Here is a 41,683-nt window from a genome sequence, read left to right on the forward strand (position 1 = left end):
TCCGCGCCGGAGTTAATCCAGCCGATTCCGGTACCGGCCATGATAATGACAAAAGCAGTGATGACTCCAGTATCCCATGCTGTTGGGGGCTGGCTCACGAGCTTAGCCCAGTTGGTCTGCGGCAACAGAAAAGCGATGATGACAATGGTTAGCAGACCAAAGACCCAGGTTGCGGCGCGTTGAATCCAGACCAACGTGGCGTGTCCCCAGTATCCGCAGGTCACTACCAGCGCCGCCAGGAACAGGATGCTGATAACCGTCCAGGCGGGATTCGCGGATACACCGAATACCTGCAAGAGTTCCAAAAAGGCGCCGGTAGAGGCGATGACCAGGATAGTTTCCCAGCCTACCAGGCTAATCCAGCTAATAAAGGTTGGGCCAAGATTGCCACGTGTGCCAAAAACTGCTCTCGAGAGAGTCAGCATGGGCGCGCCTCCCCAGACCCCCGGTAGGCTCAAGAGACCCACAAAGAGAAAAGAAACTCCGGTTGCCACCAATCCAACTATGAGACTCTGCCACAGGTTCAGGCCGTTACCCGTCAAATAGCCTGCGCCATAGACAATGCCCAGAATGCTCACGTTGCTGGCGAACCAAATCCAGAATAGTTCAAACGGGTGCCCATGACGCTGCTCCTGGCCGATAGGATTGATGCCATTCATCTCAATAGACCAGACTCGATCACTTTCTGGCTGTGTGATACTGCTCATTTGCTTGCACTCCTGTCTCGCTATGAATGACTGCCCAAAAGAGGATAGCAAGAAACAAAATACTGCCTGCATCAAGCAGCAACAATGCTCAGGAACAGATTATTCCTCTTGAGCTTGTTCTCAAAGAGGCAGCTAGCTCAATGGTAAATCTGCCTGCATCTCGCAAACGTTAAGGCAGGCAGCATGTCAGTTACCCATGCGACTCACCAAATGTATCGAGTGCCGAGTGGCCGTAGGCTCTATTGAGCATCTGATCGATGTTATAGCAGGCCGTAATCAATGAAAGATGGGTGAAAGCCTGCGGATAGTTGCCGAGAGCTTCTCCGGTGGGACCAATTTCTTCGGCATAGAGACCTACATGGTTGCTGTAAGTCATGATCTTTTCAAGGATTAAACGGGACTGATCCAGGCGACCGGCGCGAGCGAGGCTTTCCGCCAGCCAGAAACTACATGCCGTGAAGGTACCCTCGACGCTACCAAGCCCATCGGCAGCTGCCTTTTTAGGATTGTAGCGATGCACAAGCGAATCACTCGTCAATTCTTTTTCAATACGGTCGATGGTGGCCAGCATACGTGGATCAGTTGCGCCGGTAAAATTTGTCAGCACCATGAGAAGGGAACTGGCGTCGATGGCATCGCTGCCATAGTACTGAACAAAACTGTTCACTTTATCGTTCCATCCTGCGTACATGATCTGCTCGTAAATCTCCGCGCTTTTTTGCATCCAATCGGCCATAGGAGCCGGTAAACCACGGTGGCGCGTCAGGCGGAGTGCGCGGTCGAAAGCTACCCAGCTCATCAGGCGTGAATGGACGAAGCGTTTGGGGCCACCGCGTACTTCCCATATGCCTTCGTCGGGTTCCTGCCAGTGATCGCTCAACCATTCCAGCAGGCGGCGCAAATTTTGCCAGAGATCGTAGGAGATAGTGTCGTAACGGTTATAAATGTAGATCGCGTCCATCAACTCACCGTAGATATCAAGCTGGTTCTGTGTGTATGCTCCGTTGCCGATACGCACCGGCCTGCTGTGGCGATAGCCATCCAGGTGATCCAGCGTATATTCGGCCAGGTCGTGTTCGCCTTCGATTCCATACATGGGCTGTAGTGTGCCACTTTCGCCGAGTTCGTGGCAGCGGGCGTCGAGCCAGCCCATAAAGGCCTGTGCTTCCTCCGTAAATCCAAGCGTGAGCAGGCTATAGAGTGAGAATGATGCATCGCGTAGCCAGGTATAACGATAATCCCAGTTGCGTGCTCCGCCTATCGTCTCCGGCAGGCTGGTGGTTGGCGCGGCAACAATAGCTCCGGTCGGGGCATAGGTCAGCAATTTCAGGACGAGGGCAGAACGATGTACGGTTTCTCGCCAGCGGCCATGATACTTACATTGTGAGAGCCAGCGACGCCAGTATTTTATCGTACCCTGAAACGCTGCATCGTACTCACTGTGCGAGCAACGACGGGGTGTTAGATCATTGTCTTTTGCGCTTTCAAGGATGAAATATACTCTTTGATTCGCGTGTAATGTAAAATGAGCGCGTACCCCACCCTGACCATCTTCTTCAAGCGGTACAGAAGACGCTAATCCTAAAGATAGGCTTTTGCTATGGAAGATGGCTCCTTCTTTTGACAGGTGAACTTCATGGTCATCTCGCGCATAATTAAATGCTGGCCGGCAGGTCAAATCAAACGAGAGCGAACCGCGTACTACGGCGACCGAACGAATAATATGGTGTTGATGGCGCGAGCTGCCTTCGCGCTTGATGGGCATGAAATCCGTGATTTCTCCTACTCCGTCAACGGTCAGGAAGCGTGTGATGAGGATGTTTGTCTCCGGTAAATACAGTTGTTTGCGGCCCATGCCCGGCGTATCAGGTGGAGCGATACGGAAGAAGCCGCCTTTTTCCGCGTCGAGAATGGCCCCGAAGACGCTGGGGGAGTCGAAACGCGGTATGCAGCACCAGTCAATCGAGCCATTTTTCCCGACTAATGCAACCGTGTGCAGGTCGCCGATCAGCGCATAGTCCTCGATTGGCTGGTAGACTGATGAATGCTTTGGTGATTCTTCTACTTTTGCGTGGGTCTGTTTCTCATCTTCATGTTCTGTTTGTGCCATGTTTTTTCTCCGTCGTGAAATAGCAGTTTCTTTTCTTAGAAACACGCGCGACAGTGACTGATTGGAGATAGAAAGAGCGGTCGCACAATTATCTTATCAGACTCGGGTTACTGCTGTATAGTGTTGCGGAGGTGCTATAATAGGGGTTCAGACATATGCCTGGCATCAACGTCATCTCCTCTTAGAAGCTGGTTTCATTCGTAGTGAGGGATATGCACATTGTGTCAGTCATGGCACAGTAGAAAGGACGCAAATTGCTGCCAGGTCGCATATTGCTCTCTTGTGCAGTCAGTCGTTCCGTGAGGTCGTGAAAATACAGAACTGGGCTGATGAAGCGAAACTGGATGCAATGTGTGCTGAACTACAAGTCTGGGGAGAGCGCCCAGATGCTTTTGAATGGTTATTATGGAGAGCAGCGGTCGGATGGGTATAAGATTCCCGATGATATTTATAACTATGAAGTCCATAGGTGATATACTCCAAAGGAGCTATTATATTCATGCAGGAGTACATCCATGCCCAGGCCAATCCGTATCTTAGCCGTTGATGTCGGCACCGGAACACAGGATATTCTGCTCTTCGAGAGCGGCAAAACGATAGAGAATTGTTTTAAGATGGTCATGCCATCGCCAACCGTCATTGTTGCCGAACGCATCAAACAGGCGACTGAGCGAGGTCAGCCCATTTTGTTGACAGGTGTGACGATGGGTGGTGGGCCATCGCATTGGGCCGCGCGGGATCATGCGCTGGCCGGTTATGCCGTCGTCGTAACACCCCCGGCAGCACGCACCTTTGACGATGACCTCTCGATGGTCGAGCAGATGGGTTTCGAGATCATTGACGAGGATGAGGCGGCGAGGCGCCTTGAAGATAAGGGGATAGTGCATGTCGAACTGCGAGACTTCGATGCCCAGGCCATTATTCACGCTTTGCGCGCATTCGATGTTGATCCATCCGTTGATGCCCTGGCTATCGCGGCTTTTGATCATGGCGCCGCGCCGCCAGGAGTGAGCGACCGGCGTTTTCGCTTTGACTTTATTGCGCGGACTGTACATGCTAATCCGGTTCCGAGCGCTTTTGCCTATGCTGCACAGGATACGCCCGCGGATCTGACGCGATTGCGTTCGATAGCTACCAGTGCCGCACGTTATCGCGAGTTGAGCGGCTCGAGTCTGCAAGCCCCCTTATTGTTGATGGACACCGGTTCGGCGGCAGTGCTTGGCGCGCTGGAAGACCCGCTTGTGCGAAAGCAGCAAAATAGTCTGCTCTGCAATATCGGCAATTTCCACACGCTTGCCTTTCATCTTGTGCATGGACGCATTGTGGGCATCTTTGAACATCATACAGGCGAGATAGATCGGACGCAGCTTGAACAAATGCTGGTGAAGCTGGCAGAGGGTACGCTGACAAATGAAGAAGTGTTCAATACGAGCGGTCATGGGGCGTTAGTATTACATGATTCGGGGCCTGATGCCAATGTAGGGAACTTCCCTTTTCTGGCCGTTACCGGACCGCGGCGGGAATTGCTACGCGGCTCGCATCTTCATCCCTATGAAGCGGTTCCGCATGGCGATATGATGCTGGCGGGCTGTTTTGGATTGCTGCGTGCTTTTGCCGATCATGATCCGCAGATGGCATCATTTATCGAACCATCCTTATTATCCAGTTGAGATTGCTCATAAATCAAAATCTGTATGACCTGGCTGAATCGGCCTGGCATAGCATTTTAAGCACAGACATAAGCTTTTCTATTTGTGCATGAAGCATTTATTTGAAACTCTTGACAGTCATATCTTTTCATGCTACTGTTAACGAGGGGCCAACCATTCGGTTTATTCCGTTGTATATTTTTTTTCAAGAGCTATGGCAGGGGGCGTAGCGAAATATATCAACAGGTTGATTGCTGCTTTGTATACCTATCACACGATTCACAATCATGAGCGATTATTCACGTGTGATTTGTGTGCAAGCGATGCGTGAAAGAGACGTACTTCCCGGTTGAACACAAATATTTTGTCTCGTGAGTTGCCTGATGTGGGGAATGGCAATCATCTTTTTGTGTTTTTGTGCGCTTCGTAACTTGCCCGGCTCTTCTCGTGTTCGCGAGAAAGGAGCCTGCTTCATGAAGCAGTTCGTGACGCATCGTCCGCGATGGCAGCTTGCACTTACCTTCTTCGCCATCGCCCTGGTGTTTGCTGTGGTACCGGTTCTGAGTGTGATTACTCAGGCCAGGGCTGCGGGGCTTAACAGCGAATCGGTCGCAAGCCCAATTAGTATTACCTTCAAAGGCAAAAACTACGACCTGGTTAGCAGCACACCCAAGCCGCCGACGGATCAGCAGTGTCGACAACAATTTCATCATCCCTGTTATAGTCCGCAGGAGATACGCCATGCCTATAACCTGGACCCCGTGCTTAACGCGGGCTATGATGGTACCGGCCAGTCAATTGTGATTATTGATTCGTTTGGCAGCCCCACTATCCAGAAAGACCTGCATATCTTCGACGTCGGCTATGGCCTGCCCGATCCACCCTCCCTTAAGGTCTATGCCCCTTTGGGGAAGGTGAAATTTGATCCCAGCAATAGTGATATGGTTGGCTGGGCTGTTGAAACCTCGCTCGACGTGGAATGGGCGCATGCGATGGCGCCCGGCGCGAACATCGTGCTGATGACCAGCCCGGTCTCTGAGACGCAGGGCGATCAGGGCATGCCGGAGTTCCTGTATCTTGAGCAGTATGCCGTGAAGCACAATTATGGCAAGATTATCTCACAAAGTTGGGCTACTACGGAAAACACGCTCTTCAATCATCCAGGCGGCAGGCAGATTCTCAAGAACTTTGAGACGTTCTACCAGCAGGCGGATGCGCAGGGCGAAACCATCTTTGGCTCATCGGGCGATGGTGGTGTTGGCAATCCTAACGTAAACGGCCAGATTTATCCTTTCCCCACCGTCAATTTCCCGGCCTCTTCACCCTACATCACGGCGGTTGGTGGTACCAGCCTGATGGCTACTATTCACGGCCAGTACCAGTCTGAGGTTGGATGGAGCGGCAGTGGTGGCGGGATCAGCCAGTACTTCCCGGAGCCTGCCTACCAGCAAGCGTACCTGCCCTCCTCTGATCAGCAGTTGCTGAATGGATATCGCGGTTTGCCGGATATCTCATCTAACGCTGATCCAGCCACACCTGTTCTGATCTACTTCAGCTTCCTGGGCCCCAGTAAGGCGGGATACTATGGGATCGGCGGCACGAGCGAGGCCTCACCTACGTGGGCGGGTATCATCGCCGATGGCAACCAGATGGCCGGTCGCCCACTTGGTTTCATCAACCAGGCGCTGTACCAGATTGGGGCCAGTAAACAATATGGTGCATCGCTGCATGATGTGACTAAGGGCAATAATAGCTCACATGGCATCCAGGGTTATAATGCTGGTCCTGGATGGGATGCGGTTACCGGTCTGGGCACGCCTGATGCGGCGAAACTCTTGCAGCAGTTGATCTTGCACACGTAAGATGGATTCACTTGCATGAATGAAGAGAGGGGCGCATTTGTGGCGCCCCTCTCTTTTGTTTGTTTTCAAGTTGAAATAAAGATTTATGACTTGCCTGGTTTAGGTGGACGGAACGGGATAGGCCCGGTTTTTTTATGGGATCGATTGGAAGCCTCGTGGCTGGCTGAGCCGGGTGCTTTTTTGGGTTGGATGCGGGAGACCTTTTCACGGATCAGACTGATCTGGGAGTGTACTGCCTGGCGCGATTGTTTGAGTTTACGGGCGATTTCGGAGGGACGTTCGCTGTTGACAAGATGGCGGCAGATAATCTCTTGCTTCTCTGTCAGATCAACTGCTGGATGCTCAAGGGCTGCCCGAGCCATATCCTCCAGTTCACCATAGCGGCTGCGTCTATATGCGTCGAGATCACTGGGAGAGAAGAGCCAGCGGTCAACAATGCGAATTCCGGGGATACGTCCTGCTTCTACAAGGTGCATAAAATGCCAGTAACTGAGGTCTAGCTGTTTGGCCGCTTCGTGCGTTGTTAACATGCCATTAAGGTGCTGCAAGTTGCGGTGTAATTCATCGCTCCTTAGAGCCATAGCGGACACCTTTCTACGGATTGCCGTAATGTACAAGTGTCAAGCAAACTCATAGTCAATCATCGTGAGTATAACATAGAAGGCAGAGCGAAGGCAAGTGTAGTAGAACTCATCAATTCATGCGAGTAGAGACAAATGAAATGAGCCAGGCGAGTATCTGTAAGATGCTTGCCTGGCTGCTTGTAGTGGATAATTGAAGGTCTCACCTGTTTGTTGGAAATAGCTGCTGTAGCTTCATTGCAAGCATCATATCGCCAGATACGCGAAGTTTGCCGGTCATGAAGGCGTTCATCGGATCTAGCTTGCCCTCTGTGATGGCAATCCAGTCTTTGTCGCTGACGGTGAAGGTGATATCGGGTTTTTCAACGCCGCCGGGGATAACCTCTCCAGTTCCGTTGTTAACGCGAAATGCCCATTTCCCGGCCTGATCTCCGGTGATATTCCACTGGAAAGTCTTGTTCATACCCGCGGCAGCGGCAGGATTCATGGCGTTAGGCATTTGCTCGAAAATTTCCGCGATTGTCATTACTGTTTTCTCCTTACTAATACTTGCAGGAAAAATTCCTGTTGGCACAATCATAGTATAGCACGAAGTTTTTCGTGTCGCTATGGTTTGTTTGCTTGCCGGAACTCAACGTTATTCCTCGGTGCCGAGAAACACACGCAGGTAGTACAGCGCCATATCTGCGTGCATCCAGCGCATACCCGGTTCAAGCCGCGAGATGACATCATACCAGCTGAGTGCCTTGTAGAGGCTGCCCAGGCGATGAGCAAGCTCGAATATGCGTCGCAAATGCTCCATTGGCTCATAGCGCGTCCATGGCTCCAGGTATGCCTGGACCAGTCGCCCAAGCATCTGCTCATCATACTCCAGGATATACCTGGCTACTCGCAATACAATAAACATCGTGCTGAAAGGGTGCCCCAGGCAGTATTCACCTGCGTCGATGACGACATACGTCTCGCCATTGTACAGGATGTTGCCGTTGTGCAGGTCGAAATGATGCAAGGATTCAGGAACCCTATAGCTCGCCAGCTCATGGCATATTTCCTGAAACTGGGGAGCGAAAGCCAGCAGTTGTTCATGCTCGCTGCGAGGCAATCCATTGGGCTCATCGATCAACAGAAATGGCGTCGCCGCCAGTATCTCTTGATAGAGGTGTGGCAACAAATGTAACCGCCGATCCGGGCAACCGGTTGCCTTTAGCGTCTCCATGTGTTCCGCCAGTTCGATTTGCATCTCGGCAAAGCGTCTTAATGCAATCTCCAGGCGTTCGAGAGTCGGTGGCATGTCCCGCAGCGGTATTCCTGCATCCTGCATCAACATCCAGTTGCGCTGCCTGCCACGAACGAGCAATCCCGGCACAAACGTGGGAACGAGCCGGTGCAGTGTCTCTGTCAAGGCAGGCTCGAAGGCAAACACTGGAGATGGGACTTTGAAGTACAGGTGGCCTTGCGATGTTGGCACGCGCAGTACCGCGGCCCATGGTCTGGAGACAAGCTGCTCTATAGGGGCAATTTGGGTATAACCCAGCCGCTCAAGCTGCTCGCCTATCCAGGCAATGACATTGTCGAACCATCCTATGCGCATCCATGGTACCCGCAGTTCTGAAATCCGTCCATCCTCGACTTCGGCGAACCAGGTTTCGAGAACCGGGCGATGCTCTGGAACAGCTAGAGAGAGATCTGCCAGTTCTGACCGCTCAATCCAGTGTCCATTCGCGGGCAGCGATACTTCCGGGCTATGGTTGTCCAGGGCAAAGACGAGATGCTCGTCATCTCGTTCCTCACCTGGGTAGCGGTCATATGCGCAAAAGAGAACAGTGGTAGTGAGTCCGAACTGCTCTTTCATAGCGGCGTTGATACCTATTGGGTCTGAACAATGATGGTGCGGCAGCGACCAGCCTTGCTCCTCTTGCAAAAGAAGAACAAGGGGCAGGCGGGTATGAGGAATGATGCTGTAGTTGTCGATATGTTCGCCGGGCATAATTTAATCCTTCCTTGTCAATTTTGTCTGTTCCAAAACACAAAAAGGCCGCGAGCGTTTATAAATTCGCTCACGGCCTGGTTTCTGTCAGGGTTATCTACGCGATTTTATGTCTGGGTAGAGCGGCGAGATGTCCTGAAAATGGGCATAATACGGCCATGGGCGACGGGGCGCAGATTCGCAAGCCGAGCCTGCATGCGCGGACACATCCCATGTGCCATATTCGTCTCACTCCTTTTTGTCTCATCAGGCTGGAATGCCAATGAATTGATGTTAACAGGATAGCATGGCAGGGTTGAGTTGTCAAATGGAAATTCCCACTTGACAAATTGCTCTATTATGGTTTACTATAGTGCTATGTACATAGTTATTTAGAAGCTTAGGTAAGTGAAAGAAATGAAGGGACAGATGGATACTGAGAAACCGGCAATTGAATTCTATCTTGACCAGCGATCAGGCGTTTCTCCTTACATGCAACTTGTTCAGCAGGTCAAGCATGCTTTACGCCTGGGCTATCTCAAAGAAGGTGACCAGCTACCGACGATGCGTATGGTCGTTTCAAAACTGGCAATTAACCCTAACACTGTCTTTAAAGCGTATCGAGAGTTGGAGTATGAGGGCCTGGTTGAAAGTCGTCCGGGGCAGGGGACTTTTGTGCGCAAAACGCTGGCCGATGCCTCGTTAGCGAGTCATGGTGAGCTGCGTCAGAGCCTTATCAAGTGGCTGCAAGAAGCCGAAGCGGCTGGATTAGGCGAAGAGAGCATCGCAGCCCTCTTTGCCTCTACATTTCAACAGTTTCATAAAAGGGAGGAAATTGCATGATCCAGGCATTAGAGGCGACTGATCTTGGGAAACGCTATGGAAAAGAATGGGCGCTGCGTGATTGTACCCTCAAACTTCCTATTGGGCGTGTTGCCGGGCTCGTTGGCCCGAATGGGGCAGGCAAGACAACTTTACTCCATCTTGCTATGGGCCTGCTTGAGCCGAGTACCGGCAGCGTTCAGGTGTTGGGTATATCCCCGCGTCAGAACTCATCCTCCATCTTACCACGCATCGGGTTCGTGGCCCAGGACCGACCCCTTTATCGCACTTTTAGCGTGAAAGATATGCTGACACTCGGACAGAAGCTGAATCCACATTGGGATATGGCTCTTGCCCAGGAGCGCCTGGCAAATCTTAGCATCCCTCTCAATCGCACGACCGGGAAACTTTCAGGTGGTCAACAAGCGCAGGTTGCGCTCGTCATGGCCCTGGCAAAGCGGCCAGAGATGCTCATTCTGGATGAACCTATCGCGAATCTTGATCCACTTGCGCGTTATGAGTTTCAACAGACGCTGATGGATGCTGTTGCCCAGGATGGTTTGACCGTCCTCTTCTCATCTCATCTCATCGCGGACCTTGATCGCATCTGTGATTACCTGATCATTCTCTCGGCCTCCAGGGTGCAGGTCGCCAGCGATATCGATTCTCTGCTCAGAACGCACAAACGCTTGATCGGCCCACGCGAGCGGCAAGCGTCCATAGCCAGGACGCATACGGTTCTCCGGGAGCAATCGAGTGAACGCCAAAGTAATTTATTGATACGGGTGAATGGACCCGTTCTTGATCCGGCCTGGGAAGTGCAAGAAGCTTCCCTTGAAGACATTGTTCTCGCCTATCTCGCTCTACAGACAGGCGTTACTTTCTCAGTGCAGCATAAAGATACCCAGGAGGTTCCATTATGATTTGGGTCACATGGCGACAGCATCGCCTCGAAGCCTTGATTGCAGCGATAATTCTGGCAACCCTGATACTCATCTTGCTTATCACCGGCGTCGATATGCTCTCCACTTACCAGAGTACTGGACTCGCTAGTTGTGTGACGCCACAGCCCACATGTGGTGAACTCGAAGGAAATTTTATCAATCAATTTAGCGGCAGTGTCTCACTTCTATCAATCGCGCTCAGCTGTTTGCCGCTGTTGGCCGGAATGTTCATTGGAGCTCCGCTGGTGGCGCGTGAACTAGAACAACGAACGTATCGCCTGGTCTGGACCCAGAGTATTACTCGCGTACGCTGGTTCGGAACGAAGCTGATCCTGCTTATCGGTATCAGTCTTCTGGCTTTCATTGCGCTCGCCATCCTTACCTCATGGTGGAGTAGTCCATGGAACGCAGTGATACCCTGGTCGACGTATGATATACGAGGAATCGTATTGCCCGCGTATGCTCTTTTCGCGCTTGCGCTCGGAGTCGCCGCTGGTGTCCTTGTACGCAAATCAGTGCCTGCGATTGGTATCACGATTGTAGTGTTTCTACTGCTGAGATTAGCAATCGCGTTTTTGCTCCGCCCATACTTTCTTCCACCACTTAGTTATACCGGTTCTGTGGATAACCCTGGCCCGCCATCGCCTACCGATTGGACGATTCATGTTGGCACAAGCGACCGGTATGGACATGAACTTTCAGACAGCCAGATCGGCCAGATATGTCCACAACTTAAGGGGAATGGGAGCGCCAGCGCCTTTTTGGCATTTAGAAATTGCGAACACGCGCAAGGCTTCCACTCTTTAAGTTTCTACCAACCAATCGATCGATTCTGGCTATTCCAGTCCTTAGAAGCCGCGATCTTCTTGCTATTAGCAATAGCTCTGCTCGCGCCTGCGATCTGGCTCGTGAGCAAAAAGATTACCTGAAAAAGTTATGGATGTATAGAGAGCCTTTTTTCTCTTTCACTTGTATATGCTTTGCTTCGATGGTATGCTGATTTACGCATTGGTTTTATGTATATCGCTATACATTTCAATCGCATGAGGCTGAGCAATGGGAAATGAACAGATTCTGCGCAGGGTGAGAGTAGAGGGTGGAAACCTGAAATTTAGTGCCGCCCACTTCATCACCTATGGTGGCAAATGTGAACGGTTGCATGGCCATAATTATGGCGTGCTGGTTGAGATCGAGGGATCATTGAACGAAGATAAACTGGTCTTCGATTTCACCATACTCAAGCGACTTGTGCGTGAAGTGTGCCAAGAACTCAATCAACGCTTTTTGCTGCCAGTGCGTAATCCGCATCTTGAGATAAACGAGCTTGCCGATGCCTGGGAAGTACGTTTTGAGGAGAGACGCTATCAGCTCCCGCGCGCCGATGTTGTCGCGCTGCCCATCGATAACTCCACCGCCGAACGGCTGGCGGAATATATCTGCGGCGAATTACGACGCAAACTCGCCGCGTATGATATCTCCAATTTGCACACTATCATGGTCGGCGTGGCGGAGGCGCCCACCCAGATGGCCTATTATCGCGAATCGCTGCATGAGGCAGAGTAGGCCTGTTCCTAACTTGCCTGAGCCAGTGGCTTCGTCATACGTTTGATCTGCCGCATTTGTTCATGCAGGCGCTCACGCCGGCCTTTTTCCGGTAAGCCGCTGCGATAAGCACTTTTATATGCCTCGAAGTCCCAGGTCGAGAAGAATTGCTCGGCAGCGGTTCTACCGTTCTGATACAACAGATCGGTCTGCTCTTTGCTCAAATTGAAGCTGGTGCCGCTGATGCCGTTTACCGGTATCACAATTGTGCGCACAAAGGTATGGTCGTCCATGTAGAGCCTGTCGTGAGCGGTGAGCATGGTATTCAAGAGCGCCTGCCCGACCTGTAAGACATTCCCGGTCGGGTTAACAGGCCATGCATTGGTGCTGGTAGGCAGTGAATCCACCAGGTGGAAGCCAAACGTCGGATGACGCGGCTCGCCCGGCACGTCGAAGAGCGATACCGGAAAGTTGCTGAGCAATCCGCCATCAACGATGCGAGAGTTTGTCCCATCCTGATTCTGCTGGTTCACGGGTATAAAGAAAAAAGGAATGCTCGCGCTCATACGTACTGCCAGCGCAATATTGAGATCGTCGGGATCGATGCCATATTGAAGCGCATCTTGTGGCAAGCGCAGCATGCTGCCAGATGTAATATCAGAGGCAATCACTGTGAGACGATAGCGAAAGCGGGAATCCTTTGGCTCATTCTCTCGGCCTGGAATGACCAGGTCTCCGAACTTGCTTTTTTTCTTTGCTTGCAAATGCTCACTCATGAACTCCTCGATGTAACTTCCGCTGTGGATGCCACAGCGCGTGAGCAGATTGAAAGCTTCTCTCAGAAAGAACCAGTTGAAACCGCGATCTTTAGCGAAGCGCCGAAAATCCAGGCTGCTCATGATCGTATATAGTTCACCGGCTGAATAATCAGCGGCCATCAGCGCTGCCACAAATGCGCCTGCTGATGTACCGGCAATATTGCGCCAGCGGTAGCCTTTTTCCTCGGCTACCGAGAGAGCTCCTACGTGGGCGATCCCACGTACGCCTCCGCCTTCGAGGACGGCATCGGCAAATTGTGATTGGTTATTGCCTGGTTGTACTGGATGTAACATAGAAATGTCTCCTGTATGCCTGGGGAGTTCTGCCAAAACTCTCCCAATTCATTTCAACGGTTGTACGAGTTAAACAAGAGATTTTTGTCGATAAAATCTCTTATCTGGAAGCTTTCTTTAAATCAGTATGAGGACGTGCAGGCTTTCAATTTAGCCTCAAGCGCGGCTATTTCTGCCTGAAGTGCAGTGTTATCGCTGCGAATCTTCAGGAATTCCTGGCCAATCCAGGCGATAAAGACGCCTCGTGATGGTGTCCATTCGAGCATTGTCCAGCGAAAGACCTGCTGCGTTCCTGCTCCCAGGGATGGGTTAGATTCTTCGAGAGGATTGCGACCGATCTCTTCCTGAAGTGGCATGTTCGCGGGAGGCCAGTTGTTTTTCAGGACATATTCGCGAAAACCATGCACCACTTTATGACCGTTGGGAGCGGTCAACGTATTGCCGTCATCGTGCCAGCCGGCAGGAATAATGGGCACAAATTGCTCCTTTGTTGGGTCGAAACCGGCCGGTGGTACCGGCAACCATGGCGGGACTACGGCTGTCGCACTGACCAGGCGCATCCTGGCAGTATCATATTTGCGCGGCCCTGGGCGCAGCGTGGTTGGATTGTAGAGATTGGTCACGTTGGCCGAATCGCGCACCAGGAAATTACCATCGGCTGCAACGCCTGTCAGCACAATGATGTGGTTGCCGGAGGGTTGCCAGGGATACGGCACGACATCTCCAAGTCCCATATCATAAAAGCTGGTTTCAAGCCCTGCTACAAGAATAGGATAACCAAGGCGCAGCCATGCTCGTAGTGCAGCGACATCGAGACTTGCGGGTACGAAGTGCAGTCCAATTTGCGCGAGCAGCTCATACAACTGCTCTAGGGTCATACCATTAGTATTGGAGATTGAGTTATTGCCGTCGTATTGAGCATACCACTGCTCGGCCTCGGCAATCATCTGTGCGGGTGTTTGGGTGGGAGCATGACCGACCGGAGCCATTGATTTCACAACCGCGCAGGCAAAGAATCCGCAGGCGAATTGTGTTTTTGCTGGCTGGAACTGGTCTACATCCTGGAAACTGGCAATTTCGCCGGTTGAGGATAAAGGAATCACGGGGAAACCTCCTTGGGGTATTCTCATTCGAGAGGATGAATGAGTTCGAAGAAACATCGAGGGTGAATAAGGGGACGACAAAACGCTAAGAGGAGCAAACGCCGCACGCTTGCTTAGTGACAAGTATAACTGAGAAATGGAGATTTGTCTAGAGGTATGGCGCTCGTCTTAAAAGACTGGCAACCTGTTTCTCGCCTTCATTCGCCAGTGTTCCTCAGTAGATTCTCAATATAGCACTTCACGGCCTGAACTTGCTCGCTTTCATCGTGCTGATCGATGATCTTCACAAGGGCGCTGCCCACAACGGCGCCATCAGCAAAGCGAAACACCTCTGCGATATGTTCAGGTGTAGAAAGTCCGAAACCCACCGCGACAGGCAACGGTTTGCCTTTCATATAGCCATAGACTCTAGCCACGAAGCTACGTAAGTGGGGTGGTAAAGTTGTGCGAGCGCCGGTGACGCCACTCAGGGAAACGCAGTAGATGAAACTACTCGTATCACTGGCTGCCTGAAGAATCTGAAAAATGCGCTCGCCAGAAGCGGTGGGTGGGATCAAGAAATTGAGAGAAATTCCATATTTTTGGGCCGAATCTTGCAATGGAGCGGCTTCTTCGGGAGGCAGGTCGGGAATGATCAGGCCGCAGATACCGCTAGCTGTGGCATGTTGGCAGAAACGTTCGATGCCATATGCCAGGATAGGATTGTAATAGCCCATGAAGATCAGGGACGTATCGCATTGAGCGGAAATCTGGCGCGCAATTTCCATACAGCCCTGGATGGTCATGCCACCTTCGAGAGCTACGTGACCTGCATGCTGGATGGTCGCTCCATCGGCGAGCGGATCGCTGAATGGTATGCCCAGCTCGATGATATCCGCGCCTCCCCGAACTGCTGCTAGCACCAGTTCGATGCTCTGTGCTGCCGATGGATAGCCGCACATGAAATATGGTATGAGGACTCCTCGTCCTTCATGCCTGGCTTTTTGAAAAGCCTTGCTGATACGGGAAGCGGGCATTGTTGTATCGAAGCCGGTGTTTTGCGGATTCTGATTTGCGGTTTGCATGTTTATCTCCTGAGTAAGTTGGGTTTGTAGCACTGGGCACGGTGTTGAAATTGTTGCGACGGCTCCCAGATCACAACGTCACATCCAAAGCGTTGGCAACGGTGAGCATGTCCTTGTCGCCGCGCCCGGACAGGTTCACTATAAGGAGTGATCCTGGTGGAATATTGCCCTGCTCGCCCAGCTCCAGCAAGTATCCAAGCGCGTGAGCCGGCTCTAAAGCGGGAATAATGCCTTCGCTCCTGCTCAGCGCTTGCAAACCTCGCAACGCGGCTGCATCACCAGCAGAAACATAGGTTGCTCGGTGTGTTTCTTTCAGATAGCTATGTTCGGGTCCAACGCCAGGATAATCGAGTCCCGCCGAGATGCTATGCGTATCGAGTACCTGCCCATCCTCATTTTGCAGGAGGTAGCTGTATGCGCCGTGCAATACGCCGGGCCTGCCTGCTACCAGGGTTGCCGCATGCTGGCCCGGTTGCAGTTCCTTGCCTCCAGCCTCGACGCCGATCAAATGTACTTCAGGATCACCGGCAAAAGGGTAGAAAATGCCGATGGCGTTGCTGCCACCGCCGACGCAGGCAACCACCATATCAGGCAGGTGCCCCTCCTGAACGAGAATTTGTTCGCGGGCCTCAGTGCCGATCACGGATTGGAAATCGCGCACGATGCGCGGATAGGGATGCGGGCCGACCGCCGAGCCAATCAGGTAAAAGGTTGTCTCTACGTTTGTTACCCAGTCGCGGATGGCTTCATTGATGGCATCTTTTAATGTGCGGCTACCGCTGTTGACCGGGCGCACCTCGGCGCCCAACAATTTCATGCGAAAGACGTTGAGCGACTGGCGTTGAATATCCTCTTCTCCCATGTAGACGATGCATTCCAGTCCGAGCATGGCACAGACGGTAGCGGTGGCAACGCCATGCTGTCCCGCGCCTGTTTCCGCGATGATGCGCTGTTTGCCCATGCGTTTTGCCAGTAGTCCCTGGCCAAGCGCGTTATTGATCTTGTGCGCGCCGGTATGCGCCAGGTCTTCGCGTTTGAGGTAGATTTTTACTCCTGGCGCTACCAATTGGGAGAAACGCGGCACATAATGCAGCGTTGTTGGGCGACCGACGAAGCTGGCAAGCAGTGCTTGTAATTCTTTCGTGAAACCGGCATCGTTTTGGGCCTCTTCATAGGCCTGCTCTAATTCTGAAAGAGGGGCCAGCAGGCTTTCGGGAACGAATTTGCCGCCGAAAGCGCCGAAGCGTCCATGCTCATCGGGATAGCGATGATACTGATATGTTTGAGTCGAAATGGGTATTTGCATGGGTTATTTCTCTTCTCTCTTGGTCTTCTCTGAAGAATATCTGGCGGCAACATTACGCGCTTGCTGGATAAAGGCACGTATCTTCGAGTCATCTTTCTCTCCAGCAGTCTCAACACCGCTGCTGACATCGATACCCCAGGGCCTTACCTGAGAAATTGCCTCGCCAACGTTCTCCGGGGTCAATCCACCGGCAAGCAATACGGGTATTTCTTGCGCTACCTGGCGAGCGAGGCTCCAGTTATGGGTCAGACCTGAGCCGCCCCATTGAGATGAAGGCGTGTCGAGCAGAATGCGCCACATTGCCCCGCGATACGTGGATATCAGTCCGAGGTCATCTCGACTATGCAGGCGTAATCCCTTGATAACGGGGCACTTTATCTGCTGGCAGAACTCTGGAAGTTCGCTGCCATGCAATTGAACAAAATCCAGGCCAAGCTGTTCAACGATATCGTTAATGAAGTTTGCCTCCCTGTTAACGAAGACACCTACGATATCAGGCGCTACTGGCCGATTTTCCATTGTGTTAAGCAGTTCCCTGGCCTGGCAAGGGTCGATATAACGCGGGCTTGGCTCATAGAACATCAGGCCAATCATATCCGCGCCTGCTTCGATGGCGGTTTGCAGGTGATGAGGAGCGCGCAGACCGCATATTTTGACCTGTACATCCCTGTTTGCCCCTTGTAATAACGCGCGCATCTGAGCAGGTATGTCGCTTGATGTGACAAGCGATTCGCCAACCAGCATGGCCTGTACATTATAGCGCGCGAGCCTGCGGGTATCGGCCGCCGTATGAATACCACTTTCGGCCACGATGACGCGATCTTTAGGGATAAGCCTGCTCAATTCGCGAATGAGGTTGGGATGCAACTCGAATGTTGCGAGGTCGCGGCTGTTGACGCCGACAATGGCTGCTCCTGCGCTGACTGCTCGCAGTGTTTCCTCCATACTATGAACTTCGACCAGGCATTGCATATGTAGCTCCTGCGCAATTCTGAGCAGATGCTTGAGCTGGGTATCATCTAAAATGGCGCAGATGAGCAGGATGGCATCTGCACCCCATGAGCGTGCTTCATATACCTGGTACTCATCGAAGATGAAATCTTTACGCAGAACGGGGATATTTACAGCCCGCTTGATTGCTGTGAGATAAGCTGGCGAGCCAAGAAAAAAGTGCGGCTCGGTCAATACTGAAATTGCAGCCGCGCCGTTGGCTTCGTAAGTTCGTGCCAGTGCGACAGGATCGAGATCAGGTGCGAGTAGCCCTTTTGATGGCGAAGCCTGTTTCACCTCCGCAATCAAACGTATGTTTGAGCCAACCCTGAGAGCCTGCCACAAATCTCGCGGTGCGGGCTGGGCAGCAGCAAGGCGTTTTACGTCCTCCAGCGGGATTTCTCGCTTGCGCTGTTCAAGATCGACGCGTGTTTGAGTGATGATGCGGTCGAGAAACATAGTTCACCTTGCCAGAGAACGGGAAGAGTCGATAACATCGACCAGTTTGTGTTTCGCTTTACCTGTGCGCAACGTTTCACGGGCGAGTTTGACTCCATCGGGTAAAGATGCTACCTTTTCGTTTGCCAGCAGCGCGGCCCCCGCGTTCAGGCAGAGCATATCAGCTGCCGGTCCGTTGGACTCTCCGCTCAGGAGATTACGCAGCATTTCGGCGTTGTAGGCCGGGTCACCGCCCTGAAACGGCTGGCGATCTGTGACGCGGGTGAGTCCAACATCTTCCGGTGTGAGGGTGTACTCGCGTAATTCCTGCCCCTTGCGTACCTCGCAGATGCGTGTGGGAGCGCTCATCGAGCATTCATCAATACCATCTTCGCCGTGAATGATGAGCGCGTGTTCGCTGCCCATGCGCAGCAATACCTCGCCCATCTTTCGCAAAAGCGAGCCGTCGGCCACGCCCAGCACCTGGTAACGGGTATGGGCGGGATTGGTCAGCGGGCCAAGAATGTTGAATACGGTGCGGATGCCGATTTCACGGCGTGTCGGGCCAACATGCTTCATGGCGGGGTGGTAGGCGGGAGCAAACATGAAGCCGAATCCGACCTCCTTTACGCAGCGAGCGACCTCTTCAGGACCCAGGTCGATGCGCACGTTCAGAGCTTCCAGCACATCCGCGCTGCCACAGCGGCTGGTGGCGGAACGGTTGCCATGTTTTGCCACACACGCGCCTGCAGCGGCGGCGAGAATTCCTGCCGCTGTGGAAACATTGAATGTTCCTGCTCCATCGCCTCCTGTCCCGCATGTATCTATAGCGCGAGAGGCGATATTTTCATCCAGGAACACCTGCACGGCCTTAGCGCGCATGACAGAGGCCATGCCTGCGATTTCTTCGACCGTTTCACCCCCTGGACGTAAGCGCAGTGCTGTCAGGAACGCACCCATTTGCGCCGGAGTTGCTACTCCGGTCATAATTTCTTCCATCGCCGCCGCGGCTTCGCTCTCGCCGAGTGTAGCTCCGGCAGTGATATGCGCAATTGCTTCACGAATCATGATTTGCTCCTCTCCAGAAAGTTGCGTAGCAGGTCTTTTCCCACAGGAGTCAGAATTGACTCGGGATGGAACTGCACCCCTTCGACAGGGTAGGTACAGTGCCTGAGACCCATAATTAAACCATCTGCCGTCTCGGCAGTAATCTCCAGTTCGTCCGGGAGAGAAGATCGCTCGACGATGAGGCTATGATAGCGGTTGGCTACAAAAGGGATGGGGAGATTCTTAAAGATGCCCTGTCCCCGGTGATGAATCTGTGAAGTTTTGCCATGCATCAATTCTGGGGCATACACGACATGACCTCCGTGTACCTGCCCAATGGCCTGGTGCCCCAGGCATACGCCGAGTATGGGAATGCGCGGCCCGAAGGTTGCGATGATCGAGCAGGATAAGCCCGCCTCGTTGGGAGTACAGGGGCCGGGCGATATGACGATGTGATCGGGCTGCATTGCCTCAATCTGTTCCAGGGTCACTTCGTCATTGCGGTATACGCTTACGTTCGCGCCCAGTTCCGCGAGGTATTGATAGAGGTTGTAGGTAAAGCTGTCGTAGTTGTCAATCAGTAGCAGCATGGGAGCCTCCAATCTGGGAATGGGAACGCCGGGAATTCGCAATCAGTTCTGCTTCGTCCAGGGCGCGTAAGAGGGCTTTAGCTTTGTTCATACTCTCCTGGTATTCCTGGGCGGGTACAGAGTCGGCGACGATGCCGCCACCGGCTTGAATATAGGCTTTGCCATTCTGTATTACCATGGTGCGTAGGGCGATGGCCGTATCCAGGTTACCTGAGTAACCGAAGTAGCCTACGGCTCCCGCATAAACGCCTCGTTGCTCGCCCTCCAATTCGCAGATAATCTCCATAGCGCGAATTTTAGGCGCGCCTGAAACTGTTCCGGCTGGAAAACCGGAGCGCAAGGCGTTGTAGGGGGTAACATCCTGCCGCAGCTGGCCGGTGACGTTTGAAACCAGGTGCATTACATGCGAGTAGCGCTCGATTTCCATGAACTGGCTGACACGGACGCTGCCGGGTACACTGACCCGTCCAACATCGTTGCGGCCCAGGTCAACCAGCATGACATGCTCGGCCCGCTCCTTGGGATCATTTCTCAGCTCTTCCTCGAGCTTTTGATCGCTTTCCGGGTCGATCCCGCGTGGGCGGGTTCCGGCAATGGGATGGATGGTCACAATACCATCCTCGACGCGCACTAATAATTCTGGCGAGGCACCGATGATTTGAAAGTCCTGCAAGTCGAGAAAGAACATATAGGGGGCGGGATTAATGGCACGAAGCGCGCGATAGACGGTGAATGGCGCCGCATTGACGTGACGGCTGAGGCGCTGGGAGAGTACAACCTGAAAGATATCGCCCTCACGAATATACTCTTGCGCTCGCAGTACCATGGCCTCGAACTCCTCTGCTGTGCGGTTTGAGCTAATCCGCGTTGCTGCCATATCAGTGATAGGCGATGGTTCATCGGGCAAATGTGGTGATTGCTGTAATTGCTGCTCTATCCTGTCAAGTATCGCCTGAACCCTGGTATATTCGCTTTCCAGATCGAGAGTGTCCAGGTGCAGGTGTGTGACGATTCTGACGCGATGTTTGAGGTGATCGAAGACAACTACTGTTTCGGTGAAGCAAAAGATCGCCAGTGGCAAACCGAGTTCGTCCCGCGATGGAACAGGCAAATGTTCGAAGTGCGTCACAGCCTCATAGGCCAGGTAGCCGACGGCGCCGCCATGAAAACGCGGCAGTTCATCACAGCTGCTATCAATGGGCGCAACCAATCGATATTGACCTAGTTCGGACTCAACGAACTTCAATGGATCATGGCAGGAAATCTCTTCGATTTTTCCTGTGTCATCTTGTTTCTCGGATACGCCATAACCCCCTGGCATCCACCGGAGCATTGCCTTATCGCCGCGCTGTGTCATAACCAGGTATGGATCGATGCCTATGAATGAGTAGCGAGCAATATGCTCTCCACCTTCTACACTTTCAAGTAAAAAGCTGTAAGCAGGGACAGAGCCTGGAGCCTGTCCATATTTGACTTTGCAATAGGCCGAAACAGGCGTTTCCATATCGGCCAGGATATCGCGGCAAATTGGCAACAATGGGCGCCGGGTATCTTCAAGCACTGCCATTTCAGCATCACGTTTGCGGCGAATGTCTTCGACTGTTGGGCGATTGTTCATGGTTGTACCCGGATAGGCTCCAGGCATTGTCCCTACAGAATGCGGTGGTTGTCTTACCACATTTTCGATAGGCATCGTTACATCTCTCTTCCATTGAAAATTGTCATAAAAAAACGCCACTCTTCCCTTGCCAGGGACGAGAGGCGTAAAGCTTTCGTGGTGCCACCCTAATTCAGATCATCCATGTCAATTCCTGTAGGGACAGTGCCTTGTGCCTGTCCTGAGTCAGATGGATAATCCCTCTTTGCCGGATACGAGATCTTTCCATGCTACAATGGTAAGGATATATATCCTGTCCTCAGTAACGGGGGACATTCCGAAAGAGTCCTACTAATTCTTCGCGAGAAGAATGTTCGCTCTTTGCTCGCAGGCCCATTCAACGACTGCATCGGGTCGGGTTCCACCGGTGCCGACTCTCTGTGACCTTTGCGGGGTCGTTTACTTCTCCTGTTCGTCGCTTTTGGTATGCTGTTGTGTATGGTGAAAGTATACTGATGGTTATATGGTTTGTCAAGGATTTTACGACTTTCGAAAAAGCTTTATGCTTGATTAGCGATGTGTTATTATTTACCAGGCTGCTTTTATGGAATCTGTTGTTGAGAGTGTTTCTCTTGCATATGAGAAAGTAGGCTCTGGCACATGAGAAAATCTACCCATCCAGGTCCCAATCTACGTTTAAAGAAAGAGCGCGAGCTGCGGGGCTGGTCGCAAAAATATGTAGCCGACCAGATTGGAGCTGATCACTACTATTTGAGCAGGTGGGAACGGGGCACTGCCTCTCCCAGTCCATATTATCGACGCAAGCTGTGTACTCTCTTTGGGAAAGATGCCAGGGAATTGGGCCTGATCCCCGGTGACCGTGATGAGCCTGAAGATTCCAGCGCAGCCAGCTCGCAGCAGGTCGTTCCTGCACAACCCTTAGCCGCTCCGCCCATTCCAGATACGATATATGATCCCCCTATTCCTCTTCCGGCGGCAGGAGCGGTAGGACTGGTCGGGCGTCATGACATGCTGCGCCGGCTCAAGCAGCGCTTATGCAATCATACGAGTGTGGTGCTTACGGCGTTGAATGGTTTGCCGGGTGTTGGTAAGACGACTCTGGCGGTCATGCTGGCTCATGATCAGGATGTACGCGATCATTTCTCCGATGGTGTTCTCTGGTCGGGCTTAGGACCACATCCAAATGTGCCGGCGCTTCTTGGGCGTTGGGGTACATTGCTTGGCCTGGCATCAACAGAAGTGAACAGTTTAACCAGCATCGAATCCTGGGTTCGAGCCTTACACACACTGATTGGGGACCGCCGCGTGCTGCTCGTGATTGACGATGCCTGGGAAATCGATGACGCGCTCGCCTTCAAAATCGGCGGCCCTCATTGCGCCTACCTGTTGACGACCCGCTTTCCGCATATCGCGCTGCAGTTCGCGGCTGAGGGCGCTACGCTTGTTCGAGAGCTCAGCGAAGACGAGGGTGTTGAGTTATTAACGCGGCTTGCGCCGGAAGTTGTTGCTCAAGAGCCTGAGGCCGCGCGAGTGCTGGTACAATCGGTCGGCGGCCTACCCCTTGCCTTGACCATTATGGGCAAATATTTGCTGCTGCAATCGCATAGTGGCCAGCCCAGGCGCATACGTGCTGCTATAGAGAGGCTGCAAAATGTCGAGGAGCGTCTGCGACTCGTCGAACCACAGGCGTTCCTGGAAAAATCACCCAGTTTGCCAGTAGAAACGCCCATGTCTCTATCCGCAGTAATCGAGGTTGGCGATCAATATCTTGATGAGCAGGCGCGCGCGGGACTGCGTGCGCTTGCCGTTTTTCCGGCCAAACCCAATAGCTTCTCCGAGGAAGCTGCATTAGCCATAAGCAACGCGCCTGTTGAGATGCTAGACCGTTTGACCGATGCAGGAATGCTCGAGGGCAGCGGTCCCGAGCGCTATACCCTGCATCAGACAATCGCTGATTACGCGAGATCCCATCTGAATGACGTGAGTGCCTCTCATCGTATGGTTGCGTATTTTGTTCAATATGTTGAACTACATGAGAAAGATTATGATGCACTGGAGCAGGAGAGCAATAATATCTTCGCGGCCCTGCAAATAGCCTTCGAATTTGATCTACCGCGTGAGCTGGTGCGAGGGGTAAATGCTTTCTATCAATTCTTAGAGACGCAGGGATTGTACAGCCAGGCAGAGGAACACCTCAAGCGGGCACAACAGGCTGCTTTGATGCTGCATGATGACGCTGCTCTGGGGCGGGTGTTGCTCAACCTGGGAAAAGTGGCCGGAAAACAGACCGACTACAACCGGGCTGAGTCCTACCTGCACGAGGGATTGGCATTGGCGCGCCGTTTGGAAGATCAGGAACTGATCAGCGCCTTCCTGCAGGCTCTGGCCTCGATTGCTTATCGCCAGGGGGATTACGTCAGGACGGTCGAATACGCGCAGGAGGGTCTGATACTAGCGCGCCAACTTGCCCTTCATGAGCGCATCAGCACACTATTGAAAAGCCTGGCCGCGGTAGCAAGCGATCAGGGCGACTATGCGGGCGCTGAGACCTACCTGCAAGAAGGGTTGGCATTAGCGCGGCAGGCCAACTACGCCGAGGGTATTCGCCTCATGCTGACAAACCTGGGATGGTTAGCCCATATTCAGGGCAATTATGCCCAGGCAGAAGCGTACTGGCAGGAAGGGCTGGCCTTAGTACGTCGCATCGGGCATCGCGAGGGTATCAGCTTGTTGCTATTGAACCTGGGTGCTCTGGCCGGTGACCAGGGAAACTATGCCCAGGCAGAAATATACTTGCAAGAAGGTCTGACGATAGCACGTGAGATTGGGCATCGCGAATGGATCAGTGTCTTGCTGGCGAATCTGGGAGAGTATGCAGGGAAACAGAGGCATTACTCGCAGGCCGAGGCCTACTTCAACGAAGCTCTGGCGCTTGCTCGTGAAATAGGTCATCGCTGGATTATCGCTGGCATTCTTGGCACATGGGGAGAGCTTCAACTCGATCAACGACATTTCACTGAAGCGGGCGCTGCCTTTCATGAAATGTTGGAAATTGCTGCCGGCCAAAATCAAGGCTTGACCGCGGTTGCTCTTTATGGTCTTGCGCGCGTAGCGGCGGGGCGGGGCAATACTTCAGAAGCTCGTGAGCTGGCTCAAAAAAGTCTGACAATCTTTGAGACAACCGGTGACCACAGGGCTACTGAAGTACAGCGCTGGCTATATTCTCTTTCCGTCGAATAGATTGCGTCTGTATGTTCTACATGAATTCAGACAGAATAGCATCCTCTGCCGCGTAATCAAAATCTCTTGGGTCAATTTGTGCCGGAGGATTTGCTCGTTCCCAGGCAATAGTTCTCTTGAACGCCTCGTCCAGATCTATCCGCTCTTGATATCCCAGTTCGTCACGTATGCGCTTTGTATCGACGACGATATCCTGTTCGGCATTGATACCCCAACTCAATGGCTCCGGTAGTTTCCCATGAGGGACAAGCACAATATTCCCTTGCCATCCCGCTATCTCCCCGATCTTGCGTATGCGGTCCGCCATCGTCATCGTGATAGGTTCTCCCACGTTATAAATGCGCCCGCTCGCCCGCTCATCGGTAACGACCAGAACAATCGCAGCAGCAACATTCTCCACGTATCCATGTGCCCAGCGCCATTGAGCCTCCTTTTCATCAAGCAAGATGGCGGGGCGCCTATCATCCATACGCTTTAACCATGAAAACATGCGATGCTGGTAATCTCCTGGCCCATAGACCGCCGGAAGTCGTAAGATGGTGCTGGATAGCTCTGGATTCCCCATCACAACACGCTCGACGAGAATCTTATCGTAATCGTTCATCCACTGCTTCTGTTCTTCATTGCGCGGAGTTGCGCCACGATAAGGATAGAGATGCTCGCGCAAAGGCGAATCCTCGGTAATCGGTCCAGGTTCTGCCGGTCCTGACTCCTTGTTATTGACTCGTCCAAAAGCGCGATAGACATCCTGGCTGCTGATCGCGACCACCCTTCCGGCATTACCTCTAAACGTATTCATAACCTCCTGAGCATCCTGCTCAGTAAACGGGATCATGTCCAATACTACTTCGGGTTCAAAATTTCTAAACCTGTCGATATGAGAAGCAAGAGATCGTCGATCTCCCAGAACCTCCTGGACGCCCTGTGGCAAATCGATGGTATTTTGACCACGGTGAAAAACTATGACCTCATGGCCTGCATCGCTCAATAAGCGTACAACCAGAGGACCCATGAAGCGCGTACCGCCAATAACAAGAATACGCATAATACTTACCCTTTCAGTTTTCAAAAGCTTGTGACCTGTTATTGGCAAGCATACTAGCTATAAGTATATCTTTCAATAGAAAACCTATGCTATAAGCATAGCTATGCTGATGGAAATGCTATAAGCATGCATAACTGAAGTTTCTCTCCTGTCCTTTTTTCCCATTATGCCGTATGTTCCTGCAAAATTGCTCTCCTGAACCTATGTTATAATTTAGAGCAGTTTGACCCCTTACATCTCTCAGGGAGGATATTGAATGGATACTCTTTTCAAACGCTCTAAAGGGCAACTGGAAAAGATGAAAGCGGCTGTCAAAGACCATCAAAACTCGTTGGATTCTGCCGGAGAGCAATCTAATGAGCATAACCAGGTAGAGCCATTCTCTGCCGGAGATCGTCTTATTATGCTTTGCGACGGAGTATTTGCCATTGCAATTACACTGCTCGTCATCAACATTAAAATTCCTGCGGGCCTTACAGAAGATACATTCAACGCAGCTTTACGAACACAGTTGTTCTCTCAAGTCCTCTTCTACCTGATTACTTTCCTGGTTGTTGCGGGTTACTGGAGTGAGCATCGCCGCCTGATGAAACTTATTGAACGCATAGACCGGCGTTTCATCAGCCTCACTTTTCTGTTCCTGGCCTTTATTGCCTTTTTCCCGGTCACCTCCAGTATCGTGGGTGAAGGGTATGGATATCGAAGCGCTGTTATTTTATATACCTTAGCATTTGCCGGATGTGGCTTCTCCTCACTGCTGCTCTGGTTATATGCTTCGTGGCATCATAGACTAATCGATCCACAAATGACGCAGGACGAGATTATTTCACACGCAATTAATATTGCGCTGGCGCCGAGCTATTTCTCCCTTTCGCTGCTGTTGCTGTTTTCCTCTATCACGCCGGCCAATATTTTTTGGACCTGGCTCCTGCTGCCAGTGGTCGTCTTTGTCGTTCGTCGCATCCGGCAGAGCAAGTTAACGTGATAGGGTTTGAATCATAGTTCGTATTGACACAGGTCTATCTTGCCTCTACAATAAAAGCGGCTCGCGATCATTGAAAGAAGCGCTACTTTGCGCCTTCGCAACAGTAATGTAGGATGAGGAACTGCTATGCCGCGCTGCCCGAATCCCAGGTGTCGTACCGATTACCCGCCTGGGACATTTCGTTGCATCAATCCATTCTGCCAGTGTTTGCTGCCCGAGGCGGTAGTGGCCGGGCGCTACCGTGTTGAAACCTTGATCGGCCTTGGTGGCATGGGCGCGGTTTATCGCGCAAGCGATACATTTGAAATGCAGCAGGTAGCGCTCAAGGTGCTCACGACTACCGGCAAAAGCTCGGAGGATCAAGCAACGGCGGTGGAACGTTTCCGCCGCGAGGCCCGCTATGCGCACCAGCTTCACCATAAAAATGTTGTGCCTGTTCTCAATTTTGGTCTGGATGGCAACCTGCTCTATCTTGTCATGCCCCTGATTACCGGCGGCACGCTCAAGGCCCTGTTGAAGCCCGAACAGCCCTTACCCATAGCCCTGGCGCAGCGCTACCTCAATGAGCTGGCGGATGCTATCGATGCCATCCATGCCCATCCACAAAACATCGTGCATCGCGATATCAAGCCCTCGAATCTGCTCATCCACCAGGACGATGGACGCCTGGTCGTTGCCGATTTTGGCATCGCTCGTGCCATGCAGAAAGAGCGTCCCCTGACACAGGGAGGATGGGCCCTGGGTACGGAACACTATACGGCTCCCGAACAGGGACAGGGGAAGCCCGAACCCGCCAGCGATATCTACTCGATGGGCGTGCTGGCCTATCAAATGTTTACCGGCCTGTTGCCGTTCCAGGCCATTGTACGCACTCGCTCTACAGAACTCCCGATGCCCAGCAAGTTGAATTCATTATTGCCCCCGGCGATAGATGCAGCCATAATGCGAGCGACGGACGCAGATCCCGCGAAACGTTACAAAACGGCTCGCGAATTCGCCGATGCCATCAATAAGGCGATCTACGAGAGCGAAACTGAAAAGCAGTATGAGCCTCCCGCCGTCGTCTCCAGTAACCTCGCCACGATAGTCAGCCCCAATGTCGTGATACGCACAATTATTCCTGAGAATCCCTGCGGCGCGTGCGGGCAGGAAAATCGTAAGACTTCGCGCTTTTGCCGTCGCTGTGGGCATCGCCTGGATGAAACGTCACCGCTTGTGACCGGCGTATGCCAGGTTGGCTATGTTAGCGATACCGGTCGCCGTTACGTGGCCGCCGAGAATGAGGATATGCTGCTGATCGTACAGGGGTTGTGCGCAAATCTCGCGCCACCTCCGCGCCCGTTCGGACTGTTCGCGGTGGCCGATGGATTGCGCGGGCCGCAAGGCAAACCTGCCGGGGGACATGAAGCCAGTCGCCTGGCGATAGAGACCGTCGCGGATGTCCTGCTGCCTTTGCTGGCAACGCCGCTGCTCTCAAGTTCGTCAATGTCGCCGGGGAATAACTCGTTTTTATCCTCTGGTAGCCCGGCGAGGGGAGCTTTCATGCCGGCCCCTCCACCCGATACAATAGTCGAACAATGGATGAAGGAGGCGGTCAGGCGAGCAAATCTGGTAATTTACCACTGCAACGCAGATTATGAAACAAGTATGGCCAGTACCCTGACGACAGCGCTGGTCTATAAACATCGTCTCTATGTCACGAGTGTTGGGGATAGTCGAGCATATCATTATAACCCCGCGCGAGGATTGACCCGTATCACGACCGATCATACACTGGCGGCTAATCTGGTCGACGCCAAACTTTTTCAACCGGAAGAAATCTATAGCAACCCCAAGAATAAGCATCTCTATCGCTACCTTGGTCAAAATAATCAGATCCACATAGATTTTACTGAGCGCGAAGTTGAGGTGAATGATCTCGTCTTGCTTTGCACTAATGGACTATGGCATATGGTGCGCGATGAGCGCTTGAAAGAACTCCTTGCTCAGGGGGGAGACCCGCAGAAGCTCGCGCGCAAGCTGGTTGACGAGGCAAATCTGGCGGGCGGTGAGGGGAATGTGAGCGCAATAGTTGTGGGCATACAATAGACTGTGGCTATTTATTTTGGTGAATTTCAGATTGCGCCACTCGAAAGTATTTCTCATTTAACGCCTACGATACAGTTGTTGCGGCGAATCATTGACACTATCGAGGGTACGTCGAGATGATTTGGGGAAAAGTTTCTGTCAGATAATTGACGAGATCATGCGGCTACGAAGACCAGTTTACGAGCTTTCAGGGGTTATTTCGTAAATATTTATCATCCTGCTGTCAGCAACCATACTCTGAGCAATTCGGCTACACTCCAGGCCTGTGCATAGCAGCCGGCAGGCGTAAAAGGCGGTTCCGGCTCTGCAACCTCACAGATCGTGCCCAGGCAGAAATCCCACAGGTGATTGACCAGTGGCTGCAGGAGATGGGCCAATACCGCGCTGTCATTATGAAGGCGCAGGTACACATCGATATATGGTCCGATCAGCCAGGGCCAGACCGCTCCCTGGTGATAGGCCCCATCGCGTTCTTCACGATTACCATTGAAATGATTGCGATAGGCCGGGTCATCGGGACTCAAGGTGCGCAATCCCATGGGTGTCAGCAAGTGTTGCGTCACTTTCTCGAACATGCTGCGGATTTGCTCTTCAGAAAGCAGGTTGCGGGTAAGCGAAGTCGCGAACAACTGGTTCGGACGCAGTGAAGCATCGTTCTTTCCTGCTATCCCGTCAGCATCTACAACATCGTAAAGATATCCTCCATCTTCATACCAGAAGCGTGCCGCGAAGTTTTCACCCACACGAGAACGCAATTGACCATATTCAAGTGCATCCTTAGAGAGGTGTATCGCCCAGCTCTCCATATAGCCCAGCGCGCAATACCAGAGCGCGTTGATTTCTACCGGTTTTCCATGGCGCGGCGTCACCACCCAATCGTTCACTTTCGCATCCATCCATGTCAATTGCACTCCAGGTGCGCCTGCATGTAGCAGACCATCAGACGGGTCAACGCCGATATTGTAGAGCGTGCCTCGCACGTGCCAATCGATAATGCCGCTGAGTGTGGGGTACAGTTCTTTTACCAGCGACCAATCTCCTGTTGTCGTAGTGTAGTTATTGATCGCGTGAAACATCCACAGCGTCGCGTCGGCGGTATTATATTCCGGCGTCTCGCCGCTGTCGGGGAAACGATTTGGAATAAGCCCCTGATGCGTGTACGAGGCGAAGGCTTTGATCAGCCCGCGTGCCTCGCTGAATCTCCCCGTACAGAGCAGTAAACCGGGCAGGGAGATCATACTATCACGCCCCCAATCGGTGAACCAGGGATAGCCCGCTATGATTGTTTTGCGCTCGGGGGAAAGCCGGAAAGACTGGGTTTCATTACTATGATCGTTCCTCTTTTCTGGGCGAGCAACGATAAACTGATCGGCGGCAATGACCAGGCGGGCACGCACAGGGTCCTGCTGGGCTAAACTGGTGGTTGAGTGGTCCGCAATATCTAGCAGTTGCCGGATGCGTCTCGAGTGGCGTCTATGTGCTTCGACTACCGCACCCTCGTGATATGGGCCACCAAATTCCGTGGCGGCGCCTTCTTCCGCGCTTAAGACCAGTGTCACGCGTTCACCAGGCGCTATCTGCACGTGAAAAACGCCTGGCTGGTAGACATCATCCAGGTCCGGTAGACCTCGTTCTCTGTCTCGCCGGTGCAATACATGCCAATACCAGTAATCCGTAGGGGCAAATTTAGCTACTGACCCGGCAATCAGCCAGTAAGGCTGCGCTTCATCGTAGGCGCGAATGCAGCAGCTATTGCCCTTATTTTCAACCTGGAAATGCCAATCGAGCGAACCCTGGGTTGTGCTGTGATGATCGCGATACAGGCAAAATGGGAATAGGCGCAAATTCAGCGTTACATCGTTCAGTTCATTTTCGGATAGATCATGCACAATGTATTGCACATAGGTCGTATTCTGCCCATATTCCATCCAGATACGCTTTTCCAGGCGAAGATTGTTCTCAAGTGTGTAACGAAAGCAGGCTACGTCGCCCTCCAGTGCCAGGCGTTCAAGATAGTTATATCCTTGTGGGTCAATCGTGCCATCCTGGTATTCATTGACACCCAGCTTCAATACGTGCCCATCCGGCAGTTCGACTTCCTCATCGATCTTTGTTACCAGCACAGTGCGTTCGACGGGTGGATGGAGTGCGGCCACCAGCAGGCCATGATAGCTGCGCGTCGGTGCTCCTGCAATGGAACTTCCGGCATACCCTCCCAGCCCGTTGGTCACGAACCATTCGCGATCCAGCGCTGCCTGTACGTCTCCACAAATATCATGACCCACAAATAAATTCCATGCGTTGGAAGGAGTGTCGGCGGCCGCCTCTTCATAGTCGATGCTCATGAGGATTCTCCTCTTGCCGTCTTATTTTCTTCTGTAGGGATAGTACCTGATGCCTATCCTCATGCTTGTCCCCATAATGTTACACTGTACCGAATACGACTGACAAGGTGTACAGATGTACGAGGAAAACGCCAGGTTTGCTGCTCCCGTAGGGATAATGGCTCGTCCTCGTTGGGGCACAGGACGGGCACCAGGCACCGTCCCTACGGAATTCCCTGATTTGATTGTGAAAAATCATGATTGTCCAGGCATGTTTAAGCCAGCGCTGCCCGCATGCGCTCCAATGCCATCTCGATCCGCTCATCTGGTGCGGTTAGCGAGATGCGCGCGTAACCCTCACCTCTGTCTCCAAAATTTGTGCCGGGAGTGATGAAAACGCCTGTCTTGTCAAAAAGCCAGTTGGCGAAATCGCGCGATGTGAACCCCCTGGGTATACGTGCCCATACATACAACCCTGCTTGTGGTGGCTGCGCACGCATCCCGCATTCGTCGCACCCGGACACCAGCATATCCCGCCTTCGCCTGTAGATGGCATTGCGCTGTTCTATCCAGGACTCTGGCAGGCGCAGGGCCTCGATAGCGGCATACTGGATGGGCCGGAACATTCCACTATCGATATTGCTTTTCAAGCGCCCGACTGCATCTACAAGCTCAGGATTTCCCACCAGTATGCCGGCACGGAAACCCGCCATGTTATAGGTCTTGCTAAGCGAGTGGAGTTCAACCGCGATATCAAAGGCGCCCGGAATTTGTAGGATACTCATAGGGCGAAAATCACCGTAGTAGACCTCGGCATAGGCCATATCGTGAATGATGACCAGGTCGTGACGATGGGCAAACTCCACGGCATGTTCAAAAAAAGCGCGGTCGGCGCACGCCGTTGTCGGGTTATTCGGATAATTTAGCCAGAGCAGGCGCGCCCTCGCTAGCACATCCGCCGGGATACTTTCCAGATCAGGAAGATAGCCATGCTGTTCCAGCAGGGGCAGCATATATGGCTCCGCGCCTATTGTTGTGCAGGCAGTGACATACGCTGGATAATACGGGTCAGGGATAAGCGAAATATCCCCTGGATTGAGTACAGAGGTTGCCACATAGGAAATGCCCTCTTTTGAGCCAAGCAGGGGTAGTATATCGCGTTCGGGTGCCAGTTGCACGTCAAAGCGCCGCTCGAACCATTCTGCGAACGCCTCATGCAGCGCGCGCATACCACGATACTCTGGATAACGGTGATTTTCGGGGTTTTGCAGTGATTCGCATAGGCGATCTATAACGACCTGGGGCGCCGGCAGATCAGGGTCGCCCATCGAGAGGCTGATTACGTCTACGCCTGCTGCTTTACGGTCGGCTATTCTCTTTTTGGCGTCGGCAAAATGATAGGGTGGCAGGTTTTGTATGGTATTGGATAGATGCATCGAAATGGTACTCCTTCATGAAAATGCTCTATCCAATATTCTACTCCACCGGCTCCGCTTCGTACCAGTTTTTACCCGTCTTCAATTCCACTTTGATCGGCACATCCAGTTCCGCCACCCCCTCCATTAAGCGCTTCACCAGCGATTTTGCTCGTTCGAGTTCCTCAACGGGTACCTCGAAGACCAACTCGTCATGCACCTGCAAGATCATGCGCGTCTTCATGCGTCGTTGCTCGATCTCGTGCTGGATACGGATCATGGCAATTTTGATCAGATCAGCGTTCCCACCCTGTATGGGCATATTGATCGCTTCACGTTCGAGGGCCTGCCGTTCGTTGAATGGAAGACCATGCATATCTGGGAAGAAACGCTTTCTCCCAAACAACGTATTCACATACCCCTGCTTGCGAGCTTGATGAAGTGTGCTCTCAACATAATCCTTGATGCGTGGGAATGTTTCGTGATAGCGTTTGATGAAGTCTGATGCCTCGCTGTTGGTCATGCCCGTGATTTGAGCCAGCCCGAAAGCTGATTGTCCATACAGCACCGCGTAGACAACGGTCTTTGCCAGGCGGCGCTGATCTTTGGTGACCTCCTGCATGGGGACATTGAAGAGTGAAGCCGCGGTAATTTTATGAATATCCTCGTCCTTGTTGAAGGCTTCTACCAGTCGTGGCTCATGCGTAATATGGGCCAGGATGCGCAGTTCGAACTGTGAGTAATCGGCGGTCAACAGCACGTAGCTGGGATCGGCGATGAAGGCCCGGCGAATTTGTCGCCCCACTTCGGTACGAATGGGAATATTCTGCAAATTGGGATTGCTCGATGACAGCCGCCCACTCGATGCTATTGTCTGGTTAAACGACGTATGCACGCGGCCCGTCACCGGGTCCATCAATGCCAGCAGTCCATCGACATAGGTGGACTTCAGTTTTGCCAGCTGCCGGTACTCTAGCAGCAGATCGATCATAGGATGTTTCCCGCGCAGGTTCTCGATGACATCCGCGCTAACCGAGTAGCCTGTCTTCGTCTTCTTGCCAGATGGCAGTTTCAACTCTCCAAACAGGATATCGCCCAGTTGCTTCGTTGAATTGATATTGAACTGGTGCCCAACCGAGGCATAGATTTCCTTTTCGAGCGCGCTGATCTGTTCGCCCAGTCGTTCATTTAATGAGCGCAGGAAATCGCCATCGAGGGCCACGCCATATTTTTCCATCTGCAACAGTACCGGCAAGAGTGGCAATTCGATATTGTAGTACAGCTCCAGCAGACCATTACGTTTCAGCTCTTCTTTAATCGGCTCGACGAGGCGCAGCGTCATATCTGCGTCCGCGCCCGCGTAATCCGCTGCGAGGCGAATAGGCACCTGTGCCATGCTGATCATTTTGCTGCCCGTGCCGATCAATTGTGCAATCGGCGTCATCACATATCCCAGGCGCTGGAAGACCTGGTCCTTAAGCCCTAACCCGCGCCTCCCCGGGTCCGTCAGATAAGCTCCCAGCATCGTATCGAAGGCGAGACCGCACATCTTAATGCCATTCAGATCGAGCAGCAGCATATCGTATTTGGCGTTATGCATGTACTTGTTCACGGTCGTGTCTTCAAGCACAGGACGCAATTGCTCCAGCACGAATTTCAGGGGCAATTGTGTTTCTGGCCCCTGCCCATCAATCGTCGCGATATGCCCGACGGGAATATAGTACGCCTCGCCAGCTGCCATACTGCAAGAGATACCTACCAGTTGCGCATGCCAGGGGTCTTCCGATGTCGATTCGGTATCAAGCGCGAAACTCCCCGCCGCGTACAGACTTTTTACCAGGACCTGTAATGCCTCTTCGCTGTTGACAATCATAGTATTCGTCTTCCCGGCATCACCGGTGTCCAGGAAGAGCGGTTCGCTGTACTGGTTCGCGGGCAGGCGCAGTTTGGTAACAACCTCCGCAGGCGGTTCCAAATCTCCAAACAGGCTTAACTGTTCCGGTCCATCCTGCTCATCCACTTCAGTATCATCCTGTGACGCATGCCGGTGGGAATGGGAAGCGCCTGTCATTGTTATTGGCAATGCTACCACGCCCATAGCTGGTGGCTTTGGTGGGGCCACAATCGGTACAACTCCAACGGGAGCGGCCAGCAGTAGTTCCTCCTCTTGAGCAGGCACCGGCTCCGGCTTCTTTTTTTCTGCCTTCGAGCTGGATTGGCTGGAATCCGAATTGCCGGGAACCTTATCGACCAGGGTGCGAAACTCCAGTTCGCGGAAGAGCGCTACCACGCGTTCGCGGTTGATCTGTCCGACGCGGCAGGCTTCCAGGTCGAGTTTTACCGGAGCATCCAGTATGATTGTGGCCAGGTGCTTACTTTGCAACGCCTGCTCGCCCGTTTCGCGCAGTAAACGTTGCTCCTTCGGCGTCAATTCATCGAGATGAGCCAGCACGCCCTCCACGCTTCCATAGTCGATCAGCAGCTTCGCCGCCGTCTTCTCGCCGATGCCGGGTACGCCGGGAATGTTGTCGGATTTATCGCCAACCAATCCCTTGAAATCAGGCAACTTATCGGGTGGAAGACCATAGCGGGCAATGACGGCATTCACATCGTAGTTCGTCACTTCACTAATGCCACGTTTCGCGGCCATCACCTTCACATGCTCATTGACAAGCTGCAGCGTATCCATATCGCCAGTTAAGATGATTGTATCCACGCCCAGCTTTGCGGCCTGCACCGAAAGCGTTCCGATGATATCGTCGGCCTCATAACCGTCTTTTTCGTAAATAGGGATGCCGAAAGCCTCTACAACCTCGCGAATGCGACCGAACTGCGGTCGCATAATATCGGGTAACGTGGGTCGGTGTGCCTTATACTCAGCAAATTCCAGGTGGCGAAACGTCGGCGATGGCCGATCAAAAGTCACTGCCAGGTAATCGGGATGAACGTCGGCGTAGGCTTTCAGTAGAAAGTTGGTGAAACCAAAAGTTGCATTGACGACTTCACCCTTGCTCGTTACAAGGTCCTCCGGCACAGCGTGAAAGGCGCGATGAATCATGGCATGGCCATCGATCAAGACCAGTATTTTGCGTTCTCCTTGTGTCTTACTGGAGTTCGAAGCCTGATCTTGTGGCGAGAGATATTGGTGGGATTGACCAGAGCCATTTGTTTGTTTGTTTTGTTCTTCTGTCATATATGTTCCATTCTTTTATCTATGTCAAAATCCGGTAGTGTCCATCCATCCCGCCCTCCCAGGCACATAAGCTGGCATGTGATGGGTTGCCCTCCTCTGCCTCAATCAACGCAAATACCATCTGCGTGACATCGCGCAAGGGAACATCGCTCCAGTCTGGTTGGCGTAACCACTCGATCAATTGCGGGGTTAGTTCGTCCCTTGCCGGCAGTGCATAACGCGAGGTCCAGGTCGCCGTATTCAGATAAACCTGAGTTCCATCTTTAGGACGATCATTCCGCATCATATGTGTATGGCCAGCAATAGCATACCGCACTGCCGGATTATTTGCCAGCACAGTATGCATGCCTCTTGCTACATCCTCTGCCATTGCGTAAGGTCCAGGGATGCAAATCTCGGCGAGGGCTTCGGCAAGGGGCCATTCTAGTGACTCTCTCAGACGGAAAAATTGCATCAACTGCCCGGCCTCCGCCTGCTCACCTTCAGGGAGACTCTGCCAACCTGGCCTCCGCATCACCATATCCTGGGAAAAAGCCAGAAAATCTTGCATTGCCTCCTCGAACAGCGCTTGAACACCTCCATCCTTGTTTGCTCCCGCTGCTGCCTCTCGCTTATAGGAAAGCATTTTCATACTGAGTTCTGCTGTCTCCTGAACGAGTAGCGGATTGAGCAGGCAGAGCATAGCAATCTGACGCATTAAATCCATTGAGGGTTCAAAATGGTCAAAATATGGATACTGCGTGCTCATCGGATACGCCGCCTGCTGGAAATATTGCGTACCCAGCGGTAACTGAATCGTCGCCGGTCGGACTGCTATCGGCTCGCCTTTCTCATCCCATAAGCCCTGTACTGCATTCCAGAAATCGTGTTGATGACCGTGTTCAATCAATACATCCGGCAATGGACGATAACTCTGTGAAAGACAAAAATCTATCCCTTTCGATGCACCAATTGCCTCGTGAATGCGTTCTCGTACCTCCGCGAAACCCAGTTCAACATCGTGATTGCCACTAATGAATGTGACGTGCCGCCCCGGATGCTCTGCGAAGCGCCGCAGTGCTGTAAAGAATGGCTTGTGGGCGACAATCATCTTTTCCAGCTTTTCCAGTGCTGTACTCGAATCAATCACTTCATCCGTCTTATAGGGGGGAAGAGCGAGAAAGTCGAAGCAATCACCATTAATGATCAGCTCAACATCTTCGGCAAAACCCTGATTCGCAGTTGTAGAGAGTAATCCTTCGAGTGCGGATTGTTGCCGGTCACCAAATCCGTCCAGGACAGTCTGCCTGTCGGCAAGGTGGAGATCGCTGATCACGATTTTGAAGAAAGTCATACAAACCTCGTTATTATCATAAAGGCATTATCGTCTAGCCGTCACCGCCAGCGACTCTGGTGCTACGCGCTCAAGGCGTAATGAGACGAGACAGCTTTATTTTAGTATACTTGTGTCGAAATGTATAGTAAAGATAACTGAACTGACAGGTGGTGCTACAATATGTAGCACAAGATGTGTCGGCGTAGTATCTCACTGCATCTACCCATCTTGTCCGACCGGCAAACATAGTGAGCTACTAAGAAACCGGGAAACAGTGCGATGGAGAATCATGCAAGTGGGACCAGGTATATGAAAGGAGAAATACATCAGGTACCCATGCCACATGCTGATAATAGTATCATAGATCGCTTACCATCATCCACCTTCGTAGGAGAGAATCGTATGCCAGAACAAATGGATGAACTACTAACTGTGCGTGAAGTCGCTCGCCGTTTGCGAGTCGACGACACCACCGTGCGCCGCTGGATTAAAAATGGCGCTCTCGAAGCCGTGACCCTTCCTCATAGTGGGAAACGCCAGGCCTACCGTGTCAAGAAATCCACTATGGATAAGCTGCTTCAGAGTCCCCAGTTGCCCGCGTAGGCTTGTTGTAATCAGATGTCCATGCTGGCGGACGTCTATCCCCCCTCGCGTCTCGCCAGCTTGTGTTATGCTTCCTTGCAAGCTAATAATGAGGAGTATTTTTGCGCTTTCCGTTTCACTACCATAAAATGCTAGCGCCACAATGCCTCTTGTTACTCTCACTTGCGTGCGCCGTTCCATAAAATGAGCAAGACAAGGGAATACATTATCAAACCGGCCCGTAAAACCCCTGACTTCAGACATGGGGATAGAAGGGCCGTTCGTTGAGAATCAAAAGCATGTGTAAGCACGCATACAAGTTTAGACTGTATCCAACCAGGAAGCAGGAGCAACTCCTCACCTGGACGCTTGACCGTGCCAGGGAACTCTACAATGCTGCATTGCAAGAGAGAAAAGACGCCTCTCGTATGGCTGGCAAAACGATCAACTACTACGATCAAGCCAACCAATTGCCCGAGATCAAAGAGATGAGGCAAGAGTATCAGCACATCCATAGCCAGGTCCTCCAGGATGTCCTTCGACGTGTCGATAAGGCGATAAAAGCCTTTTTTAGACGAGTCAAGGCCGGTGAAAAGCCAGGCTACCCCAGGTTTCAAGGCCGCAATCGCTATGATAGTTTCTGCTACCCACAAGGAGGCTACTCCCTCACGGCGGATAATCGCATCTGTCTCTCCAAAATCGGCAGCATCAAGCTGAAGCTGCATCGTCAGATCAAGGGAACCATCAAGACCGCCACGATCAAACGAGAGGGCGATTGCTGGTTTATCATTTTTGCCTGTGAAGTGGAAGACTCCCCAAAGCTGGCCTGCACCGGCGAGGCGGTAGGGATTGATCTCGGTCTCACCCACTTTGCCACCCTTTCGACAGGAGACACGATAGACAATCCTCGCTATTTCCGCCAGTCTGAGAAGAAACTAGCCAGAGCTCAACAGAAACTTTCACGTAAAAAGAAGGGCAGCAAGCGCCGCGAGAAAGCCGCGAAACTGCTTGGCAAGCTCCACCGAAAAGTACGACGCCAGCGCCAGGACTTCCTACATAAGCAATCGAGGCAACTGGTGGATACCTATGAAACGATTGTGTTTGAAGACTTGCAACCTACCAATCTTTTCAGGCAGCCTAAGCCCAAACAGGATGAAAATGGCACCTATCTCCCCAATGGCGCGTCTGCCAAAGGTGGCTTGAACAAATCAATCAATGATGCTGGTTGGTCTCAATTCCAACAGTACTGTACCTACAAAGCTGCAAACGCTGGTAGAGAAGTACTGTTCGTTCACCCCCGGTATACCAGCCAGATCTGTAGCGGCTGTGGCACGGTCAAGAAAAAAGACCTGAGTGAACGCTGGCACTCCTGCGAGTGTGGCACGGAGTTAGACCGCGATCACAACGCCGCGATAAACATCCTTCGGCTCGGGCAGAGCCTTCAAGGGACGCGCCCTTGAGAAGCCCCTTGCCTTTAGGCATGGGGAGTTGTCACGAGAAAAGGGAAAGTTTAGTGTCTTTGCCCTTGACGTTTTCGGTTTGGCTGCTATACTTCTTCCACCGGAGGCGGCAGGGGCCAGATCATTGCCTTAGCCTGGATAGGGGATTGAAACTAGATTATGAGTTATCAGCGCCTTATGCCACCGGCCAATCCTGAGCAGGATGAAATCTTACGCGAACGGCGCATGGCGCGTGCGCAACGCCGTAAGCAGAGCCGGCGTGCCCGCCTCATCCTGTGGGGTACAATTGGCAGTAGCATTATCCTGCTCGGGCTGATCGGCTTCATTTACTGGAACATCCAATGGCTGCTGAGTCATGATGCTAAATACCCGGCCATTAATGGTGTACCTTGCGAGTCGAGCATGTCTGTGAACTACCATATTCATGTTCACCTTAGCATCTACGTGAATGGCAAGAATATTACCATTCCTAAAGGGATTGGCATCGCATCCGATGGCAGTTGCTTCTACTGGCTGCACACCCATACCAGCGATGGCATTATCCATGTCGAGGCGCCCCAACAAGCGTCCAACCAGAAACTTGATGATTTCATGACTATCTGGCATGACGGCTTTGCCAATCTTGGTTTCCCCAGCGTACTTACACAGCAGACCGGGTGGAAAGTCTATATCGCTGGCAAACCTTTCACCGGAGTGGTCACCTCACCTCTCAATACCGAAGTGCCGCTCACCTCGCACGAAGTCATCACTTTTGAGTATGGCTCGCACAATCCACCGCCTGATCGCTACTACGCGTTCCCGGCGGATTTACCCACGTAATGGTGAGCCTGGGAAAACGCGAAAAAGTGCTTGACACCCACTGTGCGGTTTGGTATACTCTCTCCATAACGAAGCGGTAAAGGGTCCTGCTTCCGGTGTACTGAGAGCATACCGGAACTGCCCTGCTCTTTAGACAAGTCTATAAAGCTAATAGTGGAGAGGTCGCATAGAGGCCTAGTGCGAGCGTTTGCTAAATGCTTGAGGTTAACCACCTCCGTGGGTTCGAATCCCACCCTCTCCGCCTATAGGGGCGTAGCTCAATTGGCAGAGCACTCGTCTCCAAAACGAGCGGTTGCACGTTCGACTCGTGTCGCCCCTGCCAAACCACCTGAACATCATTTTCAGGTGGTTTTATTTTCCCTTAAAGTTGAATAGCAGAATTGGACTTCACCTCATCCAGCAGTTGACACAGCATAGATAATAAGAGAGGGGCATATGTACTGTTAGCAGGAGGGAGTCTGCTCATGAACATTGCACTGCTCGAAGATAACCCTGCCGTTCTCGATTACATGTCTACTGCTTTGCGTATGGCCGGCCATAACGTCTCCACACATGTCGAGAGTTCCTCGCTCCTCGCCGCTCTCTTTCACCCGGCAGGCGTTTGCTCACCGCTGCCCTATGACCTCGTTATCGTTGATCTGCTGCTGCCGGGCGATATGTCTGGGGTCGAGGCCATCCATCGCATTCGTCAAAGCATCCCGCCAGACACGTTGCCTATCGTCATTGTTTCGGCTTGCAGCCAGTATGAGTTGGCGCAGGTCAAAGCACGCTTCCCTCATATTCCCATGTTGCGCAAACCTTTTAAAATGAGCAAACTCTTGCAAACCATTAACCAGCTAAAGCCTGTCTGAGAGCTACCGGTTAATGCTGCCGGATGGCATGTTCATTGTCGAGGGCATGTAGCAGGTCTTTGAATGTGCGGACTAGCGTGTGATTGCGCAGCCGGTAATAGATGGCGTTCCCTTCTCTACGTGAAGCAATCAGACCGGCGTTGGAGAGTTGCTTTAAATGGCCTGATATAGTAGCGGGAGACAATTTCAAGTGTTTCGCGATATCGCCGGAACGTATCTCTATAGGAAGTGTTTGATCATTGTTATCCGGTATCGCCAGCAACTCCAGAATTTGCCGGCGAGTGCTGTCGCACATCATAGATAGGAAATGATCTACGAATTGCTCAATTTCGGCAGGGCGATGATGAAATGGAGGCTCTGCCGGTGTCTTTGTCACTTCTGATGATTGTTCAATCGACATACAAACAAATCCCTTTTCCACGTAATGTTGGTAGCAGTATCGAATACTCTACACTATACACGCGACGAACCCCCATGGAGTTACAAATTTGGGCAAATCTGAACTATTGCTATGAACTGATGGCTCTAGTCATCGGGAACAAGGATGACCACAAACGGATAGTCGAGTGGGAAAAGGTTGGATGAGTTAACGAGGACCGGGGCGGTAACCAGGTACACGGACCTGGATGTCCAATGATAAATTCGCCCACTGTCGATCGGTTGTAAATACAGAGAGATTTCGGCTCTGTGCCAGGGCAAGACAACATCGGTCTCCCAGAGAAAGGCCGGCATGCTTTGTGAGAGTTCGCAATAATCCAGCAATATAAGCAAGTTCGTAACTACTCAGGTGTCCTAGAGATTTGCCAAAGAGTTCAACATCCTGTAGAGTAAGGGCATGACGCCAGAAGAAGAACTGCTTCAGCTTCGACAAGAGAATAAAGACTTGCATGAGCGACTGGCCCAACGAGATGAACT

The 41,683-nt window shown here is 52.3% G+C and carries 33 protein-coding genes and 2 tRNA genes (1 of these 35 cut by a window edge); 15 read left to right on the top strand and 20 right to left on the bottom strand.

The window, feature by feature from the left end:
• Both VFA09_16270 and VFA09_16275 read right to left on the bottom strand, forming a co-directional pair.
• Positions 1-707, bottom strand: partial view of a cytosine permease gene (locus tag VFA09_16270; protein HZU68834.1) — the start only. The gene continues 754 nt to the left of window position 1, outside the view; only the first 707 of its 1,461 coding nucleotides appear in the window; its start codon is at positions 705-707; its stop codon lies beyond the left edge, outside the window.
• Between the two features lie 190 nt (positions 708-897).
• Entirely contained in the window at positions 898-2,817 is a 1,920-nt protein-coding gene (locus VFA09_16275) for a glycoside hydrolase family 15 protein (protein ID HZU68835.1), read from the bottom strand.
• Positions 2,818-3,332: 515 nt separating this feature from the next.
• Here VFA09_16275 and VFA09_16280 point away from each other — a divergent pair.
• Together VFA09_16280 and VFA09_16285 are read left to right on the top strand one after the other, a co-directional pair.
• Positions 3,333-4,487, top strand: a complete 1,155-nt coding sequence (locus VFA09_16280; GenBank protein HZU68836.1) for a DUF1786 family protein — start codon at positions 3,333-3,335, stop codon at positions 4,485-4,487.
• Positions 4,488-4,939: 452 nt separating this feature from the next.
• Positions 4,940-6,328: a S53 family peptidase gene (locus VFA09_16285; GenBank protein HZU68837.1), complete on the top strand. Its 1,389-nt coding sequence runs from the start codon at positions 4,940-4,942 to the stop codon at positions 6,326-6,328.
• An 83-nt stretch (positions 6,329-6,411) separates the two neighbouring features.
• Here the strand turns inward: VFA09_16285 and VFA09_16290 are convergent, their stop codons facing one another.
• The 3 genes from VFA09_16290 to VFA09_16300 all read right to left on the bottom strand — a co-directional run bounded on the left by VFA09_16290 (position 6,412) and on the right by VFA09_16300 (position 8,896).
• Positions 6,412-6,909 (bottom strand): helix-turn-helix domain-containing protein, encoded by a 498-nt coding sequence (locus tag VFA09_16290; protein ID HZU68838.1) that lies wholly within the window; start codon positions 6,907-6,909, stop codon positions 6,412-6,414.
• Between the two features lie 202 nt (positions 6,910-7,111).
• Positions 7,112-7,435: an SCP2 sterol-binding domain-containing protein gene (locus VFA09_16295; protein HZU68839.1), complete on the bottom strand. Its 324-nt coding sequence runs from the start codon at positions 7,433-7,435 to the stop codon at positions 7,112-7,114.
• Positions 7,436-7,546: 111 nt separating this feature from the next.
• Positions 7,547-8,896, bottom strand: a complete 1,350-nt coding sequence (locus VFA09_16300; GenBank protein ID HZU68840.1) for a phosphotransferase — start codon at positions 8,894-8,896, stop codon at positions 7,547-7,549.
• A 408-nt stretch (positions 8,897-9,304) separates the two neighbouring features.
• Between VFA09_16300 and VFA09_16305 the strand changes: the two genes are divergently transcribed.
• The 4 genes from VFA09_16305 (at position 9,305) to VFA09_16320 (ending at position 12,204) form a co-directional block, all read left to right on the top strand.
• Positions 9,305-9,718 carry a GntR family transcriptional regulator gene (locus VFA09_16305; GenBank protein ID HZU68841.1) on the top strand — a complete coding sequence of 138 codons (414 nt, stop codon included), beginning with the start codon at positions 9,305-9,307 and terminating at the stop codon, positions 9,716-9,718.
• Complete coding sequence (locus tag VFA09_16310) at positions 9,715-10,620, top strand: ABC transporter ATP-binding protein (GenBank protein ID HZU68842.1); 906 nt, start codon at positions 9,715-9,717, stop codon at positions 10,618-10,620. Before VFA09_16305 ends, VFA09_16310 begins: the two co-directional genes overlap by 4 nt.
• Entirely contained in the window at positions 10,617-11,570 is a 954-nt protein-coding gene (locus VFA09_16315; GenBank protein ID HZU68843.1) for a hypothetical protein, read from the top strand. Before VFA09_16310 ends, VFA09_16315 begins: the two co-directional genes overlap by 4 nt.
• Before the next feature lie 127 nt (positions 11,571-11,697).
• The gene (locus tag VFA09_16320; protein HZU68844.1) at positions 11,698-12,204 is read left to right on the top strand and encodes a 6-pyruvoyl tetrahydropterin synthase family protein; all 507 of its coding nucleotides are present in this window, start codon (positions 11,698-11,700) and stop codon (positions 12,202-12,204) included.
• A gap of 8 nt (positions 12,205-12,212) precedes the next feature.
• On the opposite strand, the gene VFA09_16325 is transcribed toward VFA09_16320, so the two are convergent.
• The 8 genes from VFA09_16325 to trpE form a co-directional block, all read right to left on the bottom strand.
• The gene (locus VFA09_16325) at positions 12,213-13,295 is read right to left on the bottom strand and encodes a patatin-like phospholipase family protein (protein HZU68845.1); all 1,083 of its coding nucleotides are present in this window, start codon (positions 13,293-13,295) and stop codon (positions 12,213-12,215) included.
• A gap of 122 nt (positions 13,296-13,417) precedes the next feature.
• The gene (locus tag VFA09_16330) at positions 13,418-14,398 is read right to left on the bottom strand and encodes a hypothetical protein (protein HZU68846.1); all 981 of its coding nucleotides are present in this window, start codon (positions 14,396-14,398) and stop codon (positions 13,418-13,420) included.
• A 197-nt stretch (positions 14,399-14,595) separates the two neighbouring features.
• Positions 14,596-15,462: a tryptophan synthase subunit alpha gene (gene trpA / locus VFA09_16335; GenBank protein HZU68847.1), complete on the bottom strand. Its 867-nt coding sequence runs from the start codon at positions 15,460-15,462 to the stop codon at positions 14,596-14,598.
• A gap of 70 nt (positions 15,463-15,532) precedes the next feature.
• Positions 15,533-16,768 (bottom strand): tryptophan synthase subunit beta, encoded by a 1,236-nt coding sequence (gene trpB, locus VFA09_16340; protein ID HZU68848.1) that lies wholly within the window; start codon positions 16,766-16,768, stop codon positions 15,533-15,535.
• 3 nt (positions 16,769-16,771) lie between these two features.
• Positions 16,772-18,217: a bifunctional indole-3-glycerol-phosphate synthase TrpC/phosphoribosylanthranilate isomerase TrpF gene (gene trpCF / locus VFA09_16345; GenBank protein ID HZU68849.1), complete on the bottom strand. Its 1,446-nt coding sequence runs from the start codon at positions 18,215-18,217 to the stop codon at positions 16,772-16,774.
• 3 nt (positions 18,218-18,220) lie between these two features.
• Positions 18,221-19,264 carry an anthranilate phosphoribosyltransferase gene (gene trpD / locus VFA09_16350; GenBank protein HZU68850.1) on the bottom strand — a complete coding sequence of 348 codons (1,044 nt, stop codon included), beginning with the start codon at positions 19,262-19,264 and terminating at the stop codon, positions 18,221-18,223.
• The gene (locus VFA09_16355; protein ID HZU68851.1) at positions 19,261-19,833 is read right to left on the bottom strand and encodes an aminodeoxychorismate/anthranilate synthase component II; all 573 of its coding nucleotides are present in this window, start codon (positions 19,831-19,833) and stop codon (positions 19,261-19,263) included. Before VFA09_16355 ends, trpD begins: the two co-directional genes overlap by 4 nt.
• On the bottom strand, positions 19,817-21,526 hold the full coding sequence (trpE, locus tag VFA09_16360) for an anthranilate synthase component I (GenBank protein ID HZU68852.1): 1,710 nt from the start codon (positions 21,524-21,526) through the stop codon (positions 19,817-19,819). Before trpE ends, VFA09_16355 begins: the two co-directional genes overlap by 17 nt.
• Positions 21,527-22,090: 564 nt before the next feature.
• On the opposite strand from trpE, the gene VFA09_16365 reads away from it, so the two are divergent.
• Positions 22,091-24,691 (top strand): tetratricopeptide repeat protein, encoded by a 2,601-nt coding sequence (locus VFA09_16365; GenBank protein ID HZU68853.1) that lies wholly within the window; start codon positions 22,091-22,093, stop codon positions 24,689-24,691.
• A gap of 16 nt (positions 24,692-24,707) precedes the next feature.
• On the opposite strand, the gene VFA09_16370 is transcribed toward VFA09_16365, so the two are convergent.
• On the bottom strand, positions 24,708-25,736 hold the full coding sequence (locus VFA09_16370) for an NAD-dependent epimerase/dehydratase family protein (protein ID HZU68854.1): 1,029 nt from the start codon (positions 25,734-25,736) through the stop codon (positions 24,708-24,710).
• A gap of 256 nt (positions 25,737-25,992) precedes the next feature.
• Between VFA09_16370 and VFA09_16375 the strand changes: the two genes are divergently transcribed.
• Both VFA09_16375 and VFA09_16380 read left to right on the top strand, forming a co-directional pair.
• A complete protein-coding gene (locus tag VFA09_16375) occupies positions 25,993-26,721 on the top strand; it encodes a TMEM175 family protein (protein ID HZU68855.1) in 729 nt (242 codons plus the stop codon).
• Positions 26,722-26,847: 126 nt separating this feature from the next.
• On the top strand, positions 26,848-28,809 hold the full coding sequence (locus tag VFA09_16380) for a protein kinase (protein ID HZU68856.1): 1,962 nt from the start codon (positions 26,848-26,850) through the stop codon (positions 28,807-28,809).
• A 212-nt stretch (positions 28,810-29,021) separates the two neighbouring features.
• Here the strand turns inward: VFA09_16380 and VFA09_16385 are convergent, their stop codons facing one another.
• From VFA09_16385 to VFA09_16400, 4 genes are all read right to left on the bottom strand, one after another.
• Positions 29,022-31,154, bottom strand: a complete 2,133-nt coding sequence (locus tag VFA09_16385; protein HZU68857.1) for an amylo-alpha-1,6-glucosidase — start codon at positions 31,152-31,154, stop codon at positions 29,022-29,024.
• 254 nt (positions 31,155-31,408) lie between these two features.
• Positions 31,409-32,569: an LL-diaminopimelate aminotransferase gene (locus tag VFA09_16390; protein ID HZU68858.1), complete on the bottom strand. Its 1,161-nt coding sequence runs from the start codon at positions 32,567-32,569 to the stop codon at positions 31,409-31,411.
• A 40-nt stretch (positions 32,570-32,609) separates the two neighbouring features.
• Entirely contained in the window at positions 32,610-35,741 is a 3,132-nt protein-coding gene (gene polA, locus VFA09_16395; GenBank protein ID HZU68859.1) for a DNA polymerase I, read from the bottom strand.
• Positions 35,742-35,760: 19 nt separating this feature from the next.
• Positions 35,761-37,074, bottom strand: a complete 1,314-nt coding sequence (locus tag VFA09_16400; GenBank protein HZU68860.1) for a hypothetical protein — start codon at positions 37,072-37,074, stop codon at positions 35,761-35,763.
• 384 nt (positions 37,075-37,458) lie between these two features.
• On the opposite strand from VFA09_16400, the gene VFA09_16405 reads away from it, so the two are divergent.
• From VFA09_16405 to VFA09_16430, 6 genes are all read left to right on the top strand, one after another.
• Positions 37,459-37,659: a helix-turn-helix domain-containing protein gene (locus tag VFA09_16405; protein HZU68861.1), complete on the top strand. Its 201-nt coding sequence runs from the start codon at positions 37,459-37,461 to the stop codon at positions 37,657-37,659.
• A 278-nt stretch (positions 37,660-37,937) separates the two neighbouring features.
• Positions 37,938-39,098 (top strand): transposase, encoded by a 1,161-nt coding sequence (locus VFA09_16410; protein ID HZU68862.1) that lies wholly within the window; start codon positions 37,938-37,940, stop codon positions 39,096-39,098.
• A 159-nt stretch (positions 39,099-39,257) separates the two neighbouring features.
• A complete protein-coding gene (locus VFA09_16415; protein ID HZU68863.1) occupies positions 39,258-39,917 on the top strand; it encodes a hypothetical protein in 660 nt (219 codons plus the stop codon).
• A 155-nt stretch (positions 39,918-40,072) separates the two neighbouring features.
• Positions 40,073-40,158 (top strand) — tRNA-Ser (locus VFA09_16420).
• A 5-nt stretch (positions 40,159-40,163) separates the two neighbouring features.
• Positions 40,164-40,239: transfer RNA gene (locus VFA09_16425), tRNA-Trp, on the top strand.
• A gap of 142 nt (positions 40,240-40,381) precedes the next feature.
• Positions 40,382-40,768, top strand: a complete 387-nt coding sequence (locus VFA09_16430; GenBank protein HZU68864.1) for a response regulator — start codon at positions 40,382-40,384, stop codon at positions 40,766-40,768.
• 10 nt (positions 40,769-40,778) lie between these two features.
• On the opposite strand, the gene VFA09_16435 is transcribed toward VFA09_16430, so the two are convergent.
• Positions 40,779-41,168: a metalloregulator ArsR/SmtB family transcription factor gene (locus VFA09_16435; GenBank protein HZU68865.1), complete on the bottom strand. Its 390-nt coding sequence runs from the start codon at positions 41,166-41,168 to the stop codon at positions 40,779-40,781.
• 186 nt (positions 41,169-41,354) lie between these two features.
• Positions 41,355-41,683 (bottom strand): hypothetical protein (locus VFA09_16440; GenBank protein HZU68866.1); only part of this gene is annotated, 329 nt, incomplete at its 5' end.

The organism is Ktedonobacteraceae bacterium (assembly GCA_035653615.1).
GTDB lineage: Bacteria > Chloroflexota > Ktedonobacteria > Ktedonobacterales > Ktedonobacteraceae > DASRBN01.

What these genes read in the sequence shown, in the direction of transcription:
- polA (HZU68859.1), bottom strand. Translation starts at nt 35,741, where the DNA reads ATGACAGAAGAACAAAACAAACAAACAAATGGCTCTGGTCAATCCCAC.
- VFA09_16405 (HZU68861.1), top strand. Translation starts at nt 37,459, where the DNA reads ATGCCAGAACAAATGGATGAACTACTAACTGTGCGTGAAGTCGCTCGC.
- VFA09_16285 (HZU68837.1), top strand. Translation starts at nt 4,940, where the DNA reads ATGAAGCAGTTCGTGACGCATCGTCCGCGATGGCAGCTTGCACTTACC.
- trpE (HZU68852.1), bottom strand. Translation starts at nt 21,526, where the DNA reads ATGCCTATCGAAAATGTGGTAAGACAACCACCGCATTCTGTAGGGACA.
- VFA09_16365 (HZU68853.1), top strand. Translation starts at nt 22,091, where the DNA reads ATGAGAAAATCTACCCATCCAGGTCCCAATCTACGTTTAAAGAAAGAG.
- VFA09_16410 (HZU68862.1), top strand. Translation starts at nt 37,938, where the DNA reads ATGTGTAAGCACGCATACAAGTTTAGACTGTATCCAACCAGGAAGCAG.
- VFA09_16390 (HZU68858.1), bottom strand. Translation starts at nt 32,569, where the DNA reads ATGCATCTATCCAATACCATACAAAACCTGCCACCCTATCATTTTGCC.
- VFA09_16430 (HZU68864.1), top strand. Translation starts at nt 40,382, where the DNA reads ATGAACATTGCACTGCTCGAAGATAACCCTGCCGTTCTCGATTACATG.
- VFA09_16305 (HZU68841.1), top strand. Translation starts at nt 9,305, where the DNA reads ATGGATACTGAGAAACCGGCAATTGAATTCTATCTTGACCAGCGATCA.
- VFA09_16415 (HZU68863.1), top strand. Translation starts at nt 39,258, where the DNA reads ATGAGTTATCAGCGCCTTATGCCACCGGCCAATCCTGAGCAGGATGAA.
- VFA09_16315 (HZU68843.1), top strand. Translation starts at nt 10,617, where the DNA reads ATGATTTGGGTCACATGGCGACAGCATCGCCTCGAAGCCTTGATTGCA.
- VFA09_16320 (HZU68844.1), top strand. Translation starts at nt 11,698, where the DNA reads ATGGGAAATGAACAGATTCTGCGCAGGGTGAGAGTAGAGGGTGGAAAC.
- trpCF (HZU68849.1), bottom strand. Translation starts at nt 18,217, where the DNA reads ATGTTTCTCGACCGCATCATCACTCAAACACGCGTCGATCTTGAACAG.
- VFA09_16295 (HZU68839.1), bottom strand. Translation starts at nt 7,435, where the DNA reads ATGACAATCGCGGAAATTTTCGAGCAAATGCCTAACGCCATGAATCCT.
- VFA09_16280 (HZU68836.1), top strand. Translation starts at nt 3,333, where the DNA reads ATGCCCAGGCCAATCCGTATCTTAGCCGTTGATGTCGGCACCGGAACA.
- VFA09_16400 (HZU68860.1), bottom strand. Translation starts at nt 37,074, where the DNA reads ATGACTTTCTTCAAAATCGTGATCAGCGATCTCCACCTTGCCGACAGG.
- VFA09_16310 (HZU68842.1), top strand. Translation starts at nt 9,715, where the DNA reads ATGATCCAGGCATTAGAGGCGACTGATCTTGGGAAACGCTATGGAAAA.
- VFA09_16435 (HZU68865.1), bottom strand. Translation starts at nt 41,168, where the DNA reads ATGTCGATTGAACAATCATCAGAAGTGACAAAGACACCGGCAGAGCCT.
- trpD (HZU68850.1), bottom strand. Translation starts at nt 19,264, where the DNA reads ATGATTCGTGAAGCAATTGCGCATATCACTGCCGGAGCTACACTCGGC.
- trpB (HZU68848.1), bottom strand. Translation starts at nt 16,768, where the DNA reads ATGCAAATACCCATTTCGACTCAAACATATCAGTATCATCGCTATCCC.
- VFA09_16300 (HZU68840.1), bottom strand. Translation starts at nt 8,896, where the DNA reads ATGCCCGGCGAACATATCGACAACTACAGCATCATTCCTCATACCCGC.
- VFA09_16275 (HZU68835.1), bottom strand. Translation starts at nt 2,817, where the DNA reads ATGGCACAAACAGAACATGAAGATGAGAAACAGACCCACGCAAAAGTA.
- VFA09_16385 (HZU68857.1), bottom strand. Translation starts at nt 31,154, where the DNA reads ATGAGCATCGACTATGAAGAGGCGGCCGCCGACACTCCTTCCAACGCA.
- VFA09_16375 (HZU68855.1), top strand. Translation starts at nt 25,993, where the DNA reads ATGGATACTCTTTTCAAACGCTCTAAAGGGCAACTGGAAAAGATGAAA.
- VFA09_16380 (HZU68856.1), top strand. Translation starts at nt 26,848, where the DNA reads ATGCCGCGCTGCCCGAATCCCAGGTGTCGTACCGATTACCCGCCTGGG.
- VFA09_16325 (HZU68845.1), bottom strand. Translation starts at nt 13,295, where the DNA reads ATGTTACATCCAGTACAACCAGGCAATAACCAATCACAATTTGCCGAT.
- VFA09_16290 (HZU68838.1), bottom strand. Translation starts at nt 6,909, where the DNA reads ATGGCTCTAAGGAGCGATGAATTACACCGCAACTTGCAGCACCTTAAT.
- VFA09_16370 (HZU68854.1), bottom strand. Translation starts at nt 25,736, where the DNA reads ATGCGTATTCTTGTTATTGGCGGTACGCGCTTCATGGGTCCTCTGGTT.
- VFA09_16355 (HZU68851.1), bottom strand. Translation starts at nt 19,833, where the DNA reads ATGCTGCTACTGATTGACAACTACGACAGCTTTACCTACAACCTCTAT.
- trpA (HZU68847.1), bottom strand. Translation starts at nt 15,462, where the DNA reads ATGCAAACCGCAAATCAGAATCCGCAAAACACCGGCTTCGATACAACA.